The following is a 57,278-nucleotide window of genomic DNA, read 5'->3' as shown; positions in this document are numbered from 1 at the left end:
CGCATTCGTCGCGAGACGGAGTCGGCGAATGCGAGCCTGCTGTCGAGTGTCGAAGCCCGGCGGGCGACGATTCTGTCGCTGGTCGCATCGGTCGCGTCGACTTACGTCACGCTGCGTGCGCTCGATGCGCAACTCGATATCGCCAAGGCGACGACGGAAAGCCGCAAGAGTTCGGTCGACGTCTTCACGCTGCGATTCAAGGGCGGCGAAGTGTCGCAGATGGAGCTCGCGCAGAGCCAGTCCGAATATGAGGCGTCCGCCGCCACGATTCCGCAGCTCGAGTCGCAGATCGGGCAGACCGAAGACGCCCTGTCGATTCTGCTCGGACAGAACCCCGGATCGATCGCACGCGGTCGCCCGATCGATCAGCTCGAGGCGCCGGTGTTGCCCGCGGGACTGCCTTCCGATTTGCTCGAGCGGCGCCCCGATGTGCTCGAGGCCGAGCAGAATCTCGTGGCCGCCAACGCCTTGATCGGCGCCGCGCGAGCGCTGTATTTCCCGCAGATTTCGCTGACGGGCGTGCTCGGCACGGAGAGCGCGCAATTGTCGAACCTGTTCACGGGGCCGACGAAGTTCTGGAATCTCGCCGGCTCGGTCGCGCAGCCGATCTTCACGGCAGGCAATATCACAGGGCAGGTCCATCAGGCTGAAGCGCAGCAACAGCAAGCGTTGTACACGTACGAAAAGACGGTGCAGTCGGCGTTTCAGGAAGTCGACGACAACCTGATCGGCCTGCAGAAGTCGCGTGAGCAATTGGGCTCGCAGAGCAGGCAGGTCGATGCGCTTGCGACGTATGCGCATCTTGCCCGACTGCGTTACGAAGGTGGTTACACAAGCTATATCGAAGTGCTCGACGCCGAGCGGAGTCTGTTCAGCGCGCAGCTGAGCCTCACGCAAACGCGGGGCACCGTCCTGACATCGACGATCAATCTCTACAAAGCCATGGGCGGCGCCTGGGTGCTCGATGCGGAAACGCGCACCGAGCAGTCGGCCCAGGCATCCACTGAAGGCGCGGGCGACGGCGCTTCAGCGACGCCTGCATCACCCGCTGCGGCATCCGGTGCCGCGATGCCTCAATAGCGCCCGTTCTGTGGTGGTGCCTCCACGGCGGAGGGGCGGCGGGGCGGCGGGCGTCGGTGCCGTCATGGCATTAATTTACCCGGGTGATATTGCACACCAATTTATATCCGGGTATTATTCGCCTCGAATCCAAAACGCGAACTACGAAACGAGGCGCGATATGACCGACTTTGCCGAACGGGGCGACTACACCAGTTTTGACGGAATGCACTGCATCGCGACGGGATCGAAGGCCGAGGTCGCGATCGCTGTGCGACGCGCGACAGACGCAGGCGCGGCGGGCCCCGTGCTGATCTTCGATAACGCGACAGGCCGCTCGATCGACCTCGATCTTCGGGGCTCGGAGACACAGATTCGCAAGCGCTATGTTGACGCGGCGCAACCCGGGCAAGCTGGCAGCACCGACGCTTCGGAAGGCGTCGAACCATCAGCAGACGATAGCGAACCGGCGGAACCACGAGGGCGCGGACGACCCAGGCTCGGCGTCGTGGCCCGCGAGGTCACGCTGCTGCCTCGACATTGGGACTGGCTCGCGACGCAGCCGGGTGGCGCCTCTGTCGCGCTGCGCAAGCTCGTGGAAGAAGCGCGCCGTGTCAATGCGGAACGCGATCGACTGCGCGACGCGCAGCAACGTGCCTACCACTTCATGTCTGCGATGGCGGGCAATCTGACAGGTTTCGAAGAGGCGAGCCGCGCACTGTTCGCGAATGATGGAGTGAAGTTGCGGGAGTGGACCGACGCGTGGCCCGAGGACGTCAGGCTCCATACCTTTCGGCTTTTGCAGGTCTGAGAGCGAGCGAATCCATCCATTCGATCGCTTCGTCTCCATCGGTAATGCGGCCGTGCGTGAGAAGAACCGACAGTGCGGCGCCCTTACTGGCGCGCCGTGCGGTCGATTAAACCCGGCGCCAGTGGCCCGGAACCCAGACCCACGCACCACCTTCCCACTTGTAGTGGCCCTTCACCCACACGAAACCTTCGCCCGGCGCGACGGGGACGACTTCGACACGTTCGGCCGGCATCGGCGGACGGGCGGGTTCCACGTAGCAAGCGCTGAGTAGCAATGCGCTTGCGCCAATCACGAATGCTGTTTTTGAGAGCGTCAGTTTTTTCATCATCGTTCTCCTTGTCGATGTCGTTGTTGCGGGATGAGTCGGGCGAGTGCCCTCTTTATGATTCGCCGTCACGCACGGACGATGCCTGTCATTGGCGTCGCCGATCCTGCGTGCGCGAATAACGTTGCCAGGGTGCGATGCGGATCGAGACCAAGACTCTCGCTGGCGGCACCGGCAATCAGTGAATCCAGCGCGCTGGTGGGTTTGAGATCGCGCCCTTCGTACAGATTGCTTTGCGACAGGCCCGGCCAGTCCGCAACCACGCGTCCGCCGTTGACCGCGCCGCCGAGCAGCATGGCCACCGAGCCCGTGCCGTGATCCGTTCCACCTGTGCCGTTGGCAGCGGCCGTGCGCCCGAATTCCGTCGCCACGACGACGGTCGTCTTGCCCCACGTCGTGCCGAGCCCATCGCGCAATGCGGCAACCATGGTATCGAGCGCCTTCAGCTGTGCGGCCAGTCGTCCGTTCTGCGCGCTATGCGTATCCCAGCCGCCCGTTTCGATCATCGCAATTCTCGGGCCATCGTCACGCGCGAGGAAACTCGCCGCGAGCTTGCCGACGCTCGCCGGGTCCTGGCGAGCACCTGCATCGGCGGGCAGCCCACGCGCCGTCATCGCGGACTGCCATAGCGGTCGCAACTGTGCGTCTTGTTCATACAGTTGCGACACACGCGTCAGCAGATCGTCGGGTGCCTGCGGCAGTCCGGAAGGCGCATACGAGGCCACATTGGCCGGGCCGCGCAAGGCCATCGGTACGGTCGGCGCGAATGCGATCGCGCGCTCGTGCGTCGACGGCAGCATGCCGGCAAGCCGGTTGAGCCATCCGTCCTTGGTCTGATACGGCGACGTGCCACCCGTTTCGAGCACGTTCTGGCCATCGAAATGTGACCGGTCGCGATACGGTGAAGCCACCGCATGAACGAACATCGCTTCGTGAGCGGTGTACATCGTCGCGATCTGCGCCAAAGAGGGATGCAACGCAAACGTGCCGTCGAGCTTGGGGGCCGACATCGTGTCGATAGCCAGCGCGCCGCGCAGAGAAGCGTAGGCGGGATCGGCATACGGAACGACGATATTGAGGCCGTCGGCGGCGCCGCGCTGGATCACGAACACAAAGCGTCGATCGGTCGCGACATTGGCGAATGCGATGTGCGGCGCGACGAGCATGGCGCCCGCACCTGCAGCGGCTACGCGAATGAAATTACGGCGGTTCATCATCGCCATCACCTCCGTTGGAAATCGGGCGATACGAGCAGCAACGCGATCGCGGTCGACGTGCTTTCGGCACGCGACACGGCAAGCGCCGTCGGTTCGCTGAGCGAGCCGGCAAGCAATTGCTGGCCGAGTTCGCGCGGGTCGGCACGATCGCCGAAACGTGCCGCGAGGCGTTGAGCCATTTCCACGCGTCGCACGAGTGCATCGGGTGCGGCCCAGCTTGCGGCGATATCGTCATAGCCGGCAGGCGAGCCCGGGCGCCATGTTTGCTGGCCGAGCTGCGTGAGGATCGGTGCGGCCTGCATCGTGCCGAGGTCGCGCACGCCGAGGCCGCGCAGCGAAGAGATTGTCCATTCCCACGGGGTCTTGAACTTGACGGCCGTGGGCGACCACGCCTGCGGCGTGTCGATCAGCGCCTGATACACCGTCGGCAGATCGCCGCCGCTGCGCATATAGGCGACGGCGATGTTCTCGACGGTATCGGGCGAAGGGCTGTCGGCGACAAAGTGGCGCGCGAGCTTGGTGGCGATGTGCTGTGCCGTCGCAGGGGACGTCGACAAGTCATGCAGGATCGCGAGCGTTTGTCCTTCACCGGCCTGGTCGTAGCGGCGGCCCATGATCGTGCGCACACCGGGCTCATGCACGTTGGGTCGAAACACGAAGCTTCCGGGGGCGGCGTTGCCGGGCTGAGGGCCCTTTGCACCCGCGATGCTCCAGCCCGTCATCGCGCGCGCAAATTCGGTGACGTCGTCCTGCGTATAACCCGTGCGCACACCCAGCGTATGCAGCTCCATGATCTCGCGCGCGAGGTTCTCGTTGAGACCGCGCTTGTGTTGCGGGTCCCTCGCCGCGGCACGCAGGGCCGCCATGCTGTCGGGACCGATCGACGTGTTCTGATCGAGAAACAGTTGCATCGCAGGGTGGCGTTCGACGGCAACCAGCATGTCTTCGAAGCGGCCGAGAACGTGCGGGCGGATGGCCTCGGCTTCGAAGGCGCCAGCGTAGGCGGCCACCTGTCCCTTGTCGACCGATACGGCGAAGTGGTTGGACCAGAAATGCACCAGCCGTTCGATGAATGGCGTGCTTGTCGTCAAGGCGCTCAGCACGCGAGCGTTGACGGCATCGCGATAGGTGTCGCGCGCTTCCATGCGCACCGCTTTGTTGGCGGCCTGTTTTTCTGCCTTGTTGCTTGCCTCGTCGCGTTGTGCGAGAGGCATCTGCGGTTCTCCGGGCATCGCGCCGCGAAACGGGTAGCGATTCCAGGCAGCAGGCCCAGGGGCGGGGTTTGCGGAGCCTGACGCCATGGCGTGCGGGTTGGCGTTGGTGCCGCTGCTCGAACCACCCGCAGCCGGAGCATTGTTGGTCGGCGAATTTGCAACGTTGTTCGCTGCGCTCGCCGCATTGGCCATGGCTTTCTCCCGCTCCTCGGCGAGATCCATCGTGATCGACAGACTCGACGGTTGCGAGGCCCACGCCGGTGGCGCCGGATCGTACTGATGCATTTGCCCGAGCAGCCAGCCTTTCGGGTCGGCCGGTATCGGGTCGCCGGCGCGTGCGCCAAGGCCGAAGCGGTTCAACGCGATAGCGCCGGGGCTCAGCGTGGGGTCGATCGCCATGTTCATTCCTTCGATGACGCGTGTGTCGTGTGCGCGATGGCACCGCTGTTCAAGCGGTTATCGGCACGCGTGCTTACAGAAAGTCGCTGGTGACCTTTACAGTTCGCCAACCTTTGCAGGTCAGGAACGAAGCAAACAACGGTCACCTGCGTTTTCCTGAGCGTTTAACGCGACTCCCCATCAAAAGCCGTCGCGCGAAGATGTAAAAATTTATTCGCTCGCGTTTTGCGAGGGCGAAGAAGGGGACGAGGGGGCGATGCTTGATGCGGGAGGAACGACATGTGCGAAGTCAGGTTCTGACGCAAGGCGCGCTTGTTCTTTCGGAGTCAGGCGCCACTGCCCGCGGTGCTCGAGCCCCTCGACGAACTTGCGACGTTCGTCCGGGGTGAGCGTGACCGCGAAATCGACCACGCTCTGTTCAACGCTCGTGCGCACGGCGACGTCGGCCTGACGCGCATGCTCGAGCGCTGCTTCGACGGCTGCCCGATCCATTTGCGGCGCCGACAGCTGACGCATCACCTCGATGCGCTCGTCGCGCGCCTCGCGCGCCGACTGCCGTGCTTCGCGGCGGGCGAGCTTGATGCCGTCCACGAATTCGCGCTGGCGTTCGCTCGACAGGCCTTCGGCCGCGAAGCGCAGCGCAACCGGCTGCTGTGCCGCAGTAGCACGAACCTCACCCCGCGTGCTGAACCATTGGTAGGCACCGCCTGCGATGCCGCCCAGCAAAAACACGTTGAGCACGAGCGAACCCACGAGTATCACTTTCCATCCGCGACCGTTCATTCGTCGCTCCACTCCGATGTCGGGCCACCAAAGCCCGTGGTCATATACGACGACTCATGCGTGGCCGTCGGCGTTGCTGTCAGCAAAAAGAAAGAGACGGCGAATGCGCCGGCGAGCCCGCCGGCCAGGCCGACGCCCACGCCTGCCGCCGCGAAGCCGGACCAGCGCATGCGAGGGCGCCGCCAGAACATCCACGACCGAGGTGTCGGCGCGCTCGCGACGATGCGATCGAAGAGTTCGGGTCGTGCGGGCGTGAGACGATCGGCATCGAGCCACGCATCAAGCGCCGCCGATTGCTCGAGCAGTGCGTCGGCCTCGGCACGGTGTTCCGCTGCATAGGCGCGCGCGGCGTCGCGCTCCGCATCCGGCCAACGGCGCGCATCGGCGCCGTAGGCTTCGACGATCGTCCTGAAACGTTCTGGCGTCATGGTGTGTCCTTGCCGGATTCGCTCTCGGCGAGCAGGTCGCGCAGGTTCCGGCGCGCACGAGACAGGAGGCTTTCAAGCGCTTCGACTGTGACGCCCATCAGCGCCGCAGCGTCGGCATTCGACAACTCCTGGTAGTAATTCAGCACGAGTGCCTCGCGCTGCCGCGACGGCAGCTTTGCGAGCGCGGCCTTGACGTGGGCGTCGCGTGCGCGTGCCTCAAGCTCCGCATCGGGCGGTGCACTGGGGTCGGCTTCGTCGGGGATCTCGTCGACGGGCGTCGGCCGGTGGCCACGCAACCGGTCGTAGCACAGATTGATCGCGACGCGATGCAGCCAGGTGTCGAAGCGTGCTTCGCCCTCGCGCCAGCGCGATGCATTTTCCCAGACACGGATGAACGCGTCTTGCGCGACATCCTCCGCTTCCATACGGTCTCCCAGCATGCGTGTGGCGAGCGCAAGCAGACGCGGCAGCTTGCGCGCGACGAGCGCGCGTATGGCTGCCGGTTCCTGCTTGCCGACACCGGCAAGCAACTCTGCATCGGGGTCGCGTTCGCTCAACGTCGGTCGCTCCGATGCAGGCCCGGGTGGCGTCGCACCGTGAACGGTGCGTGATCGCTTCGCCCGGGCTGTGGCGGCTTGCGTTTCGCCCACGCAATGGCAGTGCGTGTGGCGATCAACGGCGTGTTCACGTGCCGTGGCTCCCTTCTTGGTGTTGTTATGGTTGAAGCCGCACGGCCTCAACGTTCAGGCGGGCAAGCCGCCTGAACCGTGCTCAATATACGACCAGTGCCGGCCGCGAATAATAAACAGGGCGAGCCGGGACGACGACGCAACCGGCGAGCGTCGTCGCAAGCAAAGCGAGCAACAGGAGCCTTTTCATCGTGGTTTGCTCCTTATCGCGCCCAGTGACCCGGGATCCAGCGCCAGTTCGGACCGCGCGGCGCCCAGTGACCGGGGATCCAGCGATAGCCGACCCGCACCGGTTGCCAATGACCGGGCGCCCACCCGTACTGGCCGTGCATATAGCGCCAGTGGCCCGGATCCCATATAAAGCCGTCACGCGGCGGCGGTGGCGGCTCAACGCGGGCCGGCGGCGGTCCCATGGGGGCGATGAGGACTTCCTGCGCAAGCGCAGCGCTTGCACTCAGCGCCGACGCGGCGGTCAGCGCGGCGAGCATCAGGGAACGAAGTTTCATGCGGCTCTCCAAAGTACGGGTTTCAAGGGTTTGATGACTTGAACGGAGCGAGTCGCAAAAATCCGTCGCGCTGAAGCGAATTAATTTGGGATGGGTTTGGAGCCCGCTGCCGCAGCGACTCTCGAGAGGCGCCAACTGCCCTTAGGGCGCCGTCGGCCTGCGGCTTCGGGTGTCAAGATGACTCCAAATATACAAAAGTTAGCGAAGTTATCTCCGAAGCATAACTTTGCTAACTTCTGTATATGTGTCGCCACAACTCTTTGGAGAATGCCCCCACGTTTCCGCTCTTCGACGAATTCATGAAACGCATCATGCCGGGCGATGACTGGCGAACCGAAGCGTCCTGACGCAGTGAACGCCCGTTAACCGAAGGCGTGGGACACGATGCGAGCGGCTGACGCAAGCACGTCGTCGCGGGCGGGTGCATCCGTGCCTTTTTCCGGTTGGGTGTAGTAGGTCGCGATGACGAGCGGTGGCCGCTCGGGCGGCCAGGCCAGACCCAGGTCGTTGGTCGTGCCGTAGTCGCCGGTGCCGGTCTTGTCCGCGACTTCCCATGTCGAGGGAACGCCGGCTCGTATGCGTTTCCCCCCTGTTGTATTGCCGCGCATCCACTCCACCAGTTGCCGACGGCTGTCGGGCGCGAGCACGTCGCCGAGGGCGAACTTCTGAAGCAGCGCCGCCATGGCCGCGGGCGTCGACGTATCGCGCGGATCGCCCGGGATCGCTGTGTTGAGCGTCGTTTCAGTTCGATCAAGTCGAAACGTCGTATCGCCGACCGAGTGCGCGAATGCGGTCACGGCTTCGGGGCCGCCGATGAGGCGCAGCAATGCGTTCGCGGCAGAATTGTCGCTGTACTGCAGCGCGGCCGCGCAGAGCGCGGCCACCGTCATGCCTTCGCCGAGATGCTTTTCTGTGATGGGCGAGTACGAGACCATCTCGGCTTTCGTGTAGTCGATGTGGCGGTCGAGCAAACCGGGCTCTGTCTCGTTTCGCTTGAGAACGGCCGAACTCAGCACGACCTTGAATGTGCTGCAGAACGCAAAGCGTTCGTCGGAGCGATATCCGGCCCGGGCGTTCGTTGCCGTATCGGTCACTGCGACACCCAGTCGTCCCCCCGATGTCCTTTCAAGTGCGGCGAGTGCGTCATGGATGGTTGCCAATGTCGCATCGGGATTGGCCGCCCGCGCAGGCACGTACCGGAGAAGCGGGGCAAGGATCGCAGTGACCAGAAGCGAGCGGCGAGTGGGGGACACGGGGCGTTGAGAGACGATTCGAGTCATGTCTTCGAGAGCGTGAATTCAAGGAACGGCGATCGTTGCGCTATTTTCGCTGCAACCCTGCGGTAGAGAAAGTCGATCGAGTTAGGCAATTTGTGTCGGGCGACCCGTGAGACCTTCGTGAGAAGAATCTGAATTCGGGAGCGCCGTGAATGTCCTTAGATGTCGGCAGTCTTCAGCGGTGCGTTGTTGCCTCGCTGATTTGTCAAGAGCCGGGTTCGACGGCAGGCTTTGGATCGTACGCCTTGCGTGCGCTGCAGTCCGTGTTGGGACGAAACTCGATATTGCGCACGAGCATCTGTACCGATGAGACGAGGGCTTCTGGTGTTGAAAGTGTACCGGACGATGATGCTCACTTGATCGAGGGGGATCACGGGTCATTGTCGGGTTGGTCGCTGGTCACCGGGATGCGATCCGTGGTCTCGGCGGTCTGGACGTGGTTTGCCGGCGAAAGCGAGCCTGGCACGAATCCCTGTGCGTCGTCCGACGCCTCGACACTCGATGTCACCGGATCGTGCGATGGATGGACGCTCGCACGCGAGATCCGGACCACGTTCGAAGCATGGATCGACGATAGTGAGGACGTGGAAGCGGCCGAGGTGCCATCAAAGTCTCCGACGGTAGCGCCACGTCAGGCCGCGCCGCAGTCCGCAGCGCGGCCCGTCAACGCCAGTCCCGGACAGAAGGCGGCGCATCCGGTCCAAGGGTGGGCCAAGCTGTGCGACCCGGCGAATGCAGAATGCGAGACCCCACGTTTCAACGTCGCGCAATGCTTGTTGAATATCGATCAGGCGCTGACTTTCCCGGACGTCCCCGCTAAAGAGATCCGTGATGTGCTGCTGTCAGGCAGAGTCGTCAAGGACGTCAACATACCTCCTGCGTTTTTGAATCACGGACTGCCGTCTCGGCTGAACGTCACGCGGCAATACGTCAACGCGCTTCGCACCGCTTGCGAGAAGCAGTGTGTGGATCCGGCGGATGTCTTCAACGTGGTGTTTGGATTCGCAGGCCGCGCGCTGCGTATGGATGAGTCCCACGCGCCCCCCTACAGCGCGCATGAAGATATCGGAACCGATGCCATCGTGGGTCGTTTGCTATCGGACAAGGTTCGCATCCGTGAACCGGCCGATGTCGATGCCGCAGCCGCGCTCGCTGTGGACTTCGCCTCCCTGCTCGACACTGCCACCCGGCTGAGCGGCAGGCAGTGGAACGACCTTCGTGCCGCAGGCGCTGGCGCTACGCCCACACGGCATCTGTTCGGCGTTCGCGGATTCTTCGAAAGGCTTGGCTGCACGCAGGCGAATCCCGGCAAGGGCGTTTGGATGCATGAAGTCATGAGCAACGCGCTCGATGCGTTGGGGTTGAACGTCGGATCGGAGTCTGATCCGACGGAGCCAGGTTCGCTTCGCTGGAAGATCACGCCGACGCCGTACGTGATGAAGTCCCGAGAGGACGCCGTCGCGAGTGTTCGCGACGCGATCCATCGCACACTCGCGGCGAGGCAGATTGCGTGGGAGCCGCGGGTCAGTGGTGAACCGCGGGCACCGAAGCCGCGCGGCCTCATGGCGCACATTCGATTCGCCTTTTCTCGCATCGCAGCGTTTTGCAAGAACCTCTTCGTGCGTGTGCATCATCCGCACGCACACTGACTCTTTTCTTTTGAACGGAATGGAACAGAGCTATGCCAGGAAACAGTCCCAGTGTTGGCTCCTGGACTAAGCGCTTCGTAGCAACCTGGGTAGCGAAGGAATTCGAAACTACCAGGTCGGCGTTCAGGAACACGATAAAAGAGATCAAGGAAATGGCGCAGGAGGCAGGCACCTGGAGAGCGAGTGGTGTCACAGGACGTCCGACGTCCCGCTCGGATTCCGGACCCACCGCCGGAGCAGGCGCTACATCGGCGCAGAAGGGTTCGTGCGGCGACGCGCCATCTGAGAACGATAGGCTGACCCGCCTGGCAGCGCGAATACGATGCGGCCTGACGCTCGAGACAACATTCGAGCCCACCGGGAACCCGAAGAGCGACATCCGAACCATGCTGCTGGCGGGTCCTGAGTTGAGGGAGGCCTTGACGCCACCCCAACAGTCGCGTCGCGACTGGGGTGAACAAGTCGCGCTTCTGACGCGATATGTATTTCGCCTCGGCCTTGCGCTCGACAACGGATGTATCAGTGGCCTCGACGCAAACAATGTGATTTTCGGTATCGACGGGCGGGCAGCCCGCTTCGAGGAGAGCGATTCGAGCGAAGCGCCCGGACGCGCTATCGATTTGGGCACCCCGTCGATCATGTGTCGCCTGCTGTCCGACGATATCGTGACGATTGCCCCCACCGATCCCGAGTACACGGCCGCGCTCGCCGTGAGTTTCGTACGCACGCTCGAGGCGTTAAGTCGGGCTGGCGGTGAGACACCGCAAAGGCTTCACTTCCCGTGCGCCGAATCTGTCGGCCCGGCGCCGCAGTCGGCCAGGCGAAGCGTATTCGAGCAGCTGGGGTGCACGTCCCGAGATTCCGGGATCCACATCTGGATGCACGAATGCGTTGCTGAAGCACTGAAAGCGATGGGTAGGGAGCTGCTGATACTACGGGATGCCGAGGATCCGGAGGCGTTCCGATGGGCATTGGTGGCCGCTGCGGGAGCGCAGCCGCAGATGTCCGACGCGGCGTCGATTGCTGTTGTTGCGAGGAAGCTTGCTGACGAATCCCGACGGAGGATGGAGGCTTCCCTCCGGTCGTGCGAGCGTGAAGCGCAAGCATTCGGACTACCACAGCGAGGGATGTGCGGCGTGGCGTCGCAAGCTCCAATCCACCAGTCGGCCGACGAAGGATCACGAAGGCCGCCGCCCGGTGCGTTTCACGTGCCACAGGAGAAGCGAGGTTTCCGCGCGCGCCTCCGAGTGATGTGGGTCCGAGTTTCCGGGTTTGTGAAGGAGACCGTCGTCAAGCCGGTGATCGAATGGTGGCGAACCCTGCTTTCCGGGAAATCATCCGCTAGATCTCAACGGTAGAGGCCTCTGACTCCGCCACTCGTCGGGCGGCGGAATCGCGGGATTCGTACGGTGTTGTCGTCAGTCACACGACTCCTGACCGCACCCCGCCCGTCCTTCGCAGGCCAAATTTATATCATGTTATGATGTAAATCCAATTCGCCGTGGCGAATTGCGTCTTGATATGACCATCGCAAAACGGAGAGCGGGTAGTGCAAGAGCATGCTTCACGCGGCGATTTCGCCGCAAACGGGCGCCTATTGAGAATCGCCGTGATTGCGGCGGTCATCGGGGCGCTGAGCACAGGGACCGCCTGGGTCCTGCTGCATCTGATCAGTTTCTTTACGAATCTGTTCTTCTACGGGACATTGTCGTTCGACGCACAATCGCCCGCACAGAACCATCTGGGCCCGTGGGTCATCGTCGTTCCCGTGATCGGCGGTCTGATCATTGGCCTGGTTGCTCGCTACGGCAGCCCGGCCATTCGCGGTCACGGCATTCCCGAGGCGATCGAGGCGATTCTGTTCGGCAAGAGCAAGATGTCGCCGAAAGTCGCCGTGCTCAAGCCGCTGTCGTCGGCCATTGCGATCGGCAGTGGCGGACCGTTCGGCGCGGAAGGCCCGATCATCATGACGGGCGGCGCGGTCGGCTCGCTGATTGCTCAGTTCTTCCATCTGACGGGCGCCGAACGCAAGACGCTGCTCGTGGCAGGCGCGGTGGCGGGCATGACGGCGGTGTTCGGCACGCCGATCGCCGCCGTCTTGCTTGCCGTTGAACTCCTGCTGTTCGAACTGCGCCCCCGCAGTTTGTTGCCCGTGGCGATTGCCTGTGCGGTTGCCGCATTTGCGCGGCCGCTGATCCTGGGCGCCGGTCCGCTGTTTCCGCTTCAGACGGCGCCGCTTGGCACGATCGGGCTGGTGTCGTGCACGATCGCCGGCCTGCTTGCGGGTGCACTGTCGCTCGCGTTGTCGACGTCGCTCTACAAGATCGAAGATCTCTTCGGCAAGCTGCCGATTCACTGGATGTGGTGGCCTGCGATCGGCGGCATTGCCGTGGGTGTCGGCGGCTATTTCGAGCCTCGCGCACTGGGTGTCGGCTATGACGTGATCGGCGACTTGCTCGCCAGTCATCTCGCCGTGTCGTTTGTCGTGGCACTGATCGTCGTCAAGGCGATCATGTGGGTGATCGCACTTGGCTCCGGAACATCGGGCGGCGTGCTCGCTCCGTTGTTGATGATGGGTGCGGCACTCGGCGCGGTGCTCGGGCCGTATCTGCCCGGCGGCTCCCCCGGTCTGTGGCCGCTCGTCTTTATGGCCGCGACGCTCGGCGGCATGATGCGCGCGCCGATCATGTCGGTCATCTTCGCGTTCGAGTTGACCCACGACCTCAACGCGTTTGCGCCACTGCTCCTGGCGTCGGCCGTGTCTTACGGATTCACGGTGCTCGTCATGCGCCGCTCGATCCTGACAGAGAAGATCGCACGTCGCGGGTACCACATCTATCGCGAGTACGGCATCGACCCGCTCGAGCGGCATTTCGTCGATGAAGTCATGACGCGCGCGCCGGTCGCAATCGATGCCGAAATGCCGCTCGACGCCGCACTCGAGACGCACTTCGGCCGCGCGCAGAAACATCGCGCGTATCCGGTCGTGCGCGGCGAGGTTCTGGTCGGCATGGTCGATCGTGACGCCGTGCTTGCAGCGCGGCACACGACGACGGCCACCACGATGGGCGAGTTGTTCGGGGTCAATGTCGCGCCTGCAGCGCTTGCGACTGAAACCCTCAAGACGATTTCGACCCGGCTCGCCGTACACGGGCTCGAAAGGTTGCCCGTGGTCGACGACCCGAAACATCGCCGGCTTGTCGGTATCGTCAGCCGATCGGACCTCGTCAAGCCGTCCTTGAATACCTTCGAGGAAGAAGAACGCCGCGAAGTGTTTCGTTCGCCGATGTTCTTCTCGGGCGCGCCGCGCGCGGCGCAGCGCCCGACCGCTGCGACGAGCCCTGACGCGTCAGCGGGCAAGCATTGACGCCGAACCCTGCGCATCGAGGATGACATGACACCGTCGCCGTCCCGTGAACCCGTCAAACATCCCGCGAGCGACTTTGCGTGGTTCTGGCAGGGCGCGACGGCGGCGCTCCTCGCGCTCTGCGCAGTGATCGGGCTCTACGAGTTCCTCTTCAGGCCGGCAACGGTGTTCTTCGAAAAGCAGGCATGGCATCGCGTCACGGCGCGCGTCGATGCATCGCCGCAAACGTCGTATTGCGGCGTCGACGCATCGGTGCGCGCGTGCTGGACCTACACCTACGTTGTCGCAGGCAGACACTACCGCGGCTCCGGTAAGGACTGGGCACCGCCTTACTGGTCGAAGTGGGATCGCAGCGACGAGCCGTTGACTTCCGTTGGCACGATGCCGCTCGGACAGCACTTTTCCGCCTACTACGACCCGGAACAGCCGGGCCAGTCGGTGCCACGGCGTCAGCATCTGCGCGTGCTCGTACTCAAGACGGCGATGCCGCTACTCATACTGGCGGTTCTTCTGCTGCCGACGTTTGCGCTCTATCGTGATGCATTCAGGCATCCCCACGACAGGCATCCGCGTGACGCGGATCCGGATGAGTCGCTGCGCGGCTGATTGCCGGTAGTCATTTCCACACGGTGTTGTTTACACACGGCGCATCACGTACCGCACCTCACACACCGCACGTCGGAGGCCCGCATCAGACGCCCTGCGACGCACGCTACACATCACGCAGACACCGCGTCGAAGTTAAAGAATTATTCAGTGTCATTTGCCGGGACATTCGGTGATCATGGCGTCACCGGCGACACGAGACCGTTGAACGATGGCCGGCTTCAGCGCCATGTACAACGACGACAAATGCGCATCCTGCTGCTCTCCGCGTTTCATCCCGATGCGCGTTATCTGAAGAAAGCCCTGCTCGAAGCCTCGCATAGTGTCGAAGAGCTTCACGACGCGCGCGACGGCGTGTTTGCGGCCAACGACGAATCGTTCGATGTGATCGTCCTGATGACCGGCGTGCCGACCTCCATGCGCAGCGTCAGCGACGCGATCTCACAACTCAGGGCGGTTGCGCACGATGTCGTGCTGATCGTCGTGTCCGATCCGCTCAAGGCAGACGAACGCACGGCGATGCTCAAGCTCGGTGCGGATGCGGGCTTCGAACGGCCGGTGTCGTTTCTGGAATTCAACGAGCGCATGAAGCGGCTGCTGCGCGTGCGCTCGCCGAGGCTCGTTACACGACTGGGTCCGCTCGACGCCGAGACGCTGACCTACGCCGAGCGCGCGACGCGATGCAAGCTCACGCGTCACGAATTCCTAATGATGGAGTGCCTGTTGCGTGCGGGCCAGGCGACAGTCGATCGCGATCGACTCGTGCGTTACGTCTGGCCGGGCAAGGACGATGTAAATCCCGCGAATCTCAATCTGCTCGCGTCGCGGTTACGCATGAAACTGCAAACCGCGGGAATGACGGTCAAACTCGTGTCCGTACCGGGAGTCGGGTATGGGTTGCTCACAGAGGGCGTGAGTCCACCAGCGTGAACCCGCGCAATCGATCGGGCCTGAATATGACCGATCGGACATCGAACCGTTGCGTGTGTGGTTTGCCATCCGTCGTCGCTGAAGAGGCCTGCCGATGTGTTGCTGTGGCGGAGTGCGCGACGAGCCCGATCGGCTCGCCGTCATCTCCTTCAAGCGTGGCTCGCCAGGCAGACTCCGAACCGGCGCTCAGGCAACACCCGCCCGGCGAACTCGCGGGCCTGCTGGTTACGCGGCGGGCGCGATTTCCGCGGTGACAGCCAGCACGACCGCCGAATTGGCCGGCAATTGCGTGTGCGAAAACGCGGAACGCACGTGTCCGGCTTTCTCGCCAAGCACATCGGCGTACAGGTTCGATGCACCGTCGATGACCTTGGGCTGATCGAAGAAGCCATCGGCGCTTGCCACATGACCTTCGACACGCACGATGCGCACGAGCCGATCGAAGTCACCGAGATAGCGATGAATCTGGGCGAGTGCATTGAGCGCTGTCAGTTCAGCCGCCTGCTGCCCTTGTTCGAGCGTCAGGTCGACGCCGACGCGACCCTGAAAGACCACCTTGCCGTCGCGAATCGGCACTTGCGCCGAGATATAGAGCATCCCTTGCGATTCGACGACGGCCTTGTAGGCGCCGAGCGGTTGGGGGGCGGTGGGCAGCGCGAGGCCGCGTGCGGCGAGTTTCTGTTCAACGGACATGTTGTTCTCCTGGGACTTGGGACACTGCTCCGCATCGACATCCTTGCGCCACGGGCGTCATAGGTATTGAGAGCGTCACGCAGTGGAGGTGTTGAGGACTTCGGCGCCAATGTAGTGGGATCGATACACGCGACCAAGCCCTCGCCGGGCACTTCTGCGATGACGCGATGTAACGAACCGCCGCGTTATTGACCCCATGTAACAAGTGATATGCGCCGCGCAACATTTATTCACGCGCGCGCGATGCCTACATTTCGAGCCCAAGATTGCACGCGACGCGACCCGCGCGCAGACCGGCCGCTGGTCAGGCGCCATAGTGCGGCGCACATCGGACCCTGCATCGGGTGCGAGATCGCGCAACGCAGCACGCAATCCATCACGCAATACACTGGACGAAGAGGTGGCGCATGTCGGGTACGACACTGGACGCAACATTGTCAGGCGGCACGACGCGCAGGTTGATCGACGCGGTGGCCGGAGCGATCGTGCTGGCGGTCGGCATGGGTTTCGGCCGCTTTGCGTTCACGGGCATGTACGCGTTGATGATCCACGACGGTGTGTTCGACGTGGCCGGCGGCTCGCTCGCAGCGTCGGCGAACTACGCAGGGTATCTGGCTGGCGCATTGATCGCGGGCAAGATGCGTGACGAACGGGCTGTCAGTGCCGCGCGTCTGGCGATGGCCGCCACCGTGATCGGTCTGGCGCTGCTCGCCGTACCCATGCCGCCGGTCATGATGGCGGTAATCCGCTTTACTGCCGGCATGCTTAGCGCGGTGACCATGGTGTCGGCATCGATCTGGCTGTTCCACGTGATCGACTACCACGAAGGTTCTCCCGTGTTGTTCGCGGGCGTGGGCACGGGCATTTTCCTGTCGGCCGAGCTGATTGCGGCGGGTCAGGCGCTGGGTCTGCATAGCGCGGGTGTCTGGACCGTGCTTGCGGTAGCTGCGGCCGTCCTCGCGTGGCTTGCCTGGCGGACCTTGTCGGATGGTCCGGAGCCCGGGACGAAGTCGCACGCACATCACGCTGCCGCAGCATCGGGCGTCGGCAAGCCGTTTTCGCGTCCTGTCCTGATTGCCGCCTATGGGCTCGCGGGCTTCGGCTATATCGTGACGGCGACGTATCTGCCCTTGCTCGTGCGTCATTCGCTCGGCACGATCAATCCGGTGCACGTCTGGGCTGCGTTCGGGCTCGGTGCCGTGCCTTCGTGTTTCGTCTGGCACAAGGTATATCGCAGGCTCGGCGATCGCACTGCCATGCTCGTCAACCTTGTCGTGCAAGCGGCAGGCGTCGTGCTTCCCGTGATCGTCGCCTCGCCTGTCGCGTATTTCGCCAGTGCCGCGCTGGTCGGAGGCACCTTCATGGGCACGATCACCATCGCCATGCCGTCGGCGCGTCGCATCGCGCACGGCGCGCGCTTCAACCTGATTGCCGTGATGACGGCAGCGTTTGGCGTCGGACAGATTGCGGGCCCGCTCGTCTCGACCGCGCTGTTTGCGCATACGCATACGTTTGATGCGTCGCTGTCCGTCGCAGCGGCGGCGCTCGCTGCCGCTGCGGTTCTTTGTCTTGTGTAACGCGACCCGCGCTCAGGAAACGCGCGAGACACGCGACACCCTGCGTCGCCAAGCGCACACAGAGCCGTTCCGGCATACTTTCCTGACCCCGCCGGGCTCCGGTCTCCCCGTGTGGATGGCACGCTTCGACGAACCAACATCGCCGACCTGCAACCGCCTGAGCCCCGCGCGACGCGATGCGCGGCTCCTGGCGCCCTCATGACGACTCCACCATGCAACGACAGTTCGACGATTTGCTATTGGGCAGCATAGAGCTGTTCTGTCTCGCAGCCGAGCTCGGAGGGTTCACCGCGGCCGCGACAGCGGCGGGCGTGACCCCCGCCGCAGTCAGCCGTTCGATTGCACGACTCGAAGAGCGCCTGGGTGTGCGTCTTTTCGTGCGCACGACGCGGCAGATCAGGCTGACGGATCCGGGCCGCCGTTACTTCGACCAGTGCCGTCAGGCACTGAGTCAGCTTGTCGAGGCCGAGCGCGAGGCGACCGGCGAGCAATCGTCGCCGTCGGGCTTGCTGCGTATCAGCATGCCCACGCCGTTCGGTCACTACCGCGTGCTGCCGCTCGTCGCCGAATATCGCGAGCGCTACCCACAGGTTCAGGTCGAGACGCATCTGAGCAACCGCAACGTCGATTTCGCGGACGAAGGGTTCGACCTCGCAATACGCGGGCGCGCGCCGAGCGACTCGACGCTGATCGCACGCAAGCTCGAAGACGCGGAGATCGTCACCGTCGCGACGCCCGGTTATCTGAAGCGAGCCGGCACGCCCAAGCACCCCGACGATCTGGCTACGCATCAGTGCATTCAGTTCGAGCTCGCGAGCAACGGGCGCAATCTGGTGTGGGAGTTTCAGGACGGCGATCAAAGGCTCGAGGTCGTGACGCAGGGCGGTGTGCGTCTGTCGGGCGATTTTCTGGGCGGTTCGACACTCGCTCGCAACGGCGCGGGTCTGTTTCAGATCTACCGCTTCGTGGTCGAACAGGATCTCAGGGAGGGGCGGCTCGTCGAAGTGCTCAAGGATTTCGGCGGTGTCACGCGGCCCTTTATCCTGCTCTACCCGCATAGCCGGCACATGTCGTCGCGCGTCAGAAGCTTTGTCGACTTCCTCGTCGAGAAACTGCGCAAGTAGGCGAATTCAAAGTCCGGTTGCCGGCCGTCGCTTGCCGCCTCCGGACATTCCCCTTGAAGTTGCCCCAGTCGGTGACGATACTCAAATCATGATGGCTGTGGATCCGATCGCTGCAGTGCACGATGGGATCGCACACGCTCAGGAGGAGGTCATCATGGACTTTCATCGGTTTTCATTTCTCCGCTCGCCGGTATGGGGCCGTCGCGGTTTGAGCGCTGCCTGCGCGTCCGCGACGATGCTGGCGATGATCGCCACGCCAGACGCCAGCGCGCGGACCATTACCGTCATGTCGAGCACCTACGGGCAGAATTGCGGCGCCGCGCAAGGTAACGCGACGGCCGATCTTGCGCTGCGGTGCAACGGTCGCGACACCTGTGAGTACAAGGTCGACGGTCTTGCCAACCGGGCGAGTGCATCGAGCTGCCATGCCGATCTCGTCGCTCAGTGGCGCTGCACCGATACCGAGATGCATACGGCCGCGCTGAGCGCCGTCACACGACCCGACGATACACTCGTGCTGAGCTGTGTCTGGCAGACCGGACCCGGTCATTAGCGGGCGTCGCTACAATGCCCGCCATCCAACGAGAATGCACAGGCCGAGGCGGCGGGCATGAATTTAGGGCGTATCGATCTGAACCTCTTGCGCGTGTTCGATGCCGTGTTCGAGGATCGGAACCTTGTGCAGGCCGGAAAGCGCCTGAGCCTGAGTCAATCGGCGATCAGCCACGCGCTCGGGCGTCTTCGCGACGCACTCGGTGACGATTTGTTCGTGCGCACGGCGCGAGGCATGGAGCCGACGGCACGCGCGCTTGCGATGGCCGAGCCCGTGCGCGATGCGCTCCGGCAGATCCGGATGGCGCTTGGCGATGAGCCGTTCGAACCTGCACAGGCACGACGTGACTTCGTGATCGCTGCGAATGACTATGTGACGATGCTGGTGCTGAGTCGCCTGAGCGCGCGGCTCAGTCACGACGCTCCGTTCGTTGATCTGGTGATCCGGCCGGTGACACGCCTTGATCTCGCGGGCCAGATCGACCTCGGCCGCATCGATCTGGCGATCGGCGTGTTTGACGAGATACCGCAGAGATTCCGGTCAATGACGCTGTACGACCAGACGGATGCCATCGTCATGCGCCGCGATCATCCCGCCGCCGGGCGTGCGGTCACGCTCGAGGATCTGGCGACCTATCCGCTGGTCGCGGTGTCGCTTGGTGGCACGGAGGAAGGCGCGGTCGATGGGTTTATTGTCGAGCGCGGGCTGGCCCGGCAATCCGAAATGTTCAATCGGGAAGCGCTCGACGCTGCGATGTCGACCATGACGGCGTCTTCGCTATCGTCAATGGAATCGGCATCGGCATCGGCATCGGCATCGGCCTCGGCATCGGCATCGGCCTCGGCATCGATATCGACATCGACATCGACATCGCCACGAAGCTCAGCCCGGATCCGCATGGCTATTGCCCACTCGCTCGCGATCCCCGCGCTGCTGAGCGACAGCGATATGTTCGCGATCGTTCCGTCGCCGCTCGCGCGTGCTTTCGAACGGCAAGGCGAACTGTACTCGGCGCCGACACCTTATGTTGCACCGTCATCGTCTATCACGGCCGTCTGGCACACGCGCAACGAGCACGACGCGGCGCTTCAATGGCTGCGCGCGCAACTGATCGACGTCGCCGCCGACATCCCGCGTTAGTGCGCGCTCGTGCGCGGACGCGCGGTTCAATGCGCGTCCGGCGCCTTGACGTTGTAGGCGATGCGTCCGGCCGGCAGGAAGAAGAGCGCAATCACTGCGCCGCCTTTGGCCTCGGGATAGTGATGACTGCCCGGCGCCGGCGCGGTCCAGCCGCCGTACGACCAGCCATTCGGGCCGGCGAGCGCGGCACCTTCGTCAACGGGCACGACCATATTGAACTCGCCGTAGGGATGGGCGTGGTAGTCGCCGCGGAAGCTGCCTTCGGGGTTGTGCTGGCTATTGCCTGTGCTGTCCATATAGACGGCGGTGATGCTGAAGCCGAAGGTTCTGTCCGACGGATCGGCCAGCCGTGCGCGCCGATATCGTGGACCCGCCACTTCGACGTTGGCAGCCCAGCCTTCCTCAACGCCCTTTTTGATCAGCGTGGCAAGGGTTGTGTAGAGCTCGCTGCCGGGGCCATAGGTTGTGTTGAGCCAGTGTTCGGCCAGCGCACCCGTGGTCATGTCCTTGATTTCTTCAAGAAACGGCAGGCAGCGAGCGATCAATGCTTCTTTGTTCGGGGTGGTTTCGAGTTGCGACATGGCGTCTTCTCCGATGAGCCAGGAATGCAGGCTGGCATTCGCCATGAAGCGGTGCACGCAGGAGCGTGCTGCCCGATGCGCTGGAGACCGGTTCGTCAAGGCGGCTGCCGTTGGGCCTACGATGCCATTCGGCCCGGGAAGACAGAAGCGATCGTTGTTCAAGATGAGAATGCACGACGTGCATCGGGTGCCGCGCAGGCACCCGGTTTCTGCATCGTGCTATTGGGCTGCGCTCTTGCCGCGCGAGGGCTTGCGCACGGCGCGCACTTTGCCGCTCGTGCCACCACCGCAGAAGAACTGATCCTTGCCGTCGGATTCGAGCCCCGATACGCCGACGCCTTCGGGCATGTCGAGGCTCTCGATGACCTTGCCGGTTTGGGGATCGATATGAAGCAGCGCACTCTGGTCACCCTCCCAGGTGCCATGCCAGAGTTCGCCTTCGACCCACGTCACGCCGGTGACGAAGCGGTTCGATTCGATCGTGCGCAATATCGTGCCGGTCTGCGGATCGACCTGATGGATCTTGCGCGCGCGGTACTGACCGACCCAGAGCGCACCTTCGGCCCACGCAAGGCCTGAACCACCGCCTTCGGGCGTGGGGATTTCCGCGAGGACCTTTCCGGTGTGCGGGTCGATCTTCAGGATCCGTTCGTCGGCGATCTGGAACAGATGCTGTCCGTCGAACGCGGTACCGGCATGGGAGGGCGCTTCGATCGAGCGGCCCGTATCGCCGCTCTCCGGATCGAGCGTTTTGATCGCGTCGCCGACGGCGAACCAGACGCGCTCGCCGTCGTAGGTGACGCCGTTGACCCTTTCGACATCCGCGAACGGGCCGTACTCGCGGACGATGGTGGCTGGAGTGGATTTCATGGCTTGATCCTAGTCGCCCGGCAACGAGGCGGGGAGTAACAAGGTTGTCGCGAATCCGGGCACCGGCGGCGTCATCCAGCGGCGCGCGCGGCCGCGTCCGACGGCCTGCACCTTGTCGGTCTCGGCGAGCGCATCGAGCGCGCGCTGCACGGTGCGCTGGCTTGCGCCGAGCGCCATGGCCAGTGCCGAGCTCGACCACGACTCGCCATCGGCGAGACACGCGAGCACTGCAGCGTGCGCCTCTTCGACAGGTCGGGCAAGCACGACGACCTCGCTCGCGCGTTGCGGCACCAGCGCGAATCCGCGCGGTGTCGCACGGATCTCGGCAAACGGACGAAGCAATTGCCTCAGCCTGCCCATTTCGACGCGCAGGCGCGCGCGGTGCGATTCGTCGGCAAGCTTGAGGCGAAATGCGCGCGCAACCAGCGCGTCTCGCGCGACATCGTCGGGCCATGCCTCGGCGAGCGCGCGTATCAGCGTGAAGAGCACGGGGCGCTTGGCGAGCGACACGACTGTCCCGGCATCACGAACGACATAGCGGCAGGCATCGGCAATCAAGGCCTTTGAGCCCAGCAGCGTCTCGACTTCATCGAGCCGCAGCGGTCGCTGCTCACCACCTGCGATAAGCCGGGCTGCAGGCGTATCGAGCACGCGCATGGCGCTCTCGACCTCGGCGCTGAGGCCCGGGATGCGCGCGAGCGACGCGGCGCGCGCGGCTTCGTCGAGCGCGGTGCGCGCCGCCCGGGTGCGCAGGCGGCGCATAGCGATACCCGCGACCACAAGCTCGTGCGCGGCGCGCAACGCGGGCGGCAGTGGCGTCGCATCCGCCCCTTCAAGCAGACGTTCGGCTTCATCGAGCCGGCCCATGAGCAGAAGCCGACGTACCTCGAGGTAGCGTGCGTGGGCAGCGTTCAGACGGTCGCCATGTGCTTCGAGCGTGATACGCGCCGCATCGAGCGCCTTGGCGGGCCAGCCAAGATCGCGCGATACGAACGCGATTTCCGCTTCCGCGACGACACAGCGCGCTTTGGCGACCGGTTCTCGCGGACCGAAAGCCCGAGCCGCGCTGCGGATCAGCGCCCGGGCGCGGTCAAGGTCGCCGAGCTGGGCCATCGCGATGCCGCGCAACGCCAGCGCCGGCGCGTCGTTGCGCAGCGCGACGCGGTTGAGCGCGCCGAGCGGGTCCCCGGCCGCGAGTGCGCGAGCCGCGGCGGTGATCAGCGAATCCATCTGAGCTTCGTCACGCGCGTTCGCTCCGGAAGATTGCCTGGGAAGTTGTTGAGCCCTGGAAAAAAGGGGCGGGTTGCCTGATGCAAGCCAATCTAACACGGCGGCGTAGACCGGAAGCCGGGCGCGTACGACATGACGGCCTGGACCCAATACGCCGTGATGACTCGGTCCGGCATGACATCGGACCGAATCCCGCCAGATTTGTCACTCCCGCTGACCTCACGAGCCGCACTACGCTGCAGCCATGATCAACCGTCGTGTCGTTTCGGCAACGTCGAGCGTCGACCGACAAACTCAGGAGGGCAGTCAAATGGCAACGCATATGACAGGGACACGTGAAGCATGGCTCGCGCAGCGGCTCGATTTGCTCGAAGCCGAAAAGGAATTGACGCGCCGCAGCGACGAGATCGCACGGCAACGCCAATCACTACCGTGGGTGCGTGTCGACAAGGCGTACCGATTCGAAACCGAACAAGGCAGCGCGACGCTTGCGGACCTGTTCGCGGGCCGTTCGCAACTGGTCGTGTATCACTTCATGTTCGGACCGGATTACCGGGCAGGGTGCCCGTCGTGCTCGTCGATCGCCGACGGATTCGATGGGTTCGTCGTCCACCTCGCAAATCACGATGTCACGCTGACCGCGGTGTCGCGCGCGCCGCTCGCGAAGCTGCAAGTCTACAAAGAGCGCATGGGGTGGTCGTTCCCGTGGGCCTCCTCGGTCGGCAGCGACTTCAACTTCGACTTCAACGTTTCCTTCACGCAAGAGCAGCAGCACGAGGGCACTGTCGAATACAACTACCAGCGCGGCCGGCACGCGATGGACATGGAACCCGCACCGGCTCCGGTCGTCGAGTTCGCAACGAGTTGCGGCACCGATGCGCCGACGTACGCGCGGGACCGGCCGGGCATGAGCACCTTCGTGCTCGAAGACGGCGTCGTCTATCACACGTACTCGACGTATGCGCGTGGGCTCGACGGCATCTGGGGCATGTATCAGTGGCTCGATCGCGCGCCCAAGGGTCGTAACGAAACCGGTGTCTGGTGGCGCCGGCACGACGAATACGAGAACGAGACTCAGCGAGCCTGATCATGGACATCGTTCAAACGCTCAGCCCTTCCGGCACGCCTGATTCGACGGAAGCACGTCGCCACATCGATGCGGAGCGCGCGTCGCGTCGCGTGTTCTTCGGTATCTCAGCGGTGGTCTTCGCAGCCAGCATGGCTGTGACGATCGTCGGCTGTACGTCGATGTCGTCGATGGGCGGCATGCCGATGCCGGGCGGATGGACGATGTCGATGACGTGGATGCGCATGCCGGGTCAGAGTTGGGCAGGTGCAGCGGCATCGTTTGTCGGCATGTGGGTCGTGATGATGAAGGCGATGATGCTGCCGTCGTTCACGCCGATCCTGTGGCGCTATCGACAGGCGGTGATGGTGGACGCGGTGGCTTGCGGACGCGAACGGCGCGTGGGCGGTTTGCTCATGATCGTCGGCACCGGGTACTTCTTTATCTGGCTGCTGTACGGCATTGGCATCTTTGTTTTGGGTGTGATGGTGGCAGCGCTTGAAATGCGGATGCCGATGTTGGCCCGGTCCGTTCCGCTGCTGTCAGCGGCAGTCGTGGTGGTGGCGGGCCTGCTTCAATTCACGCCATGGAAGGCCCGCCATCTTGCGTGCTGCCGTCACGCACCCGGTAGCGGTCGCTCCATCCGTGCCGACGCGGCTACGGCGTGGAAGCATGGCGTGCGCCTGGCCATGCATTGCAGCGCATGCACGGCAGGGTTGACGGCGGTGTTGCTTGTGATGGGCGTGATGGACCTGCGTGCGATGACGGTCGTGTCGTTCGCCATGACGGTCGAGCGGCTCGCACCGAACGGACGACGCGTCGCCCGGATGGTCGGTGTGGTGCTGCTGGGCGTGGGGTTATCGATGGGCGTTCATGCGCGATGAACCTCCGATCGATCAGCGTGATATCGATCGGTGTGATGTTGGCGTGATGTCGAACGGCACGATCTCGCGCGCGGGTCGATCCCGGTAAGCTCGGCTTTGCCCTTACCGGGATTGGCTTATCTCAAAGGACCTCGGCGGCTGTGCCGCGGTTGCGGCGAAGTACCCTGGCTGCGCGCGCACGCGTCGTCGTCCGGGCGAGCATGACCAGCCCCGCCAGCGCGATGATCGCGCCGAGTCGGAACACGTCAGGTGAGCCAATGTGGTCGACGACGAGGCCGCCGACCGACGATCCGACTGCGATCGCCACCTGCACGATGCAGATAAACAGCGCCGATCCGGCCTCCGCGTTGTCCGGCGTCGTGCGCTGCATCCAGACGCTGCAGCACAGGGGAATCCCGCCGAATGCGATGCCCCAGAGCATCAGGGTTGCGGCCACGCCGGCTTGCATATGCGCCATCAGGGGCAGCGCGACCTGTGCGCAGAGCAGCATGACGCCGACGACCATGATCGACCGCGTGAGATTGCGTTCGACCGCCTTCGAAAAACCCAGGTTCGACAGGAACCCGACGATGCCGAAGCCAAGCAGCAGCCACGTGACGTTCGACATGGCGAAGCCCGCATGTCCGAGCAGGAACGGCGTGATGTAGGTGTACGCGCAGAAGTGAGCACCAAAGAGCAGTGCGACGACGAGCAGAGCGAGTCGCACCTTCGTGTCGCGCAGCGGGCGCACCAGGTCCTGCCAGCGCATCGCGGTGTGCGAAGGCAAGGAAGGCACGAGCCAGAACTGGGCAAGCAGCGCGAGCGCGACGAGCACGCCAGTCACCGCAAACGCTGCGCGCCACGATGCGATACCTGCGATATAGGTGCCGATCGGCACGCCGATGACGGTCGCGCACGTGACGCCGGTGAGAATCAGGGCCATGGCCTTTGCGACGTCCTTGGGCTGCACAAGCCGCGTGGCGGCCGCTGTCGCCAGCGTCCAGAATCCGCCGAGCGCGGCGCCGAGCAATGCACGACCAAGCAGCATGACCGTCAAATTGGGCGCGAGGGCGCCAATGATGTTCGAGATAAGCAAGCAAGCTGTCAGCAGCAACACGACGTGGCGGCGATTCATGCGTCCGGCGGCGAGCACCATGCCTGGCGCCGCGAACGCAGCGATGATGCCGGGGATCGTGACCATCAGGCCGGCCGCGCCCGCCGTGACGTGGAAATCGGCCGCGATATGCGGCAGCAGGCCGACGGGGAGGAATTCCGTCGTGACGAACGCGAATGCGCTGACGGCGACAGCGAGCACGGACAGCCATTCGCGCGTCGAAGTCGGCTGGCCGGCGCCCGATGGCGTGGAGTCGACGGAAGCGGTGTTGTCGAGTTGCATGATTTGTCTGGTGAGTTCGAACAACAGACCTGTCGCTGGGTGCGCGGCGTTGCCTGACGTCCTGAGTGTGCCGCCCCGGCCGTACCGGGGTCTCAGGCATGGACTTTACGCAGGTTGAATGAGCGGAAAATGAGGAACCCGTCTGCCGTCTTCAGGCAGCCGCCGTCTCGGGCGTATTCGAATCGTCGACCGGTTCGGCGTCGGGCTCCGGGTTGCCGAGATCATCGGTCGGGACCCGCTGCTGTTCGAACACGGCGAAATAGGCCGTCCACTGGGCCTTGCCGCTGTCGACGAGCAAACCGCCGTCCTGCCAGATGTCGTTGTGATCGGTCGAATCGTTGCCCTTCACGTGCTTGAAGTGCGTACCCATCGAACCCTGATTCATATGCGTATCGTGGATACCCGAGCCGCCCGTTGTGTAGGTTCGGCCAAACACATACAGATCCTGACCGTCGCTCATTGCCTGATTCACCAGTCGCATGACTGAAGGGATCGGCTCCGGATTCTGCGTTCCATCCATGACGTCGCTATCGCGCCACCGGCCGGTGCTGGCAAGCACGTCGCTGCGCAGAAAATCGAGCGCCGGCAGCGCGTCCGTGTCGGTCAGATCCGTAAAGCCCTCACGCGCATTAAGCAGCGTGTCGGTCAGCGGATGGGCGAAATCGTAGACCAGCTTGTACTTGAGCAAGTCGTCCGAATCATTTGTGCCCACATTGATCGCGACATCCCAATCGCCGCCTTGAACCGAGAGCGTCAGGTGGATGTGATACTGGGTTTCGCTGCGGCTTCTCGATGCCTTGAGTCCGGCCACGCTTTTAATCTTGGCTTTGACGAATCCATAAGTCAGCGACACATCGTGCTCCTTATCAGTCATTGAAAGGTTCGCCGGGCAGGCGTCGCATCGCCGCATCCGTTGCGGCCGGGCGTCCGATGCGCTCGTTGGCCGTGAATCGAAGCCCCATCGGGCGCATCGATTTCCTTCCGGCAAGCAAACGAGACCGTGCTCAGACCGTTTTAAAGACCGCGTATGACAACCGTGCGACGCATATGACGATGGCGGGCCCGTGCGAACGGCATTTCATTAGATCGCATCGCGCCATGTCGTATCGGACTTCATGAAGTCGATAAACGCCCGCAGCGGTGCAGGTACGTGACGGTGGCCGGGGTAGTAGAGAAAGGGCCCCGAAAAGTTTTGCCACCAGGGCTCGAGGATCGGTTCGAGCCAGCCCGTGTCGATATAGGGACGCAGCATGTCTTCAAACAGATGCACGACACCGCCTCCCGCAATCGCGGTTGTCACCGCGAGATCGACACCTGCGCCAGGCCGTACCATCAGCCTGGATGGCGGATCGACGCGGATCACTTTGCCGTCGCGTTCGAAATCCCACGTCGGTGTCGCGCCGCTCGAGAACTGACCTCGCAAGCACTGGTGCGACAGGAGTTCGCCCGGATGGCCGGGTCGACCGTGTGCGTCGAGATAAGCGGGCGCCGCTGCAGTCGCGAAGCGTTGAATGCGCGGCCCCACGGGCACGGCGATCATGTCTTGCGCGAGGCGTTCCTCGTAGCGAATGCCCGCATCGCAGCCTGCGGCCAGCATATCGACAAACCCGTCTTCAACGACGACTTCGACGCGGATATCCGGGTAGGTGTCGAGAAACCGCGCCATCACGGGGGCAAGGACGATGCGAGACGCACTCGATGGCACATTGAGCCGCAGGGTACCGGTTGGCTTCTCACGGAATCCGTTCAATACGTCGAGCGCGGCCTCCATTTCGGTGAACAGCGGCGAGAGCTTGTCGAGGAGCCGCTGCCCTGCCTCAGTCGGCGCGACGCTGCGCGTGCTTCGATTGAGCAGGCGCATTTCAAGCTTTGTTTCAAGTCGTCGCACGGCAATGCTGAGGCTCGACGGCGAGACGCCGCTGACGCGCGCTGCGTCACGAAAGCCGCCCGCGCGGGCGACCGAGACGAAGGCGGCCAGATCGTTCATTTCCATGATGATGGTCCTTTTGACTGTTCACAATTTTAAACAGCTCGTGCAGACTCAGCCGTATTTTCTAACAGCGAACGTAGCGCGATACTGAACTCATCACCCATCAAGGAGAGTCAGATGTCGAATGTCATTCCTGAGCGCACGTTCAAGCTTGCCGGACGCGTGGTTAACCGTGTCGGCTATGGCGCCATGCAGCTTGCCGGGCCCGGCGTGTTCGGTCCGCCCAAGGACCACGCGACGGCCATCGCGGTGTTGCGCGAAGCGGTCGAGTCGGGCGTCAACCATATCGATACGAGCGATTTCTATGGCCCCCACGTGACGAATCAACTGATTCGCGAAGCGTTGCATCCGTACGCGGACGATCTCGTGCTCGTCACGAAACTGGGCGCCGTTCGCGGAGCAGACAAGTCGTGGATTCCGGCGCAGGAGCCGGACGAACTTCGTCGCGGCGTGCACGACAATCTTCGCAATCTCGGTCTCGACGTACTCGACGTCGTGAATATGCGGATCATGGGCGACATCCATGCGCCGTTGGAAGGCTCAATTGAAAAGCAGGTGACCGCGCTCGCTGAGTTGCAACGTGAAGGCCTGATTCGTCATGTCGGCCTGAGCAACGTGACACCGACACAGGTGGCCGAGGCACGAAAGATCGTCGATATCGTGTGCGTGCAGAACCACTACAACCTCGTGCATCGCGCGGACGACGCGTTTGTCGACGAACTCGACGCACTCGGGATTGCCTACGTGCCGTTCTTCCCGCTCGGCGGCTTTACACCGCTGCAGTCGACGACGCTGTCCGACGTGGCCGCATCGCTCGGCGTGACGCCCATGCAGGTAGCACTCGCGTGGCTGCTGTACCGCTCGCCGAACCTGCTGTTGATTCCGGGCACGTCCTCGCTTGGGCATTTGCGCGAAAACATGAAGGTCGCGGAGCTTACGTTGCCGGAGGAAGTATTGCGCACGCTCGACGGCCTGAATCAGGAGGCTGCGGCTTAGCCGGGCGGCACGCCGCGTCGGCCTTGATGCATAGGGATATCTTGCCGCGGCGGTAGCAACGGAGCCGCCTCGCCGCTTCAAATAAAGAGGGCAGTGTCAAAACAGTCGGGCAGGGTGATCATCCCCGGGGCTTGCGCCCCTTCTTCGCCTTGTTCGACTAGCTCCAGGCTTCAGCCAGTTGTTCGACGCGCAGATACGTGGAGGTCGTTGTTCATCGATCCTTGCTTCTCGAGATGGGCTTGAGGTTGTGAAGCTCGATCTCAAGCGCGTTTTCATCCGCTGCAGGATCCGCCACCTTGGGAAGAAATTGAAGTCGACCGATCAGCCAAAGCGCCATCGCATAGATCGAGATCGAGACCGTCGGATCTCCATGTTCCATCTTGCGCAGCGTAGGGACGGAGACCTGCATGCGTTCTGCGAACGCGGCCATAGTCTCCCCCCTGCGCTTTCTCGCAACGCGCAGGTTTTCTCCCAGATTGAGCAATGCGCGCTCGACAGGTGCCGGGAGCATGTCGGCTGCGTTGGAGCGTCGTGGCATGCAAACAATAGTTATCTTTTTCGCCAAAAAAGTAAACTATTATTTGCATTTTGATGGGGCTCAACTTTGCTTCGCCTGCCGGTCTCAGTGGCCCTTTCCCGTTTTATCGGGGTCGCCCGATGCCCGCGCCGTTCGACCGCGCTGTGTCAAGCCGCCTCGGGCCACGGCAATTCGGCGGAGGTCCAGTCCATCTCCGCTGCCATCAACACATGCGCGCCGTCGACGAAGACGGCGATGGAGATCACGATCGTCGGACGGCAATTGATCGGCGAAAGCTGAGGACCGGAAACCACCGCGTCGCCGGGGCGCATCATGGCCTTCCAGAAGAAGGTCCGGTGATCCCATCGGCCTTCGTCGGCGTTGGCGAGCGGTAGCCTCGCCCTCGGCGAGTCGACGCCGGCTTGACCGAGCACTTCGAACAACGTGGGTTTTCCGGCGGCCCCGAGCACGAAACAGCGTGTGCAAAGCGGGTCCTGCGACAACTCGGACAATGCGACGCTGTAGGCCACACCCGCCTGCACGCCGCGGGCTGCCTCGTTCATCGCCTGCACGTACGGCTCGATCTTCGACTCGAAACGCCCGAGCCGCAGCGAACGGGCTTCGGCCACGACGTCGAACGCATGATCGATGCGCTTGCTGAAGGCATCGGGGAGCAATCGTGTCGGTTCAGGACGGCCGAGCAGATAGCCCTGCGCAAAATCGACCTTGGCCTCGACGGCGAGAATCAGTTCTTCGGTCGTTTCGATACCTTCGACAATCACGAGCATGTCGGCCCGGTGCAGCAATGCGACGAGGTCTCGCAGCAAAGGCCGTCCGGAGCTGCGGTTGCGAGCGCGGATCAACTCGCCGTCAAGTTTGACGAAGTCGGGCTGGATCCGCAGCAGTCGATCGAGATTCGAATAGCCGGCGCCGAAGTCATCGACGGCGATCAGAAAGCCGTGATCGCGGTAACGTCCCGCTGCGAGCGACAGCTCGTCAGGTGCGATATCGTCCGACTCGAGCAGCTCGAGCACGACGTCGGAGGGCTCGAGGCCCGCTTGCCGCACGCGCTGCACCAGTTCGACTTCGTATCCTTCGCGAAGGAACGTCGAAGGGACGACGTTGAGGAACAGCCATTCATCGTCATCGAGATGGCCGCCTGCGTTACGCAGGTGGCATTCATGGCTTCGTACGTCGAACTCAACGAGCTCTGCCGGGGATCGACGCGCAAACAGTGTGGCGGGCAGGAGCATCGCTCCGTGAGCATCCTTGCCGCGCAGCAGCGCTTCGACACCGATCTGCTTCTGATGCGACAAGCTCCACAGCGGCTGAAAGTGCGACAACAGCGTGATGTCGCGCCATTGAACCGGCGCCTCGAGCGCGTCGTTGTCGATACGCGAAGGGTTGGCCGAAGCGATCGCATCGCGCTCCGTCTCACGCACACCCGCAACGGCCATGGCGCGCTCGAAACCGATCTGATTGCGTCCCGCATGCTTGGCTCGCAGCAGTGCTTCGTCCGCGCGATCCAGGAGCGAAACAATCGTGTCGCCGTCACGCAGCAAGGCGACACCGATGCTGGCGGTCACGTGTCCGTCGGGGCGCCGGATGTCGGTGATGGCGGTACGAATCCGCTCGGCCAGTTCGCCGGCCCGCCAGCCTTGGGCGCGTGAAGCAAGCACAACGAATTCTTCACCGCCGAGGCGGCCGACGAGCGTGTCGTTGCCGGCAAGCCGGGTCAGCGTTCGCGCGACACCACGCAACACATCGTCGCCCGCGCCATGGCCGAATTGGTCGTTGAGCGACTTGAAATGATCGATATCCACGAAGATCGCGGCGACCACGGCGTCCTTGGCCACGGTAGCTAACGTTTGCTCTGCCGCTTCGAAGAACGAACGGCGATTGCGCACGCTGGTCAGCGCATCGATCGACGCGAGGTCGACGAGTTTTTCTTCGAGCAGGAAGTGCTTGAGGCGGAACCGGTAGAAGCCGAAATGGAAAACGGCGGCTGTCGACAATGCGATCAGGATCCACACCGCGAAGATGCCGCGATCGTGTGAGTCGGTCGGCAGGCTCAGCGCAAAGGGGGCGACAGCGGCGTAATACAGCACGGTACCGGTGAAGAAATGTTTAGGCGTCAGCCAGAGAGGGGCGGCACACACCGTGATGGCGACGACGGCGGGCGTCATCCAGACGAGCGGATTGGCCGTGCCCTTGACGAGTTCATTGGCCGTCAATTGCAGGATCACGCTATACGCAACGCCGATAAAACCGAAGGCGGTCGTGGTGCTCACGCGCGGGATCGCGGCGACCAGCACGGCCATCGCCAGCGCAGCGCCGAGACTCAGCATCAGCGGAAACGGGGCCTCGACGAGGAAGGCCCGCGCTGCGGCAAACATCAGGTATGCGCCGATGGAAAACGCCATCGTCACGCCTGACAACGGCCTCTGATGGTCGAGCGAGCGAAGATGAAAGCGCTTTCTCATCTCGCTATCGATGGTTGGCGAAAACAGATGAAGCGGCATGGCTGCAGACGCTGAGTAGGGGATGAAATCCCGTTAAATCGGATAACGGCCAGAAATCGTAAATATTCAGTCGAATCATTCACGATCGGTCGCAAGGCCGCGCCTGTCCGCAGCATCGAGGTGCGAACAGGGGGCGCCGTCGCAGGGCGCTTGCTGATCGGCCACGTCAGGGCCGGGAGCAAAAGACGGGGTATTGTAGACAGTGAATATGTATTTCACATACGCACAGATTTTCGCAACGTTACGCGAGGGTGGGCGTCAGTCGCGAGCGCCGCGGTCGGTCGATGGGCGCTGCGTGCGCGAAACGGTAACTGTTGCCGCTTCTGTGGCATGGGCAGCCGACGGTTCGCTGCGAGCCTCGCCGTGCTGCCACGCGAGCAGGCCGGGAATGTAGATCAGCAGATCGCGCACGCGCCGGGCGCCGGCAAGCGCCAGGCATAGCGGCGGGTCGAGGCCCAGAGCAGCGCCGATCAGCACGAAGCCACCCTCCTGCACCCCCAGGGCTCCAGGCACGAAGAACGCCGCGCTGCTGACAGCCTGAATCAGCGACTCGAACACGACGGCCTGCACGACCGTCATCGACCCGCCGAGGAAATGCATCGCAACATACAGCTCCATCCCTGTGGCAACGGTCTGCACGGGCTGCCAGATGAATAGATAGCGCAGCACCGTTCCCCTGCGCTGCCAGATCGAGCCGATCGCCTGATCCACGCCTGCCGAATGTCCGATCAACGCGGTCAGATGGCCGCCCGCCACACGATTGAGCAGACGTGCCATGCGCTCGAACGGACTCGCGTGGTGCAACAGGGAAAACAGAAGCAGCAGCGGCGCGAACACCACCACACCCCAGGCCAGATTGGCGGCAAGCCGGAAGGCACCGACCTCGGAGTGCGACAGCAGATAGCCGATGCTCGCGATCGTGCACAACATCTGGCTGATCAGCGTGAGCTGAATATCGGCGACCAGCGATCCGGCCGCTGTCGCTCCACTCAGCCCGTAGCGCCGCAGGACGCGGAACGACACGACTTCGCCGCCGACACGCGCCACCGGCAACATGCAATTGATCGACTCGCGGATCCAGACGACCTTGAGCATCTGCGCGAGGCTGGGCCTGGGTGGATCGACGATCAGCGTGCGCCAGTCCCATGCGTTCGCGAGCATGGCGCTGATGTGCACCAACGCCGCGAGCACGAGCCCGGGCCCGGCCACGCGCAACATGTCGAACACCATTCGCGGGTTTTCGCGCCAGACCAGCCATAACGCGGCGATCAGTCCGAGCAGGGCGGCGAGGCGCCCAAGCCACTTGGCCGTGCCCTTCGCACGCGTGAATTCGGGTTGGGGAGAATCGGATTCCATGCGCCGCCCCGACCCGTTACGCGGGCGAGACTTTAAAAGAGGTGAGTGAGATCGGCCGAGGCCTTGCGTATCGTCGAACTCTATGGACGGACGAGCGGGTTGGCAAGTCTCACTCTCCCAACTGTCACGCTCGCAACTGTCACTCTCGCAACCGTTACTCTCGTACCGTCATGAGTCCGCTTGCGTCGACCTTGAACCGGTGTCCGCGCCACTCGACGCGCGACGACGTGAAACTGGCAATAAACACGCCAAACAGCAACAGATCGCACAGCGGCAGGATCCAGAGGCCGTGTTTCGTGCGGCCGAGCGCGCGATCCGCCTGAACGCCGGTAAACAAGCGCACGACCACAGTGGCGGCCAGCAGCATCAGCGCCCAGCTTGCACCACCGGAGATCAGGGCCGTGATCAAGGCCAGTGCGAGCGGGTGCGTGAGCACCGAACCCAGATGCCCCGCCGGGGTGATGCGGCGAATCGTGCGGCTCGTGCGGAGCTTGTGGCTCAGGAAGGCACGCAATGTGGGCTCGACACACGCATGCGAGACAGTGAATGACGGAATCGTGACGCATTCGCTGATATCTCGGACGGCTTCGCCGATCGCGTGGTCTTCAGCGAGGTGAGAGGCAAAGCGGTCGAGACCGCCGATCGCGTCGAGCGTCTGGCGCCGCATGCCGATGATCGGCCCGAAGCAGGGGCGCGCGATTTTCATGGCGAGCCCGACGACGACGCTTGGCGCGAAGTGGTAATTGCTCGCGGCAGCCGACATCCGGGGCCAGAGGCCCGGATCGGCTTCGCCTCGATAGAGGCAACTGACGAGCCCGACGCCCGGGTCCTGCAGCGCGGCAACGAGGTTGCTCAAATAGTCGGGCGCGACTCCGACATCGCTGTCGGCAAACACCAGCACGTCGTGCTTCGCGTGCTCGAACATATTCATCAGGTTGCTGATCTTGCGGTTCGGCCCGTGCAGACGTGCATCGGTGACGATCGTCATGTCGACGTCGGGGTAAGCGAGGCGAAGCGCTTGCACTGTGTCGAGAGCCGGGTCCTGGGCGTCGTGTACGCCGAAGACGAATTGGACCGGTGCGGGGTAGGCCTGATGAAAGAAACTCGTCAGGTTGTCCTGCAGCGCGTGCTCGTGTCCGTGAAGCGGACGCAGCACAGTGATGGGCGGGCAGTCGAACGGGGAACCCGTCTTACGGCGAAAGAAAGGAACGATCAGGATGCCGGATGCCAACGTGTACAAACAGCCCAGCGTCGTCAGCACGGCAAGGCAAGCGGTGAGGGCGATATGGATGTCGCGGCTAGCGACCGGCATTTCGCGCGTCAAGGCCATCGCAGCGACAGCCAGGGCGCCGACCAGCGCGGCGCGCATGAGCCAGTAACCCGGCGCGCGTTCGTACCAGGGCGCGCGTGTCTCGCTTTCAGGCGTGATTGACGGATCCATCAGTGAGGCGCCGCGGTCGAGGGGTGCGAGAGACCGCTCGCGTTGCAGCCAGTGGTCACTGCTGCAGAGGGGCTGAAGCATGTGTCTCCATGACCGCTCGGTCTGCGCCGCGTCGGGATCATTCTCAATTCACGCATCCTTTGCCTTTGCGGCGGATGGAAACACACTAGGCCACGCTGTACGACGCGAGGCAGCGGCGGCAACAATTGGTCAGGAAAAGGTGATGCGAGCCCGCATGTTTTGCACGCGTCTGGCCTGCCGCACGACCGCGCACACTGCTGCGCACCGACATGCGGCGGGTCCGGCGATTCTATGACCGCCTTCCTGAAGAAAACCTTAAGGAGGTTGTCGAACGCGCGAGTTATCCCGCCGGGCAGCCTTGCGGCGAACCTGAGCGCTGCATTCTGTACAGCGAAGATGATCGGCGTATGACGGCGCGGATCAGGGTGGACCCTGATGGAACCTGAGAGTCCCTGTAAGTCCCTGTACGTCCTTGAGAGCCTATGAGGGCTTGGGCGAAAGAAACAGCATGTGGCGTGCCGTCGCGAAACTGCTAACGCATCGCGGTGAGAAGCCCGTGACCGGGCTCGGGCGCGCGCGGGCGATTGATCAGCGTCACCATCACATAACTCATGATCGTCAGCATGAACCAGGAGCCGAGCTTGCCGACGGACACCATGGCCCACCCTTGCATCTGGCTCGGGTAGAGCCACGCGTGGCTGAACGTGCCGATATTTTCGGCGAGCCAGATAAACGTCGCGATCAGCACGAAGCCGAGTAGCAAGGGCATCCGGTGGTAGTGCCGGCCAATCAGAAAGAAGACGGTGCAACGCCGAAACGCGATGGCGACGCCCACGATCAGCAGATATCGCACGTCGGGCAGATAGTGGTGCAGAAAGAAGTTTGCGTAGATGGCGACGGACAAGATGACGGTCACCTGCAACGATGGGTGATGCGAGAACCGCAAGTCAAAACTGCGGCACGCGCGCGCGATATAGCTGCCGACGGATGCGTACATGAATCCGGTAAACAGGGGCACGCCGCCGATATGCAGATACGAGGACTCAGGATAGATCCACGACCCGACGGCGGTCTTGAACAGTTCCATTCCCGTGCCGGCCACGTGGAACATCAGAATGATCGCAACCTCGTCCCATTGTTCGAGCCGCAGCGCGATGAGCGCAATCTGAATCACGACGGCGGCGATCGTCAACGCGTCGTAGCGCGGCAGTCCCGCATCGGCCGGATACCAGAAATGGGTGCCGACCAGCAGCGCGACCATCAATCCGCCGAACAGGCACACCCATGCCTGCTTGATGCCGAATGCCAGAAACGCGCGCGCGGCGTATCCGAAACGACTTTGCGGCGCGTCTGTCGCAAGCAGGCGTTCGACCACCCTTTCGACCCATGCGCCACCTGCGCCACGTGCGCCGGTCGGCCTTGATTGCACTTGAACTTGCATCGCTGTTTTCGAAAATGAAGCGTTCACTGTATCCGTGGCGCTTGCAGATCCCGCTACGGAAGCGTTTGATCAGCCGCGCCTCGAGGTTCCGGCATGCTGGCCTTCGTTGCAGCCGTGAATATAAGTCAACGTCGATCAACCGACGCGCAGGAAACTACGCTTTTGCGACGACGGAAGATGCGAGTCGATCCGCGGCTACCCCCTTCAGGGGATGCGCGGCACGCTGCGCGCGGCTAGACTGCTCGATTTCCAGAACGGCCGGACGACGCCAATTGAATCCCCCGCACACCTTGAGGGTCTTGCTGGTCGAAGACGATGAACGCCTGCGAGAGGAGTTCGAGCGCATGGTCGACGCCCAGCCGGAATTGCATCTTGTCGGCAGCGTGGGCACCGTCGCCGATGCGCGGCGAGCACTTTTGACGGCGCGGCCCGACGTGGCGATCATCGATCTCGGATTGCCCGACGGCGATGGCGCCGAGCTGATCGGGTTGCTACGGCAGACGGCGCCTTCGGTGTCGGTGCTCGTGAGCACGATCTTCGGTGACGAGGCGCACGTGATCCACGCGATTCAGGCCGGCGCACGTGGCTATTTGCTCAAGGACACCTCGGCCGACGAGTTCCTGCGTTCCATCCGCATGGTTCACGAGGGTGATGCGCCTCTGTCGCCGCAGATCGCGAGACACCTGCTTGCGCGTTTTGCACCGCCCGAACGATCCCGCGTCACGAGCGCGGCGGATACGGATGCGCTGACTGCGCGTGAGATCGACATTCTCAAGCGTATCTCGCAGGGGTTTTCGGTGGCCGAAACCGCGCGATTGATCAACATCTCGCCGCATACCGTGACGAGCCATATCAAGAACATCTACGGCAAGCTTGCCGTGCACAATCGCGTCGAGGCCGTCAACGTCGCGCGCACCAAGGGATTGATCCGTTGAGGTGCCCGTTGCTTCGCAAGCCCGCGTGGTCGAACACCTCTGTGTTCGTCTGGGCGATGGCTTGCCTCATGGTGCTGTGCTGCACGGCGTCGTCATTGTCATCGGCGTCATCGGCGTCGGAGGCGTCGTTGGGGTCGTCGGGGTCGTCAGCGGCCGGGCCAGGTCTCGCATCTGCGCAGGTGCGCGAGCCTGCTTCGGCGCAGCCCGCGGCGGATGGCGCGTCGGTGGTGCGGCTGGGTCGGGCCGAGTTCGTCGCCAGCGCTGTGCCTGCCCCGCCGGAACAAGGCTGGACCACGGTCTCACTGCCCGACAGCTGGAGGCAGAGCCGTCCGGCCACGAGCGGCTACGGGTGGTACCGGCTGCGGGTGGCGTTCGTCGACCGGCCGACCAGGCCGCTTGCGCTTTATGTCCGCCATGTCTCGCTGGCCGCCGAATTCTGGCTCAATGGTTCGTTGCTGAATCCGGGCGTGCGATTCGACGCGCCCGATGGCCGAATGGGATCCGACATGGGCGACGAGCCCATTCTGCTGACCTTGCCGGCCGGGCTGTTCCACGCGGGCAACAACGAATTCGATGTCCGTCTGCAAGGGGATGCGCGCATTCGTTCAGGGCTGTCCGATCTGTTTCTCGGGCCGCCGGAAGCGTTCGATAACGACTGGCAGATGCGCCATATCGCGCAAGTCGTGGTGCCGTATATCGTGCTTGTCGTGATGGGCGGTGCCGGCTGTTTTGTGATCGCACACCTGTGGCGCCGGCGCGAGCCGCACATCATCCAGCTGGGGGCGGTCATCGCGACGCTGGCCGTCGCGTCGTATCTGTCCGTGAGCATGCCGCTGTCGCGCGTCGATCAGATCGTGCTCCGGGTCATCGTGACGACACTCGAGTTCTGGCCGCTGTGCATCGTCGGCTATCGGATGTCAGGCGTGCGAATCCGCGGTTTCGCGTGGGCGCAGCACGGCTTGCCCGTCCTGACCATCGCCATCGCGCTTGGCGCATGGGTCACGGGGCATGCGTCCGACAAACTCTGGTTCATCGTCTGGCCCCTCATGGTGCTGCGCATGACGGTGGCGGGGCTGTTGCTGCGACGCGCGTGGCTCGACCGATCGGTCAAGCTTGGCTTGCTCGCGCTGACGGCAGGACTGTGGCTCGTGACTACCGCACAGTCGCTTGCACTTCCGACGGACTGGTTCGCCTGGGACACCATTCGTCTGAGCACGGTCGGTGTCGTGCCGTTTTGCATTGTCCTGCTGTTCCTCTTTGCCGAGCGCTTCATTCTCGATCACGAGGAGGCGATCGAACAGCAACGCGCCGCGGTGGCTGCGGAACGCGGTCGCATCCTGCAGGACATGCACGACGGCATGGGTGCGCATCTGATTACGGCGTTGCGCCTCGCACGCCGCGAGGACGTCGATCGCGTGGATCTGGCCCGGTCTATCGAAGAATCACTCCAGGATCTGCGGCTGATCATCGATTCGCTGGATCTCAGCGACCGCGACCTGTTGCCGTTGCTCGGCAACCTGCGGTTTCGACTCGAGCCGCGTCTCAATGCTTTGGGCATCCGGCTCGTATGGGACGTGGAGTTGCCGCTGCCCGAGCTCGACTATCTGTCGCCGGAATCCGCGTTGTCGATCCTGCGCGTCGTGCAGGAGGCCATCAACAACGCTATCCAGCACGGGCGCCCGGATACGCTGCGCATTGCGGTGCGCGCCGAAGCGGATCGCGTGCTCGTCGAGGTATCGGACGATGGCATCGGGTTCGAACCCCGTCCTGGAAGCGGCTCCCGCGGTTCCCGCGGATTGAGCGGCATGCACATGCGCGCCGAAAAGCTCGGTGCCGAACTCGTCATCGCCAGCGACAGCGATGGCACGCGAGTGGGCCTTCGCTTACCCGTCGTCGCGACCCAAGCCGTTGCACCTCAGCGAATCCCATGAACGCGGGATGTGCGGCGCTCCCCGCACAAGCAGAATTCCGGTACCGGGAGATCGCCGATCGGGCGATCTCGACATCCGTTGCGAAGCAGCACGCGCAGATGTGTCGGACCCGATGTGTTCCAAGCATGCAAACAGACCCAAGGCAGCACCGGGGTGAGCGGCGGCAGTGCCGGGGACGCTGAGTCCGATGTCTCAGCGAGTGCTGCATGCGCGCAGGAGACCCTATGAGCAAACGACAACAACAAGCTGTACCTCAGTCCATGACCCTGTCCTGGGGGAGTGACTTCAATATGCGCGTGGCACGCACCGCGTCGCATGTCTGCAGCATCGGCGACGACGGGCAAGCCGACATCGAAATGGCGGCGGCCATAGACTCGATCACGAAGGAATATGGATACGAGGGCAAACTGACCTTCGTCGAAAAGCTGATACTGCAATTCGAACTGCGCGGTGCGTTGCACCGCGCGGAACTACTTCGCGTTCTGGTGCGCACGGGGCACTGGGGCAGGGCCAAGTCCGGCCCAAAAGGTAAAGGGCCACTCTCGGCGAGGCAAGGCTGGGTCGACGTGTCGCACGCCGCCTGATCGCACAGTATCCTGAGTCGGCGACAGGGCGCGTGGCCGATCACGTCCCGACGCGGCCGGGATCACGGCGCTGTCTTGTCGTCCCTGACGCGGTTACGTGCTATCGATCGAGTACTTCACGCACCGTGCGCGCAAGATCCTCGATCGAATACGGTTTGCTGAGCAGCACGACACCCTCGTCGAGCCGGCCTTCATGAAAGATGATGTCGCGCGTGTAGCCCGATGCGAAGATGACTTTGGCGTGATGGGGTTCCGCTGAGGCGATTCGCGCGAGCTCGCTGCTGCGCACGGTGCCCGGCATGACGACATCGGTGAACAACAGGTCGATATGCTTCGATCGCTGCAGCACGGTGAGCGCTGAATCGCCGTCTTGCGCGGCCAGCACGCGATAGCCGAGCTGCGTGAACATGTCGATCGCGGCGAGCCGGACGTCGGGGTTGTCTTCGACGACGAGAACCGTCTCGCCGCCGGCATGCGCACCGGTGGGCGACTTCGGTCGATCCTGTTCCTCGATCTTGCTCGTTCTCGGGAAGTACATCGAGAAGGTCGTGCCTTCATCCAGAACCGTCTGCACATCGATGTGACCCGCGCTCTGTTTGACGAAGCCGAATACCATGCTGAGTCCGAGCCCGGTGCCGTGGCCTTCGGGCTTGGTCGAGTAAAACGGCTCGAAGATGCGGGACCTCACTTCGTCGGACATGCCTGCGCCGTTGTCGACGACGCTCAGCTTCACATACTCGCCGGGCGGCAAACCCAGCTCGGCCATCCTGCGATCCATCGATGGGTTCGCGTCTTCCACTTCGACGCGGATCAGGCCTTGTCCGGAGATCGCATCGCGCGAATTGATGACGAGATTCAGAATCGCGTTTTCAAGCTGATTGCGATCGACGAACACGTTCCATGTCGAATGCCCCATGGCGAATTCAAGCCGGATGCTTTCGGGGATCGCGCGGCGCAACAGCTCCGACATGCCCTGAATCATCTTCTTGGGGTTTGTGACCGACGGGTTGAGCGGTTGTCTGCGCGCGAACGCGAGCAATTGCTGCGCGAGTTTCGCACCGCGCGCGACCGCCGAATTCGATGCTTCGATACGGCCCTTGAGCACCGGGTTATCGCGAGTGGCGATCGCCAGTAGCTGAAGATTGGCGGAAATCACCTGAAGCACATTGTTGAAATCGTGTGCGACGCCACCGGTGAGGCTGCCGACTGCTTCGAGCTTTTGTGCCTGCCGCAGGCGGTCTTCTGCACTCGCGCGTGCCCGGACTTCCTGCGCGACGCGAGCCTCGAGGTTTTGCGTCAGCGACAGAAGCTCGCCTTCCGCCGTCTTGCGCTCGTGAATATCGACGAGCACCCCCGACAGACTGATCGGGGCGTCGATGACGTCGTGCTCGCAAGTGCCGCTCGCGAGCACCCAGCGATAGCGCCCGTCAATCATCCGCAATCGGAATTCGGCGCGCCGGCGCCCTTGCGTGCGCATTGCTTGCCGGATTGCTGACTTCAATGTCGTGCGGTCGTCGGGATGAACGTGACTCAGGATGCGGTGCAATGTGCGTCTTGCGGGCCAGCGTTCGCCCACCGCGAAGGTGGTGTTGAAGCGATCGTCCCCGAGGATGACATCGTCGTGCGCGCTCCAGATCCATGTGCCGAGTACGAGGCCTGAATCGAGCGCAAGACGCAGGCGCTCGCTCGCTGCACGAAGCGCCGCTTCGGCCTCCTCTCGTTTGTGCTCTGCGAGGACCCGGCCGGTGGTCTCGAACACGATCGCGATGACGCCCGCAGGCTCGCCGTTGTCCTCCACGACGGGGCTGTAGTGGAGATCCATCCACACGGGTTCGGGCCGGCCGCTGCGATGGAGTGTCAGCTCTTTGTCGGCGTAAGAAAGCGTGCCGCCAGCCAGACAGGTATCGACGACATGACGATTGAACGAAGCAATTTCGGGCCAGCCTTCTTCGACGGGCTTGCCCAGCAGGAATGGATGCCGGCCGCCCGCAAAGACGGCGTATGCGTCGTTGTAGACCATCGTGCCCGGTTTGCCCCACAACATTACGAGCGGAACCGGCGAGGCGAGCAAAAACTGCACGGCGCTGACCAGACTCCTCGACCATGCGGAGCGTGGCCCCAGCGCGGTGCCGGACCAGTCGAACGCAGCGATGCGCTGCGCCATTTCACCGTTCCAGCCGGCGCAGGCGTCGACCGGGAGAGGTTGTGCGATAAGCGAGCTCATATTCCAATCTTGGAGATTCGATGCGAACGCCACGTGAGCACGTACAGTGCCATCCCTTGTACGCGCAGCGTCCGCGCCGTACAGGTCGCATCGAGATGATTGAAATGTTAGCGCGCCGTGATGGTTTTCGCGCGAGTTAAAACGGTCGGCGATTCGTTAGGAATGCAACTTCTTCCGGGTGGGTGCCGGTGTGCGTAAAACGTGCCGGAAATGGCGCCCGGCACGTGCGCCATTTCCTGACGGCGAGACCTTAGCCGGCGCGCTTCACCAGCGACTCGAGGACGGTTGTCAGTTCGACGCGACCGCGCAGTACCCGATCGGGTTGCCCTTCGAATTCGATCCAGCTTTCGTTGAAGCCGTCGAGCATGCGCATGCGGGGCAGCGGGTTTTTCATGCCTTGCGACACGAAAAGCGGTTCCCAGTCTTGCCGCTCGACGACTTCCGCGCGCACTTCGCGATTCAGGATCCGGCCGAAGGTCGCTGCGATCTCGTTCGGGCTCACGCGGTGCGGACCTTCGAGTTCGACGGTCCGCACACCCTCCCACTCTTGCTGAAGCAGCTCGGCGGCAACACGACCCACGTCGGCGGTCGCGACCATGGGCACCGGTTTGTCGAGCGGTTGCAGATAGCTCGCGATCACGCCCGTGTCGCGCGCCGACGCGACATCCCAGGCGGCATTTTCCATAAACCAGCCCGGGCGCAGGAATGTGACGGGCATCGGCAGGGCGCTCAAGGCCCGCTCCATGAGCCCGAGTTGCGACAGCAGATTGGTTTGGGTGGCCTGGGCGCCGATCGTCGAGAGGCACACGACCTTCCCGGGGCGTGCCATCCGCAGCGCGGCGGTCACAGCCTCGATCACCGCGCGTGATTCAGGAAAGTCGAGTCCCGGATCGAACACCGGCGGCAACAGAATAAACACACCTTGCGCACCACTGAACGCTGCGGCGAGCGACGCCGCATCGCCCATATTGGCGGTCGCGAGTTCGCAGCCGAGTTCAGCCCACGACGCCGCGCGTGCTGCATCGCGCACGATGGCGCGAACCGGCTGGCCCGCCGCCAGCAACTCGCGCGCAAGCGCGCCACCCACCTGACCGGTAATTCCTGTGATGACGTACATGGCTCATGCTCCTTGCATTGATAAGTAACGTGAGCCAGATTCTGGGCAATCCCGATAGAAAACAAAATGATAGGGATGGCACTACATCAGTGACATTGAGTCATCAATACGGCATGATGGGCCTCCCTCGCGAACTGCGCCCGTGCCCATCATGAGAGCTCGCATCGAAAACCTGTCCAGCGGCATCAGCGTGTTTGCCGCGATCGTCGACGCGGGCACATTCGCGGCCGCCTCCGAAGTGATCGGCATGTCGCCACCCGGCGTGAGCCGCGCGATTGCAAGACTCGAGAAGCGACTGAAGATCCGGCTCTTCAACCGGACGACGCGCTCGGTGACCTTGACCGAGGATGGCCGCCGCTTTTATGAGCAGGTGATCCCGCACCTCGCCGGGCTCGAAGAGGCTGCGGCGGCGGTTGCCGACGGCGGCGCGGCGGTGCGCGGCAAGCTCCGCGTCAATCTCGATCCGATTCTTTACCGAACGATTCTCGGGCAGCGGCTCAATGACTTCATGACATCGCACCCGGACCTCGAGATCGACTTTATCGCGCGAGACAGCCTCGGCGACCTGGTGACCGAAGGCTTCGATCTGGCGTTGCGATTCGGCGAACTCAAGAGTTCGACACTCGTCGCTCGCAAGCTCCTCGATACAGCCGTTGTCACCGTCGCGTCACCCTCGTACATCGCCCGGTGGGGGCGCCCGGTCAAGCCGGAAGAACTCGAAACGCCGCGGCACGAGTGTCTGGAGTTTCGCAATCCGCAAACCGGCAAGCCATTTCCGTGGGAGTTTCACCGCAAGCGCAAGCGCGTCGTCATCGAGTCGCGGGGGCGCCTGACGCTCAACGATCCGAGTGCCTTGCTTGAAGCCTGCGTCGCCGGGACGGGGGTTGCACAGATGCTGTACCTCGTCGCCGAACAACTGATCGCCGATGGACGCCTGATCAACCTGTTCCCCGATTGGCCCGACGAGCGTTTTCCGCTGTATGCCTACTATCCGTCGCGGCACCACGTGCCGGCCAGAACGCGCGCGTTTCTGGATTTCATGATCGCCGTGCTCGACGGTCACTCGCCGGTCTGAAGGACTTTTGCGTCGATGTTATAAATCGACGCGCCGCAAGGATTGTCAGGTTTCGCGACTGGGGCGCGAACCTGTTTGCGCGTCCCCATGACAACTCGCATGCCACACAGCAGTCAGCGTGTGTGGCGATGAGTTGCGGCATCACTCAATTCAACCCTTGATCCCTCATGCGATGGCGCCTCGCGCCGTCGCGTGGTTCGCCACGAGCGCGAGTCTGCGCTCGACTGTCCCACCACCTAGCACCGGAGAGAACTCAATGAGCAGCATCAAGACACAAGACGGCACCGAGATTTACTACAAGGACTGGGGCACGGGGCAGCCGATCGTGTTCCATCATGGCTGGCCGCTGTCAGCGGACGATTGGGACGCACAGATGCTGTTCTTTCTGGCCCAAGGCTATCGCGTGATCGCGCACGACCGCCGCGGGCACGGTCGCTCGTCGCAAACGTGGCAGGGCAATGACATGGACACGTACGCGGCCGACGTCGCGGAACTGGCCAAGGCCCTCGACCTGCGCGATGCCGTCCATATCGGCCACTCGACGGGCGGTGGTGAAGCCGCGCGTTATGTCGCCCGGCACGGTGCCGGGCGTGTTGCCAAGGCGGTGCTGATTGGCGCGGTCCCGCCGATCATGCTGAAGACGGAAAACAACCCGGGCGGCCTGCCGATCGAAGTGTTCGATGGCTTCCGCAAGGCACTCGCCGACAATCGCGCGCAATTCTTCCGCGACATTCCGGCCGGCCCGTTTTATGGCTTCAATCGTCCGGGCGCGAAGGTTTCGGAAGGCGTGATCGACAACTGGTGGCGCCAGGGGATGATGGGCGGCACCAAGGCCCACTACGACTGCATCAAGGCGTTCTCGGAAACGGACTTCACCGACGACCTCAAGCGCATCGACGTGCCGACGCTCGTCATGCACGGCGACGATGATCAGATCGTTCCGTTCGCCGATTCCGCACCGCTCTCGGTCAAGCTGCTCAAGCACGGCACGCTCAAGGTGTACCCGGGATTGCCGCACGGCATGGCGACGACGCATGCGGATCAGATCAATGCGGACCTGCTCGCGTTCATCAAGAGCTGACCCGAAGTCGATCTGATGTTTGCCCGCGAGTCTGCCCGCGATTGAATCCCAGCTATTGATATTCGGCGGGATAATATTAGTCATTATTACCTCGCCGACCCCTCCTCCAGTAAATTCTGATTGCCGCACCTTCGCCTATCCTCAGCTTGATAAGGGCTTACAGCCCGTCAGTACAGCTGATTGATCCGGGATTGTACCGAGGCGTTTTAGCAATAATATTGATTAATATTATTGCCGAGCGGGGTGCCTCATCACCACGCGTCGTCGACATCGACCGCAGGGCTGATGCTCGATGAAATACAAAGGAGACGATGAGGGTGAACTGCGGAGCGTTTCAGCGTTTGGCGGTGTCTCTTGCCGCATATCGTCAGTTCAACATGAGCGACACGCCGTAACCCCCGTGTCTTTGCGCGTCACCGGATGACTCTTTGACAGGGCCTACCGGATCCCCCGGCGCGCGACGTTGCTTTCTCTGATATCGAACACTCTTTTCCGTACGAAGCGTGACGGCAAGGGCGGTTTACGCCTGTCCGTTGCACGTCTGCGCTTCGGCCGGATCGGCGTGAAGGACTCGGCTTGCCCGCGTCCGACCGTTCAGCGAACGCTTCGATGTTCACCGTTTCGTACACCTCAATTCTCTAAACGAAAGCACGGCTTGGCTCTACAGGAGGAAGTCATGATGTTGAGAAGCGTGGGATTACTTTCCGTCTTACTGGCGGCGACCGTCGGGTTGGCTGCATGTAGCGGCGACAGCGGCAGCGTCTCGCCATCGGGTGCGGTGGCCGATGCGGCCGCCGGGAATCAAAACCAGAGTGCGGCCGCGAACGTCGACAGCGCGTCGCTACAAGTGCCTAACGCGCCCGCACTTCCGTGCGACGCGGCGGCCACCGCAAACACGTCGTGCTCGGCCGCGCATAGCGTGACGCGTCTGCTCACGAAGAACTACAAGGGCCCGTTGTTTCAGGTCTCGCGCGCGTCGGACGGCAAGACGCTCGATGTCTATCCGTACACAAGAAACAACCTGCCGCGCGGTGGCGATTCAAGTCTGATCGGATCGACCAACGTCAACAGCACCAACGCGTTCTGCAACAACACCACGTGCAGCGTGACGTATATCTACGACCAGATCGACCTCGTTGCTCCGCTCAAGGGTGGCGCATTCGGCAACGTTCCGGCGACGCTGACGCTCAATGCGGATAACACGGAATCGCTGACGGTACCGAACCCGAACGGTGGTACCAACAAGACGATGACCGTGCCGGTGCTCAACGGCTTTGCGACGATCACGTTGCCGGGCACCGAAGGCTCGCTGACGGTGCAGCTGCTGACGCCGCCGACGCCATTGACGTCCACAGCGCCCACGCTGCAGCTCACGATCGGCAACGATTTGCCTGCCGTCCAGGGCAAGCCCGCCGTGCTGAGTCAGGTGACGTCGCAGGGCGTGCAAGTCGCCGCGCTCAATACGCTGGCGGGTCAGGCGTATCGCAATCGCTTCGGCACGGTGAACCAGTCGATCGGTGACTCCGAGATTGCCGAATACATGGTCGCGGGTGCGCACTACGGTCAGTCGTCGACCTGCTGCGGTACCTACGGAAACATGGAGGCCAGCGCCAATCCGGCCACGTACGCGCACGGCGAAACCGAAGGCATGATGTTCGGCCTCGCATTTTCGAACGGCGCTGCGGCGACCTTCGGGTACTGCGACGGCGATGGTCAGCAACCCGTCAACGTCAAGGACCCGGTCTGCAACGGTCTCGACACGAACTGGCCGGGCGTCGATGCAGAGGCGGGCGTCTATCTGTATGGCCCGCAGCAACCGCCGAAGGAAAAGTTTGTGACGGTGCTGTCGAAGTACTCGCCTGTCACGGCGCAAAACCGGTTCGTGGTCAAGAGTGGCTCTGCTTCGCAGAAGGTGCTGACCGACGACTTCGATCAGGCCCCGCCTGAAGCCTGGCAGTTCGGCTCCGACGAAGGTCATGCGTTCAACGGCCAGTGGGAAGGCGGTTTGTCGCTTGGCGAAGGCGGTGATGGCAGTGCGGCGCCGATTCAGTTCTTTGAAGGCGCGATCATCACGAAGTCGACGGCGGATACCACCGACAACGCGATTCAGACGAGCATCGCGAGCTTCTACGGTCCGCCCGCGAATGCGAACGCTGCTGCGTGCAATGCAGGCAACCTGATCAACTCGCCGCTCGCACTCGACAAGCCGGATGCATGGACGCAGCAAAGCGGTGGTACGGCATCGCCGGCAACCGATATCTCCGGTGTCGACAAGGGCGCGGCAACGCTGACGAACACGAACGGCTCCGCGTTCGCGAATATCCGCGAGATCATTCGCGTTCAAGGCGGCCAGACGTACACGTTCACGGACTACGTGCTTGCGACGAGCGGGGCGACGGCGTTCCCGGGCGGTTCGATTCAGACGGACGACCCGGGCAACACGGAGTTCGCGTGGGTACTCAATACCAACACGGGTGCCGCCGTACGTGGCACGTGGGGAGCGGGTCAGGCGACGTCGGTCAGCGCGGTGAAGGCGGGCCAATGGTGGAAGGTGACGGTCACGTTGACGGTGCCCGCGGGATCGAACAACGCACAGGTCTTTATCGATCCGCCGACATCGAACGCCGCCGGCGTTCGCTCGCAGCAGCCGACGAACTACCTGACGGCCACGCACTACTGCCCGTCGCTCGCGATTCTGAAGAGCACGGCAACGTCGTCGTAAGCATTCTCATCGACGCAGAGCAGGCATAAGGCGCGGGGCTCGAGTCCAGGATCGGGCCCCGCGTTTCCAATTTCGTGTGTCGATACACGACGAGCAAGTCACCATGCGCATGGATTGCAACGTGGATCACGCGTGGCAACCGCGTACGTGGACACGGTGATTCGCTTCAGCGTGCAGGGACTTGCGTCAGTGGATCGCCGACCACGCCACCGTGACCGAGAAGGCGGCCAGCACGACAGACGCTCCACGCAGCACATAGACGGGCTTGAGCCATGCGAGGCGGCCGCGTCCCAGTTGCGAGCCCAGCGCGATCCATAGCAGCCCGATAGGAAACAGCAGCGCGAGGAAGCCGCCCATGAGTTCGGCGAAGCCGGCGATGCTCATGAATGCGGCTTTCGGGAAGATCGTTCCGCCAAACAGGATGGCCTTCGGATTCAGCAGGGTCGCGACAAACAGGGCGCGCATATCGACCGCGCGACCGTTGCCATCCGTCAGGTCGAGCGTTGCGCTCCACATGCGCACCGCGAGGTAGGCGATATACACCGCGCTGACCAGACGCACGGTCAATGGCAGCCACGGCATGCCGTGTGCCAACTGGGCGAGGAACATACCCCAGAACGAAATTGCAATGAAGTAGCCGGCACTTTCGGCCAGCGTCAGCCGGGCAGATCGCCGGAAACCGCGCTCGAGGCCGGCGGCTGCGAGCAGCGTATTCGTCGGACCGGGCATCACCAGCACGAGAAAGACGCCGAGCAGGAAGAGGCCAAGCTCGCTGAGAGGAACGAATGCGGGAACCATAAAGGGAGCCATCGCGGCGAATCGGTCGAAGAAACCGGATTGTCGCCGCAAAACTGTGACGCGCACGAGTCAAGAGAGACGGACACAGTAACAGATGTTCCCCGGCAGGCACGCCCGGAGTGAGCGACGTGAGCGCCGCATCAACGCCCACGCCGGTGATACCAACGTTCTTGTTACGACTTCGCCGACGCGGTGTACAACACAGCGTCGTTCCGGTACAGGCTCGGGAACATCGTCTTCAGCGCCTCGACCTTCGGCATATCGTTGATCGCGATATATGGATAGTCGGGATGATGCTCGAGGAAGTTCTGGTGATAGCCCTCTGCCGGATAAAAGCCCTTATAAGGCTCGACGCGCGTAACGATCTGTCCCGGATACACATGCGCCTGCTGCAGCTGCGCGATATAGGCCTGCGCAACGTCACGCTGTTGCGCGCTCGTCGGGAAGACGGCCGATCGATACTGCGTGCCGTGGTCCGGACCCTGGAAGTTCAGCTCCGTCGGATTGTGCGCGACCGAGAAGTAGATCTGCAGAATCTTGCCGTAAGTGATCTGGCTCGGGTCAAACGTGACCTGCACGGATTCGGCATGTCCGGTATCGCCGTCCCCGACCCGCTCGTAGTGCGCGGTATCGGCCGCGCCGCCCGAGTATCCGGCGGCGACTTGCGTGACGCCGCGCACATGCTCGAACACGCCTTGCACGCCCCAGAAGCATCCGCCTGCGAGAACGGCTGTTTCGGTGTGCACGCCCGCAGCATGTTCGTCCTGAGTGGGCGCGGGGATCGTCACCGGCGGTTCGCCGGAATGCGCGCTGCGCTGCCAGAGCACGGCAGCCGCCGCGACCAGTGCGATGGCGCCGAATTTGAAGAACGTTGTCGAGCGCGTTGATGTACGCCCCGACGGGGGCGTCGAATCAGGCCGTGGATTCATGGAAGTCGGGTTCACGATGTCTTTCCTCCGGGATGGGTTGAGCGCGGCGCGCTTGAATTAACCAAACCTGATCAACCAAACGTAAATGCAAAGGCTTGAACGCCGGGGTCGAGAAACTGGATCGCGAACGTGTGATCCGCGACGTCGCCCGGCTGACGGACGAGCTGGTACAGACGCTGTCCGGTGACGGTGCCGCTGCCATCGGCGGCGATATCGCTGCCGTGCGCATCGCCGGGCGCCTTGCCGTCGACGGTCACCCGAAAGCGAACCGGCTTGCCGTCCGCACTCGGCCCGAGCACAAGGTGCAGGTCGCGTGCGTGGAAGCGATAGACGATCTGGCCATCGGCCTTGGCGAGCGTCGCGTTCTCGGCGCTGACGTTCCAGTCGCCGGCCAGGCCCCACTCGTTGACATCGAGCTTCGTCGGAGCCGGGTAGTCGTGTGCGCGGTCCTGCACGACACCGCCCGGCGACGAGAAGCCTTCTGCACGTTGAAAGCCCACATAGGTTTCAGGCGAGCGCATATCGGCCTCATCGGCTTGCGCCTGCACGCCGTTGGCTTTCGCATCGCCGAGACCCAGCGGCACGTTCGCTGCATCGGCGTGGCCGGCTTCGACGAGCAGCTGCTGGATCACGCGCTCGGACTTGTCGTACTCGCCTTCACCGAAGTGCGTATAGCGAATCTTCCCTTGCGCGTCGGCGAAGTAGTGCGCCGGCCAGTACTGGTTGTCGAACGAGCGCCAGATCGCATAGTCGTTGTCGATCGCGACGGGGTAGTTCACGCCGAGGTCGTGCGTGGCTTTCTTCACGTTGTCGATATTGCGTTCGAACGCGAATTCCGGTGCATGCACGCCGATCACGACGAGGCCCTTGTCCTGATACTTGCGCGCCCAGGCCTCGACATACGGCAACGAGCGAAGGCAATTGATGCACGAGTACGTCCAGAAGTCGACGACGACGACCTTGCCGCGCAGCGCATCGGCCGTCAGCGGAGGCGAATTGAGCCATTGCACGGCGCCAGTGAGCGCAGGCAATTGACCGAGCACCGGCAGCGATGACTTCGTAGCCGCAGCCGCGGTCATGGCCATGGCGCCCGACGCCTTCATCATCGCGCCGCCCTGTGCGCCTTCTGCACCGTCCGCACCGTTTGCGGCGTCTTGCGATGCCGCCTTCATGGCATTGCCCTGATCGCCATTCGCGCTCATCGCCATGCTCGAATTCGACGACGGAGCAAAGGCATCGACGAGGTGCTGTTCGAGTCCACCCGTTGCCACGGTCGAGATACGCGTCAGGACACCTGTGTCGAGGCCGAGCGCAATCGCGGCGACCCCTGCGAGCATGGCCACGCCGATGCCGCGTCGAATCCATTCGCCGGCGCCGAGCGAGCGCTTCATCGCGGCAAAGACGCGTCCGCCGATCAGCAGGGCAACCCCCAGCGACGTCGCCGCACCGGCCGCATAGGCAAGCAGCAGGACGGTCGTGCCGATGCTGGCACCGCGCAGCGCGGCACCCGTCAGGACCAGGCCGAGAATCGGACCCGCGCAGGGCGCCCAGAGCAGGCCCGTCGCGATACCGAGCAGGAACGACGAGCCGATGCTCGGCGCGCCGCCTTGCTGGGCAGCATTCGACAGCCGGTTACCCGCGTTGACGAGTGGCTGCATGAGCCGGTCGGCGAACTTGGGCAACAGCAGCGTGAGGCCAAAGACGGCGAGCAGCACGATCGCAATCCAGCGACCGTACTGGTTCGCTTGCGCGACCCAGCCGCCGCCGACCGCCGCAAACGTCGCAACGACCGCGAAAGTTGCCGCCATGCCGGCGAGCAGCGGCAGGCCGGAACGGACAAACGGCTGATCGGACCGGGCGAACACAAACGGCAGCACAGGCAGGATGCATGGGCTCAGGATCGTGAGCACCCCGCCGAGATAGGCTAGAACGATGAGCAGCATGATGTGGGTCTCGGAAAGCGTGTTGAATTCGGTTCGGGCTTCGAGCGATGCAGGTCAGGCCGGCTCGGGCTTGAACGACATGGCCAGTCCGTTCATGCAATAGCGCAGGCCCGTCGGCTTGGGGCCGTCGTCAAACACGTGACCCAGATGGCCGCCGCAGCGATGGCAGTGCACTTCCGAGCGGAGCATGCCGAACGAGGTGTCGGTGCGCGTGGTCACGGCGTGGTCGAGCGGCGCATAGAAGCTCGGCCAGCCCGTGCCGCTGTCGAACTTCGTGCTCGAGGCGAACAGATTGATTCCGCAGCCCGCGCAGGCGAACTGGCCATGGCGGTGCTCGTCGTTGAGCGGGCTCGTGAACGGGCGCTCCGTGCCCTCGTTTCTGAGCACTTCATACTGGGCGGGCGTCAGCAGCTTGTGCCATTCGGCGTCGGTATGGACGACTTCGAAGTGCTCGGCCGGGCCGGATGCCGCACCCGCGGCAGGCGATGCGGCGCTGTGGGTTTGCGCCGAGGCGAGCGAGCGCCATTGGCTGAAGGCGGCCAGACCGGCCAGCGCCGTGCCACCGGACAACAGGAAACGTCTGCGGCTATCCATGGAAGATCTCCTTGAGCGATGCAACGAACCTGGGGCGAGCCTTATTCCACCCGCTGATCCCTAACTGTTTGATCGATGACCGCAGCTTAGGTCGCGCGCGATGTCGAAGTCCTCACGAAAAGTTAAATTAATTGTGATAACTCGATTGCAGGGATTTCTGCACAATGGATGCTCGTTTCGAGGCTTTTTGCCCGCTCAACACATGGCTCAAACCAAACGCGTTCTGATCGTCGAAGACGATGCCGACATCGCCAACGTGCTTGCGCTGCATCTGCGCGACGAGCACTACGAGGTCGTTCACAGCGCCGACGGCGCTGAAGGGCTGCGCCTGCTCGAGCAGGGCGGGTGGGATGCCCTGATTCTGGACCTCATGCTGCCCGGCGTCGACGGGCTCGAAATCTGCCGCCGCGCGCGGGCCATGACACGCTACACGCCGATCATCATCACGAGTGCGAGATCGAGTGAGGTGCACCGGATCCTTGGGCTCGAACTGGGCGCCGACGACTATCTGGCCAAGCCGTTTTCGGTGCTCGAGCTCGTCGCGCGGGTCAAGGCCCTGCTGCGCCGCGTCGATGCGATGGCCAAGGATCTGAAGCTCGATACCGGCGCGCTGTCGCTCGGCGGCCTGACGATCGATCCGATCGCGCGCGATGCGCGTGTCCACGGCAAGCCGATCGAGCTGACGCCGCGCGAGTTCGACCTGCTTTACCACTTCGCGAGTCATCCGGGCAAAGTGTTCTCGCGCATGGATCTGCTGAATGCCGTTTGGGGCTACCAGCACGAAGGCTATGAGCACACCGTCAACACGCATATCAATCGGCTGCGCACCAAGATCGAAGCGGATCCGGCGCAGCCGACGCGCATCCTGACGGTGTGGGGCCGGGGTTACAAGTTCGACGCGGAGGGCGCGGCTGCCGATGGTTCAGGCACGGGCGAAACCAGTGCTTCAGCCCGTGGCCGCAGCCCGACGCGCACCGACAAGGGAGACGCATCATGAAGCTTGCGCTGACCCACCGGCTTTCCATCGTCTTTTCCGTGCTGCTGCTCGCGTGCTGCGGCGCGTCAGCATGGTTGCAGATCCGCGCGAGCAATCTGCATGATCAGGAGGTCATCCAGGGCCTGTCGCGCGATCTGGCGTCGCAGATTGCACGCCATGCCGTGTTGATGGACACGACGGGTCCCCGACCCGAAGCGCTACGCAATCTCTTCGGCCAGCTGATGGCCGTCAATCCGAGCGTCGAGGTGTATCTGCTCGATCCGGACGGACATATCGCAGCCGACGATGCGCCGCCGGGGCACGTCAAGCGCACGCGCGTCGATCTCGCACCGATTCAGCGGTTTCTCGCCCATGATGCGTTCCCGATCCTCGGTGACGATCCGCGCAGCCCTGACGGACGCAAGGTGTTCAGCGTCGCGATGCTGCCACGCACCGATGGTCAGCCCACGGGCTATATCTACGTGGTGTTGCTCGGCGAAGCGCACGACGCGCTCGCGACGCAGATCGCGCAAAGCAGCGTACTGCGCACGACGCTCTGGTCGATGGCGGTGGTCGCGTCGCTCGGCTTGCTGGCGGGTCTGATTGCGTTTGGTCTGATCACGCGGCCGCTACGGCGCCTGACGAATACGGTGAGCCGTTTCAATGCGACCCTGCGTACCGATGCGGAACCGGGTGCCATCACGATCAGCCGCTCGGCTGCGAAGTCGCCGACGCGCGATGAAATTGTGATTCTCGAACGCACATTTGCGCAGATGGCCGACCGGATCGGCGTACAGTGGCGCGAGCTCAAGCGTCAGGATCAGGAGCGGCGCGAGCTCTTTGCGACGATTTCGCATGATCTGCGCACGCCGTTGACGTCGTTGCACGGCTATCTGGAGACGTTGTCGTTGAAGGAGGATGCGCTGACGCGTGATGACCGCCGCCGGTATCTTCAGGTCGCGCTTGCGCAAAGCTCGAAAGTCGGGCGCCTCGCGCAATCCTTGTTCGAACTCGCGCGGCTCGAACATGACAACGTGCAGCTCTCGTTAGAACCGTTCCCGCTTGCTGATGTCGTGCAGGACGTGTTCCAGAAGTTCGAACTGTCCGTCGAGGCGCGCCATATCCGCTTGCACGCAGACATTGCGCCGCATCTGCCCGGGGTCTATGCGGATCTCGGCATGATCGAGCGTGTGCTGACCAACCTGCTCGACAACGCGATCCGGCATACGCCGGAACGTGGTGAGGTCAGCGTGACGCTGGCCGCCGACGCAGGGAAGGTGCAGGTCACTGTCAGCGACACCGGACCCGGCATCCCGGCCGAGATTCGGGCGCACCTGTTCCGCAGCGCGTTCAGCTCTGGCGGCGCACGTCGCGTCGGCGGGCTCGGCCTGCTGATCGTGCACCGGATGCTTCAGTTGCACGGCAGCGAGATCCGGCTCGTTGAGCGTGAGGGCACCGGGACGACATTTACGTTCGCGCTCGATACGGTTGATCGAGCGCCCGGCAAAACCCTTGCGGGAGCGGTCGCTAACGCGCCCGCGTGAGCGCCCCACGTTACGTTGATGTCGCGCCTCGGCACGTCTTGTGTCCCGAGGCGCACTGCCTGGTTTCCGGCGCTGCTTTCGCTCAGAACGTGTACGCCACCTTCCCGAAGGCCGTCCGTCCCAGCGAGTTATAGCCGTAGGCAGTCTGATACTGCCGGTCGAACAGATTCGACAGGTTGGCCGACAACGCGAGGTGGGCATTGATCTTGTACGACGCGCGCAGACCGACGGTCAGGTAGGACGGCAGATACGTTGTGTTCGCGGGATCGTCGAAGGTCGTGCCGCCATAGAACAGCGAGAAGCCTGTGCTCTGCGCATGCAGATGAAACTCGTCCCACGTGTGATCGATGCTCAGGCTCGCGGTCTGACGGGGGCGCCGGCTGAGCCATGTGTTGTCGGTCTCGTCCTGCGGATTCAGGATGCCGACCGACGCGCTCACAGGCGTCGACTGGCCGAGCGTGCCCTTGTACGACAGATCAAGACCCTGGATATGGGCACGACCGATGTTGACCGGCAGGAAGGTGACCGGATCGTACGCAATCAGCTCGTGCACCCGCGTGTCATAGACGGCCGCGGTGACGGTGCCGTACGACGTATTGGCATCGATCGCCGCTTCGACCGAATCGCTACGCTCGGGCTGCAGATTCGCGTTACCGAAGCCGGGGTAGTACAAATCGTTGAACGTCGGCAGGCGGAACGCATTGCCGTATGACACCCGCGCCGTGAACACCGAGTTGATGGCCCAGGCCAGCGACGCATTGCCCGTGTTGACGGTCTGTCCCTGCACCACGTCGTGGCGCCCTGCCAGGAAGAGCGTGACGGGCCCAAGCGTGGCCGACTGGTGCATCGATACGGCCGAGTCAATCCGCGACGGCAGGCCGCCCGGGACATCGACCGGCAAAAACGCCTGTTCGCGCGTGAAGTCGTAGGCGATCTTTGTTTCGCCCGACAGCGGCAGCCCGAACAGGCTGAAGCCCTTCTCCTGATGCGTGAACGACGTCGACGTGCTCAGGCGCGTGGAGTTGAACTCATCCGTCCCGATCGTCGGATCGTTCGCATAGATGAACTGGCGGTCCGTCGAGTACCCGACAGATTGATCGAACTGCGTGTCGGGCGTGATGTCGAGGTGAAACGCAAGCCCGGTCGTGAGCTGGTAGTCGGCCTGATGATCGTCTCCGCCGAGAAAGTCGTACGACAGGTCCGAGCGATGGTAGAGCGCGAACGTCGAGACCGACCAGTTGTCGCGGCTGTAACCGAGGCGCGCGTCGAGATCCTGAGCGTGATACGGGTTGCGACCGTCTTCGTGTCCGGACGTATAGGGCTGCGTCGCGTCGATGCCCGCGGTGTTGTAGTCGTGCAGGCCCAACGAGTAGGTGAGCCCGGAAAGCGCCGACAGCGGTCCCGTCGACGGAATCGATCCGCTCGTACGCACTTGCGTATCGAATGTCTTGTTCGAGCCACCGCCGAACGAGACCGTGGTCTGGTTCGGCTGGTTCGACGCGCGGCGCGTAAAGAGCTGCACGACGCCGCCGACTGCATCCGCCCCGAACGATGCCGCGGCCGGGCCGGAAATGACTTCGACGCGTTCGAACGCCTCCGCAGGCAGATCGGCCCATTCGGCCACACCCGTGGTTGAGGAACCGACACGGATGCCGTCAATGAAGACTGCGACCTGGCTTGCTGAAGAACCGCGGATGCTGACCGCGGCTGTTGCGCCCGGACCGCCGTTCTGCGAGATCGTCACGCCGGGCAATGTGGCGAGCGCCTGCGTAATGCTCGGATCGGCAGGCGACAGACGGTCGAGGTCTTCGCGCGTGAGCACCTGCGTCGTCGCATAGCGGCCGTCGAACGACTGCGGCAGATGCGTCGCATCGCCGACCACCGTGACCGTCGGCAGCGTTGCGTCAGCAGGAGGCAATCCGGTAGCCGGAGCCGTAGCGGGTTCGGAGGTTTGTGTGAGCGAAGCGGCATCGGCGGCGTGTGCGCCTTGCCATGCGCATGCGGTTGCGGCCGACACGGCCGACGTCAGGATCAGTTGTCGAAAATGCATGTGGAGATGGGGAATCGGAGCAGCGACCCCATGCCGGCGACAGCGCGCCGAATGGCCGCCTGAAGCGGGGCCGAACGGAGAATGCGAGACATGTAGCGGGTCCTGAGGTCAAGGTTGTCCTTGCAACAGGCGACCGCA

The 57,278-nt window shown here is 63.3% G+C and carries 50 protein-coding genes (1 of these 50 only partly in view); 22 read left to right on the top strand and 28 right to left on the bottom strand.

What is annotated here, in order from left to right:
- Both ACMFWR_RS26565 and ACMFWR_RS26560 read left to right on the top strand, forming a co-directional pair.
- On the top strand, positions 1-1,080 hold the 3' portion of the coding sequence (locus ACMFWR_RS26565; protein ID WP_413195366.1) for an efflux transporter outer membrane subunit. 453 nt of this gene lie to the left of the window's left edge; the window shows 1,080 of its 1,533 coding nt (coding positions 454-1,533); its start codon lies off the left edge, out of view; its stop codon occupies positions 1,078-1,080.
- A gap of 160 nt (positions 1,081-1,240) precedes the next feature.
- The gene (locus tag ACMFWR_RS26560) at positions 1,241-1,870 is read left to right on the top strand and encodes a DUF2239 family protein (RefSeq protein WP_413195365.1); all 630 of its coding nucleotides are present in this window, start codon (positions 1,241-1,243) and stop codon (positions 1,868-1,870) included.
- 106 nt (positions 1,871-1,976) lie between these two features.
- Here ACMFWR_RS26560 and ACMFWR_RS26555 read toward each other — a convergent pair whose 3' ends face one another.
- The 9 genes from ACMFWR_RS26555 to bla form a co-directional block, all read right to left on the bottom strand.
- Positions 1,977-2,198 (bottom strand): YXWGXW repeat-containing protein, encoded by a 222-nt coding sequence (locus tag ACMFWR_RS26555; RefSeq protein ID WP_413195364.1) that lies wholly within the window; start codon positions 2,196-2,198, stop codon positions 1,977-1,979.
- Between the two features lie 65 nt (positions 2,199-2,263).
- Positions 2,264-3,412, bottom strand: coding sequence for a DUF1501 domain-containing protein (locus ACMFWR_RS26550; RefSeq protein ID WP_413195363.1), 1,149 nt, complete (start codon positions 3,410-3,412; stop codon positions 2,264-2,266).
- Positions 3,413-3,417: 5 nt separating this feature from the next.
- A complete protein-coding gene (locus ACMFWR_RS26545) occupies positions 3,418-5,025 on the bottom strand; it encodes a DUF1800 domain-containing protein (protein ID WP_413195362.1) in 1,608 nt (535 codons plus the stop codon).
- Between the two features lie 210 nt (positions 5,026-5,235).
- Positions 5,236-5,808 (bottom strand): periplasmic heavy metal sensor, encoded by a 573-nt coding sequence (locus ACMFWR_RS26540; RefSeq protein WP_413195361.1) that lies wholly within the window; start codon positions 5,806-5,808, stop codon positions 5,236-5,238.
- Entirely contained in the window at positions 5,805-6,236 is a 432-nt protein-coding gene (locus ACMFWR_RS26535; RefSeq protein WP_413195360.1) for a hypothetical protein, read from the bottom strand. The genes ACMFWR_RS26540 and ACMFWR_RS26535 overlap by 4 nt, the downstream gene beginning before the upstream one ends.
- Complete coding sequence (locus tag ACMFWR_RS26530; RefSeq protein ID WP_413195359.1) at positions 6,233-6,793, bottom strand: RNA polymerase sigma factor; 561 nt, start codon at positions 6,791-6,793, stop codon at positions 6,233-6,235. The genes ACMFWR_RS26535 and ACMFWR_RS26530 overlap by 4 nt, the downstream gene beginning before the upstream one ends.
- 214 nt (positions 6,794-7,007) lie before the next feature.
- Complete coding sequence (locus ACMFWR_RS26525; protein WP_413195358.1) at positions 7,008-7,115, bottom strand: lipoprotein; 108 nt, start codon at positions 7,113-7,115, stop codon at positions 7,008-7,010.
- Positions 7,116-7,128: 13 nt separating this feature from the next.
- Entirely contained in the window at positions 7,129-7,431 is a 303-nt protein-coding gene (locus ACMFWR_RS26520; protein WP_413195357.1) for a hypothetical protein, read from the bottom strand.
- Positions 7,432-7,793: 362 nt separating this feature from the next.
- Entirely contained in the window at positions 7,794-8,711 is a 918-nt protein-coding gene (bla, locus tag ACMFWR_RS26515; protein ID WP_413195356.1) for a class A beta-lactamase, read from the bottom strand.
- Between the two features lie 404 nt (positions 8,712-9,115).
- Here bla and ACMFWR_RS26510 point away from each other — a divergent pair, with 404 nt between their 5' ends.
- From ACMFWR_RS26510 to ACMFWR_RS26490, 5 genes are all read left to right on the top strand, one after another.
- Positions 9,116-10,357: a hypothetical protein gene (locus ACMFWR_RS26510; RefSeq protein WP_413195355.1), complete on the top strand. Its 1,242-nt coding sequence runs from the start codon at positions 9,116-9,118 to the stop codon at positions 10,355-10,357.
- A 386-nt stretch (positions 10,358-10,743) separates the two neighbouring features.
- Positions 10,744-11,715 (top strand): hypothetical protein, encoded by a 972-nt coding sequence (locus ACMFWR_RS26505; RefSeq protein ID WP_413195354.1) that lies wholly within the window; start codon positions 10,744-10,746, stop codon positions 11,713-11,715.
- A gap of 191 nt (positions 11,716-11,906) precedes the next feature.
- Positions 11,907-13,724, top strand: a complete 1,818-nt coding sequence (locus ACMFWR_RS26500) for a chloride channel protein (protein WP_413195353.1) — start codon at positions 11,907-11,909, stop codon at positions 13,722-13,724.
- 27 nt (positions 13,725-13,751) lie between these two features.
- On the top strand, positions 13,752-14,330 hold the full coding sequence (locus tag ACMFWR_RS26495; protein ID WP_413195352.1) for a DUF3592 domain-containing protein: 579 nt from the start codon (positions 13,752-13,754) through the stop codon (positions 14,328-14,330).
- A gap of 246 nt (positions 14,331-14,576) precedes the next feature.
- Complete coding sequence (locus ACMFWR_RS26490) at positions 14,577-15,260, top strand: response regulator transcription factor (protein WP_413195351.1); 684 nt, start codon at positions 14,577-14,579, stop codon at positions 15,258-15,260.
- 225 nt (positions 15,261-15,485) lie between these two features.
- Here ACMFWR_RS26490 and ACMFWR_RS26485 read toward each other — a convergent pair whose 3' ends face one another.
- A complete protein-coding gene (locus ACMFWR_RS26485; protein ID WP_413195350.1) occupies positions 15,486-15,953 on the bottom strand; it encodes a RidA family protein in 468 nt (155 codons plus the stop codon).
- A 407-nt stretch (positions 15,954-16,360) separates the two neighbouring features.
- On the opposite strand from ACMFWR_RS26485, the gene ACMFWR_RS26480 reads away from it, so the two are divergent.
- From ACMFWR_RS26480 to ACMFWR_RS26465, 4 genes are all read left to right on the top strand, one after another.
- A complete protein-coding gene (locus ACMFWR_RS26480; protein WP_413195349.1) occupies positions 16,361-17,530 on the top strand; it encodes a YbfB/YjiJ family MFS transporter in 1,170 nt (389 codons plus the stop codon).
- 212 nt (positions 17,531-17,742) lie between these two features.
- The gene (locus tag ACMFWR_RS26475) at positions 17,743-18,654 is read left to right on the top strand and encodes a LysR substrate-binding domain-containing protein (RefSeq protein ID WP_413195348.1); all 912 of its coding nucleotides are present in this window, start codon (positions 17,743-17,745) and stop codon (positions 18,652-18,654) included.
- Positions 18,655-18,742: 88 nt separating this feature from the next.
- On the top strand, positions 18,743-19,207 hold the full coding sequence (locus tag ACMFWR_RS26470; protein ID WP_413195347.1) for a hypothetical protein: 465 nt from the start codon (positions 18,743-18,745) through the stop codon (positions 19,205-19,207).
- Between the two features lie 57 nt (positions 19,208-19,264).
- Positions 19,265-20,347: a LysR family transcriptional regulator gene (locus tag ACMFWR_RS26465; RefSeq protein WP_413195346.1), complete on the top strand. Its 1,083-nt coding sequence runs from the start codon at positions 19,265-19,267 to the stop codon at positions 20,345-20,347.
- 26 nt (positions 20,348-20,373) lie between these two features.
- Here the strand turns inward: ACMFWR_RS26465 and ACMFWR_RS26460 are convergent, their stop codons facing one another.
- From ACMFWR_RS26460 to ACMFWR_RS26450, 3 genes are all read right to left on the bottom strand, one after another.
- Positions 20,374-20,928: a DUF4863 family protein gene (locus ACMFWR_RS26460; RefSeq protein WP_413195345.1), complete on the bottom strand. Its 555-nt coding sequence runs from the start codon at positions 20,926-20,928 to the stop codon at positions 20,374-20,376.
- Between the two features lie 219 nt (positions 20,929-21,147).
- Entirely contained in the window at positions 21,148-21,798 is a 651-nt protein-coding gene (locus ACMFWR_RS26455) for a glutamine cyclotransferase (RefSeq protein ID WP_413195344.1), read from the bottom strand.
- A gap of 9 nt (positions 21,799-21,807) precedes the next feature.
- Positions 21,808-23,028: a helix-turn-helix domain-containing protein gene (locus ACMFWR_RS26450; RefSeq protein ID WP_413195343.1), complete on the bottom strand. Its 1,221-nt coding sequence runs from the start codon at positions 23,026-23,028 to the stop codon at positions 21,808-21,810.
- Between the two features lie 310 nt (positions 23,029-23,338).
- Between ACMFWR_RS26450 and ACMFWR_RS26445 the strand changes: the two genes are divergently transcribed.
- Both ACMFWR_RS26445 and ACMFWR_RS26440 read left to right on the top strand, forming a co-directional pair.
- Positions 23,339-24,115, top strand: a complete 777-nt coding sequence (locus tag ACMFWR_RS26445) for a DUF899 domain-containing protein (RefSeq protein ID WP_413195342.1) — start codon at positions 23,339-23,341, stop codon at positions 24,113-24,115.
- A gap of 2 nt (positions 24,116-24,117) precedes the next feature.
- A complete protein-coding gene (locus ACMFWR_RS26440) occupies positions 24,118-24,978 on the top strand; it encodes a DUF2182 domain-containing protein (protein ID WP_413195341.1) in 861 nt (286 codons plus the stop codon).
- 121 nt (positions 24,979-25,099) lie between these two features.
- Here ACMFWR_RS26440 and ACMFWR_RS26435 read toward each other — a convergent pair whose 3' ends face one another.
- The 3 genes from ACMFWR_RS26435 to ACMFWR_RS26425 form a co-directional block, all read right to left on the bottom strand.
- Positions 25,100-26,353 carry an MFS transporter gene (locus ACMFWR_RS26435; protein WP_413195340.1) on the bottom strand — a complete coding sequence of 418 codons (1,254 nt, stop codon included), beginning with the start codon at positions 26,351-26,353 and terminating at the stop codon, positions 25,100-25,102.
- Positions 26,354-26,504: 151 nt separating this feature from the next.
- Positions 26,505-27,206, bottom strand: a complete 702-nt coding sequence (locus ACMFWR_RS26430) for a DUF2278 family protein (protein WP_413197355.1) — start codon at positions 27,204-27,206, stop codon at positions 26,505-26,507.
- Between the two features lie 228 nt (positions 27,207-27,434).
- Positions 27,435-28,346 (bottom strand): LysR family transcriptional regulator, encoded by a 912-nt coding sequence (locus tag ACMFWR_RS26425; protein ID WP_413195339.1) that lies wholly within the window; start codon positions 28,344-28,346, stop codon positions 27,435-27,437.
- A gap of 114 nt (positions 28,347-28,460) precedes the next feature.
- Here ACMFWR_RS26425 and ACMFWR_RS26420 point away from each other — a divergent pair, with 114 nt between their 5' ends.
- Positions 28,461-29,339, top strand: coding sequence for an aldo/keto reductase family oxidoreductase (locus ACMFWR_RS26420; protein ID WP_413195338.1), 879 nt, complete (start codon positions 28,461-28,463; stop codon positions 29,337-29,339).
- 211 nt (positions 29,340-29,550) lie between these two features.
- Here the strand turns inward: ACMFWR_RS26420 and ACMFWR_RS26415 are convergent, their stop codons facing one another.
- The 5 genes from ACMFWR_RS26415 to ACMFWR_RS26395 all read right to left on the bottom strand — a co-directional run bounded on the left by ACMFWR_RS26415 (position 29,551) and on the right by ACMFWR_RS26395 (position 36,637).
- Positions 29,551-29,850 carry a helix-turn-helix domain-containing protein gene (locus ACMFWR_RS26415; protein ID WP_413195337.1) on the bottom strand — a complete coding sequence of 100 codons (300 nt, stop codon included), beginning with the start codon at positions 29,848-29,850 and terminating at the stop codon, positions 29,551-29,553.
- Between the two features lie 173 nt (positions 29,851-30,023).
- Positions 30,024-32,339, bottom strand: a complete 2,316-nt coding sequence (locus tag ACMFWR_RS26410; protein ID WP_413195336.1) for a diguanylate cyclase domain-containing protein — start codon at positions 32,337-32,339, stop codon at positions 30,024-30,026.
- 297 nt (positions 32,340-32,636) lie between these two features.
- Entirely contained in the window at positions 32,637-33,734 is a 1,098-nt protein-coding gene (locus tag ACMFWR_RS26405) for a lysylphosphatidylglycerol synthase domain-containing protein (protein WP_413195335.1), read from the bottom strand.
- Positions 33,735-33,888: 154 nt separating this feature from the next.
- Positions 33,889-35,064, bottom strand: coding sequence for a bacteriohopanetetrol glucosamine biosynthesis glycosyltransferase HpnI (hpnI, locus tag ACMFWR_RS26400; RefSeq protein WP_413197354.1), 1,176 nt, complete (start codon positions 35,062-35,064; stop codon positions 33,889-33,891).
- A gap of 664 nt (positions 35,065-35,728) precedes the next feature.
- The gene (locus tag ACMFWR_RS26395) at positions 35,729-36,637 is read right to left on the bottom strand and encodes a DUF817 domain-containing protein (RefSeq protein ID WP_413195334.1); all 909 of its coding nucleotides are present in this window, start codon (positions 36,635-36,637) and stop codon (positions 35,729-35,731) included.
- A 272-nt stretch (positions 36,638-36,909) separates the two neighbouring features.
- On the opposite strand from ACMFWR_RS26395, the gene ACMFWR_RS26390 reads away from it, so the two are divergent.
- The 3 genes from ACMFWR_RS26390 (at position 36,910) to ACMFWR_RS26380 (ending at position 40,087) form a co-directional block, all read left to right on the top strand.
- On the top strand, positions 36,910-37,572 hold the full coding sequence (locus tag ACMFWR_RS26390; RefSeq protein ID WP_413195333.1) for a response regulator: 663 nt from the start codon (positions 36,910-36,912) through the stop codon (positions 37,570-37,572).
- An 8-nt stretch (positions 37,573-37,580) separates the two neighbouring features.
- Complete coding sequence (locus ACMFWR_RS26385; protein ID WP_413195332.1) at positions 37,581-39,503, top strand: sensor histidine kinase; 1,923 nt, start codon at positions 37,581-37,583, stop codon at positions 39,501-39,503.
- 224 nt (positions 39,504-39,727) lie between these two features.
- Positions 39,728-40,087, top strand: a complete 360-nt coding sequence (locus tag ACMFWR_RS26380) for a hypothetical protein (RefSeq protein ID WP_413195331.1) — start codon at positions 39,728-39,730, stop codon at positions 40,085-40,087.
- 100 nt (positions 40,088-40,187) lie between these two features.
- Here the strand turns inward: ACMFWR_RS26380 and ACMFWR_RS26375 are convergent, their stop codons facing one another.
- A complete protein-coding gene (locus ACMFWR_RS26375; protein WP_413195330.1) occupies positions 40,188-42,311 on the bottom strand; it encodes an ATP-binding protein in 2,124 nt (707 codons plus the stop codon).
- A gap of 250 nt (positions 42,312-42,561) precedes the next feature.
- Positions 42,562-43,428, bottom strand: coding sequence for an NmrA family NAD(P)-binding protein (locus tag ACMFWR_RS26370; protein ID WP_413195329.1), 867 nt, complete (start codon positions 43,426-43,428; stop codon positions 42,562-42,564).
- Between the two features lie 151 nt (positions 43,429-43,579).
- On the opposite strand from ACMFWR_RS26370, the gene ACMFWR_RS26365 reads away from it, so the two are divergent.
- The 3 genes from ACMFWR_RS26365 to ACMFWR_RS26355 all read left to right on the top strand — a co-directional run bounded on the left by ACMFWR_RS26365 (position 43,580) and on the right by ACMFWR_RS26355 (position 48,306).
- Positions 43,580-44,503, top strand: a complete 924-nt coding sequence (locus ACMFWR_RS26365; protein WP_413195328.1) for a LysR family transcriptional regulator — start codon at positions 43,580-43,582, stop codon at positions 44,501-44,503.
- Between the two features lie 256 nt (positions 44,504-44,759).
- Positions 44,760-45,584, top strand: coding sequence for an alpha/beta fold hydrolase (locus ACMFWR_RS26360; protein ID WP_413195327.1), 825 nt, complete (start codon positions 44,760-44,762; stop codon positions 45,582-45,584).
- 676 nt (positions 45,585-46,260) lie between these two features.
- A complete protein-coding gene (locus ACMFWR_RS26355) occupies positions 46,261-48,306 on the top strand; it encodes an arabinofuranosidase catalytic domain-containing protein (protein ID WP_413195326.1) in 2,046 nt (681 codons plus the stop codon).
- Positions 48,307-48,492: 186 nt separating this feature from the next.
- Here the strand turns inward: ACMFWR_RS26355 and ACMFWR_RS26350 are convergent, their stop codons facing one another.
- The 4 genes from ACMFWR_RS26350 to msrB all read right to left on the bottom strand — a co-directional run bounded on the left by ACMFWR_RS26350 (position 48,493) and on the right by msrB (position 52,570).
- Positions 48,493-49,116, bottom strand: coding sequence for a LysE family translocator (locus ACMFWR_RS26350; RefSeq protein WP_413195325.1), 624 nt, complete (start codon positions 49,114-49,116; stop codon positions 48,493-48,495).
- A gap of 161 nt (positions 49,117-49,277) precedes the next feature.
- Positions 49,278-50,033, bottom strand: a complete 756-nt coding sequence (msrA, locus tag ACMFWR_RS26345; protein ID WP_413197353.1) for a peptide-methionine (S)-S-oxide reductase MsrA — start codon at positions 50,031-50,033, stop codon at positions 49,278-49,280.
- A gap of 71 nt (positions 50,034-50,104) precedes the next feature.
- Positions 50,105-51,976, bottom strand: a complete 1,872-nt coding sequence (locus ACMFWR_RS26340) for a cytochrome c biogenesis protein DipZ (protein ID WP_413195324.1) — start codon at positions 51,974-51,976, stop codon at positions 50,105-50,107.
- Positions 51,977-52,030: 54 nt separating this feature from the next.
- A complete protein-coding gene (gene msrB / locus ACMFWR_RS26335; RefSeq protein WP_413195323.1) occupies positions 52,031-52,570 on the bottom strand; it encodes a peptide-methionine (R)-S-oxide reductase MsrB in 540 nt (179 codons plus the stop codon).
- A 202-nt stretch (positions 52,571-52,772) separates the two neighbouring features.
- Here msrB and ACMFWR_RS26330 point away from each other — a divergent pair, with 202 nt between their 5' ends.
- Both ACMFWR_RS26330 and ACMFWR_RS26325 read left to right on the top strand, forming a co-directional pair.
- Positions 52,773-53,567 (top strand): response regulator transcription factor, encoded by a 795-nt coding sequence (locus ACMFWR_RS26330; RefSeq protein WP_413195322.1) that lies wholly within the window; start codon positions 52,773-52,775, stop codon positions 53,565-53,567.
- On the top strand, positions 53,564-55,090 hold the full coding sequence (locus ACMFWR_RS26325) for an ATP-binding protein (RefSeq protein WP_413195321.1): 1,527 nt from the start codon (positions 53,564-53,566) through the stop codon (positions 55,088-55,090). The genes ACMFWR_RS26330 and ACMFWR_RS26325 overlap by 4 nt, the downstream gene beginning before the upstream one ends.
- 82 nt (positions 55,091-55,172) lie before the next feature.
- On the opposite strand, the gene ACMFWR_RS26320 is transcribed toward ACMFWR_RS26325, so the two are convergent.
- On the bottom strand, positions 55,173-57,140 hold the full coding sequence (locus ACMFWR_RS26320; protein WP_413195320.1) for a TonB-dependent receptor domain-containing protein: 1,968 nt from the start codon (positions 57,138-57,140) through the stop codon (positions 55,173-55,175).
- Positions 57,141-57,278 lie beyond the last annotated feature (138 nt).

The organism is Pararobbsia alpina, from assembly GCF_965118125.1.
In the GTDB taxonomy this organism is placed as follows: domain Bacteria; phylum Pseudomonadota; class Gammaproteobacteria; order Burkholderiales; family Burkholderiaceae; genus Pararobbsia; species Pararobbsia alpina_A.
Note: the sequence above shows the minus strand (reverse complement) of the source record. Positions and strands in the feature narration are given on the sequence as shown.

What these genes read in the sequence shown, in the direction of transcription:
- ACMFWR_RS26560 (WP_413195365.1), top strand. Translation starts at nt 1,241, where the DNA reads ATGACCGACTTTGCCGAACGGGGCGACTACACCAGTTTTGACGGAATG.
- ACMFWR_RS26555 (WP_413195364.1), bottom strand. Translation starts at nt 2,198, where the DNA reads ATGATGAAAAAACTGACGCTCTCAAAAACAGCATTCGTGATTGGCGCA.
- ACMFWR_RS26550 (WP_413195363.1), bottom strand. Translation starts at nt 3,412, where the DNA reads ATGATGAACCGCCGTAATTTCATTCGCGTAGCCGCTGCAGGTGCGGGC.
- ACMFWR_RS26545 (WP_413195362.1), bottom strand. Translation starts at nt 5,025, where the DNA reads ATGGCGATCGACCCCACGCTGAGCCCCGGCGCTATCGCGTTGAACCGC.
- ACMFWR_RS26540 (WP_413195361.1), bottom strand. Translation starts at nt 5,808, where the DNA reads ATGAACGGTCGCGGATGGAAAGTGATACTCGTGGGTTCGCTCGTGCTC.
- ACMFWR_RS26535 (WP_413195360.1), bottom strand. Translation starts at nt 6,236, where the DNA reads ATGACGCCAGAACGTTTCAGGACGATCGTCGAAGCCTACGGCGCCGAT.
- ACMFWR_RS26525 (WP_413195358.1), bottom strand. Translation starts at nt 7,115, where the DNA reads ATGAAAAGGCTCCTGTTGCTCGCTTTGCTTGCGACGACGCTCGCCGGT.
- ACMFWR_RS26520 (WP_413195357.1), bottom strand. Translation starts at nt 7,431, where the DNA reads ATGAAACTTCGTTCCCTGATGCTCGCCGCGCTGACCGCCGCGTCGGCG.
- bla (WP_413195356.1), bottom strand. Translation starts at nt 8,711, where the DNA reads ATGACTCGAATCGTCTCTCAACGCCCCGTGTCCCCCACTCGCCGCTCG.
- ACMFWR_RS26510 (WP_413195355.1), top strand. Translation starts at nt 9,116, where the DNA reads ATGCGATCCGTGGTCTCGGCGGTCTGGACGTGGTTTGCCGGCGAAAGC.
- ACMFWR_RS26505 (WP_413195354.1), top strand. Translation starts at nt 10,744, where the DNA reads ATGCTGCTGGCGGGTCCTGAGTTGAGGGAGGCCTTGACGCCACCCCAA.
- ACMFWR_RS26495 (WP_413195352.1), top strand. Translation starts at nt 13,752, where the DNA reads ATGACACCGTCGCCGTCCCGTGAACCCGTCAAACATCCCGCGAGCGAC.
- ACMFWR_RS26490 (WP_413195351.1), top strand. Translation starts at nt 14,577, where the DNA reads ATGCGCATCCTGCTGCTCTCCGCGTTTCATCCCGATGCGCGTTATCTG.
- ACMFWR_RS26485 (WP_413195350.1), bottom strand. Translation starts at nt 15,953, where the DNA reads ATGTCCGTTGAACAGAAACTCGCCGCACGCGGCCTCGCGCTGCCCACC.
- ACMFWR_RS26480 (WP_413195349.1), top strand. Translation starts at nt 16,361, where the DNA reads ATGTCGGGTACGACACTGGACGCAACATTGTCAGGCGGCACGACGCGC.
- ACMFWR_RS26475 (WP_413195348.1), top strand. Translation starts at nt 17,743, where the DNA reads ATGCAACGACAGTTCGACGATTTGCTATTGGGCAGCATAGAGCTGTTC.
- ACMFWR_RS26470 (WP_413195347.1), top strand. Translation starts at nt 18,743, where the DNA reads ATGATGGCTGTGGATCCGATCGCTGCAGTGCACGATGGGATCGCACAC.
- ACMFWR_RS26465 (WP_413195346.1), top strand. Translation starts at nt 19,265, where the DNA reads ATGAATTTAGGGCGTATCGATCTGAACCTCTTGCGCGTGTTCGATGCC.
- ACMFWR_RS26460 (WP_413195345.1), bottom strand. Translation starts at nt 20,928, where the DNA reads ATGTCGCAACTCGAAACCACCCCGAACAAAGAAGCATTGATCGCTCGC.
- ACMFWR_RS26455 (WP_413195344.1), bottom strand. Translation starts at nt 21,798, where the DNA reads ATGAAATCCACTCCAGCCACCATCGTCCGCGAGTACGGCCCGTTCGCG.
- ACMFWR_RS26450 (WP_413195343.1), bottom strand. Translation starts at nt 23,028, where the DNA reads ATGGATTCGCTGATCACCGCCGCGGCTCGCGCACTCGCGGCCGGGGAC.
- ACMFWR_RS26445 (WP_413195342.1), top strand. Translation starts at nt 23,339, where the DNA reads ATGGCAACGCATATGACAGGGACACGTGAAGCATGGCTCGCGCAGCGG.
- ACMFWR_RS26440 (WP_413195341.1), top strand. Translation starts at nt 24,118, where the DNA reads ATGGACATCGTTCAAACGCTCAGCCCTTCCGGCACGCCTGATTCGACG.
- ACMFWR_RS26435 (WP_413195340.1), bottom strand. Translation starts at nt 26,353, where the DNA reads ATGCAACTCGACAACACCGCTTCCGTCGACTCCACGCCATCGGGCGCC.
- ACMFWR_RS26425 (WP_413195339.1), bottom strand. Translation starts at nt 28,346, where the DNA reads ATGGAAATGAACGATCTGGCCGCCTTCGTCTCGGTCGCCCGCGCGGGC.
- ACMFWR_RS26420 (WP_413195338.1), top strand. Translation starts at nt 28,461, where the DNA reads ATGTCGAATGTCATTCCTGAGCGCACGTTCAAGCTTGCCGGACGCGTG.
- ACMFWR_RS26415 (WP_413195337.1), bottom strand. Translation starts at nt 29,850, where the DNA reads ATGCTCCCGGCACCTGTCGAGCGCGCATTGCTCAATCTGGGAGAAAAC.
- ACMFWR_RS26410 (WP_413195336.1), bottom strand. Translation starts at nt 32,339, where the DNA reads ATGAGAAAGCGCTTTCATCTTCGCTCGCTCGACCATCAGAGGCCGTTG.
- ACMFWR_RS26405 (WP_413195335.1), bottom strand. Translation starts at nt 33,734, where the DNA reads ATGGAATCCGATTCTCCCCAACCCGAATTCACGCGTGCGAAGGGCACG.
- hpnI (WP_413197354.1), bottom strand. Translation starts at nt 35,064, where the DNA reads ATGGCCTTGACGCGCGAAATGCCGGTCGCTAGCCGCGACATCCATATC.
- ACMFWR_RS26395 (WP_413195334.1), bottom strand. Translation starts at nt 36,637, where the DNA reads ATGCAAGTTCAAGTGCAATCAAGGCCGACCGGCGCACGTGGCGCAGGT.
- ACMFWR_RS26380 (WP_413195331.1), top strand. Translation starts at nt 39,728, where the DNA reads ATGAGCAAACGACAACAACAAGCTGTACCTCAGTCCATGACCCTGTCC.
- ACMFWR_RS26375 (WP_413195330.1), bottom strand. Translation starts at nt 42,311, where the DNA reads ATGAGCTCGCTTATCGCACAACCTCTCCCGGTCGACGCCTGCGCCGGC.
- ACMFWR_RS26370 (WP_413195329.1), bottom strand. Translation starts at nt 43,428, where the DNA reads ATGTACGTCATCACAGGAATTACCGGTCAGGTGGGTGGCGCGCTTGCG.
- ACMFWR_RS26365 (WP_413195328.1), top strand. Translation starts at nt 43,580, where the DNA reads ATGAGAGCTCGCATCGAAAACCTGTCCAGCGGCATCAGCGTGTTTGCC.
- ACMFWR_RS26360 (WP_413195327.1), top strand. Translation starts at nt 44,760, where the DNA reads ATGAGCAGCATCAAGACACAAGACGGCACCGAGATTTACTACAAGGAC.
- ACMFWR_RS26355 (WP_413195326.1), top strand. Translation starts at nt 46,261, where the DNA reads ATGATGTTGAGAAGCGTGGGATTACTTTCCGTCTTACTGGCGGCGACC.
- ACMFWR_RS26350 (WP_413195325.1), bottom strand. Translation starts at nt 49,116, where the DNA reads ATGGCTCCCTTTATGGTTCCCGCATTCGTTCCTCTCAGCGAGCTTGGC.
- msrA (WP_413197353.1), bottom strand. Translation starts at nt 50,033, where the DNA reads ATGAATCCACGGCCTGATTCGACGCCCCCGTCGGGGCGTACATCAACG.
- ACMFWR_RS26340 (WP_413195324.1), bottom strand. Translation starts at nt 51,976, where the DNA reads ATGCTGCTCATCGTTCTAGCCTATCTCGGCGGGGTGCTCACGATCCTG.
- msrB (WP_413195323.1), bottom strand. Translation starts at nt 52,570, where the DNA reads ATGGATAGCCGCAGACGTTTCCTGTTGTCCGGTGGCACGGCGCTGGCC.
- ACMFWR_RS26330 (WP_413195322.1), top strand. Translation starts at nt 52,773, where the DNA reads ATGGCTCAAACCAAACGCGTTCTGATCGTCGAAGACGATGCCGACATC.
- ACMFWR_RS26325 (WP_413195321.1), top strand. Translation starts at nt 53,564, where the DNA reads ATGAAGCTTGCGCTGACCCACCGGCTTTCCATCGTCTTTTCCGTGCTG.
- ACMFWR_RS26320 (WP_413195320.1), bottom strand. Translation starts at nt 57,140, where the DNA reads ATGCATTTTCGACAACTGATCCTGACGTCGGCCGTGTCGGCCGCAACC.